Consider the following 57671-nt stretch of genomic DNA (forward strand, 5'->3'; position numbering starts at 1 on the left):
GTAGTAATCCTTGCCCGCTTCCATCAGCAGGTTCTGGATCGTGCCGGAGGCGACGCCGCTCTTCGGAGCATTCACCGTGATCGACTTCATCGACTTGAGCTTGCCGTTCGCATCCACGCTGTAGACCGTCAGCTTCACCTTCTGCGAAACTCCGCTCACCGTGAAGGTGTAGCTGCCCGCATTCGTGAACGTCAGCTTCTGGAAGTCGACCGAGTCGCCGTAGCCGACCCACTCGTCCGCCAGAACCAGCGTGGAGCTGAGAGTGCCGTCAGCGTTGCCCGTGATCGGCGTAACGCTCTGGCCCCTGACCTGATCATAGCTGTTGTTCGCGAGGTTGTTCTTCGCATGGTTGAACACATTGCCGTTGACCGTCAGATCGTAATCGGTGCCGACACCCTTCTTCCAGTCCGGCGCTTCCACCGCGACATAGTAATCCTTGCCCGCTTCCATCAGCAGGTTCTGGATCGTGCCGGAGGCGACGCCGCTCTTCGGAGCATTCACCGTGATCGACTTCATCGACTTGAGCCTGCCGTTCGCATCCACACTGTAGACCGTCAACTTCACCTTCTGCGAAACTCCGCTCACCGTGAAGGTATAGCTGCCCGCATTCGTGAACGTCAACTTCTGGAAGTCTACCGAGTCGCCATAGCCGACCCACTCGTCCGCCAACAGCGGAGTCGTGCTCAGCGTGCCGTCGGCGTTGCCGGTGATCGGCGTGACGCTCTGGCCCTTGACCTGATCATAGCTGTTGTTCGCGAGGTTGTTCTTCGCATGGTTGAACACATTGCCGCTCACATTCAACTCATAGTCCGTGCCGACGCCCTTCTTCCAATCCGGCGCTTCCACCGCGATATAATAAGTGGTGCCGGCCAGCATCAGAAGATCCTTGATCGTACCGGAAGCGACGCCGCTCTTCGGAGCATTCACCGTGATCGACTTCATCGACTTGAGCTTGCCATTCGCGTCCACGCTGTAGACCGTCAGCTTCGCTTTCTGCGAAAGCCCGCTCACCGTAAAGGTGTAGCTGCCCGCATCCGTGAACGTCAGTTTCTGCCAGTCCGCCGCATCACCGTAACCGACCCACTCGTCCGCAAGAACCGGCGTGGAGCCGAGAGTGCCGTCCGCATTGCCCGTGACGGTAAGCACAGGCAGCGCCCGCGCCTGATCGAAGCTGTTGTTCGCCAGACCGTTCTTGTCATGGTTGAACACCTTGCCGCCGACCGAAACCTCATAATCAATGCTTGCACCCTTCTTGGCGTCGGTGGATTCGACCGCGATATAATAATTGGTGTTCGCCTCAAGCAGCAGGTCTTTGATCGTGCCGGCGCCGGAATTGACGGTGATCGACTTCAGCGATTTCTGCTTGCCGTTCGCATCCACACTGTAGACCGTCAGCTTCACCTTGCCGGAAAGCCCGCTCGTCGTGAAAGTGTAGCTGCCGGCGTGCTGGAACACCAGTTTCTGATAGTCGACCGCGTCGCCGTAACCGACCCACTCCTGCTCCAGCACCTTGGTGGAGGTCAGCGTGCCGTCGACATTGCCGCCGAGCTTCACGCCCGCCAGCGCTTTGGCCTGATCGATCGTGTTGTTCGCAATGCCGTTCTTGGCATGATTGAACACGGTTCCATCCACCTTGACGCTGTAATCGGTGTTTTCCCCCTTGTTGCCGCCGGGCGCGCCGACCGCGACGTAGTAGGTTCCCGCTTCCATCAGGAAGTAGCCGGTGGAACCGGCGGTAGCGGTCCAGGTACCGGTCCTGGCGTCGTATTTCGGCTTCACGGTGATCGATTTGAGCTTCGACTTGCCGTCAGCCTTGTAGATGGTCAGCGTCACGCTGTTCGCCAGTCCGCCGTTCGCGCCGCCCGGATTGGAGATCGTGAAGCTGTAGTTGCCGGCCTGCGAAAGCACCAGTTTGCGGTAGTCGGCGGTGTCGCCGAAGCCGACCCAGTCGGTTTCGACCAGCGTTTCGCTGACCTTGTTTCCCTGCTCGCTGGAAACCGCATCGACCCGGCAGTGGTAAGCCGCATTGTTCTGCGCCAGCGTCCAGGTGTCGTCCGCGTTGTTCGCATTCAGCTCCTTGTAGTCGACCTCCAGTTCGTAATTCATGATCGCATTGGATTTCTTGGAGGTCACTTCGATATAGAAGGTCTGCCCCATTCCCGCCAGCAGGCTCATCGTGAAGCTCTTGGAACCGTTGGCCACCGAGTAGTTGCCGACCACTTTGCCGCTGGAATTCAGCACCTTGATCGTGATGCCGCTGCCATTGTTGTACAACGACTTCACATCGCTGACCGAAATCGTCAGTTCGAATGCGCGGTCGACCCGGAATTTCAGGTAATCGGCGGGATCGCTCATCCCGACGGTCCGATCGGATTCCTTGTTGCTCCAGCCGCTTTCGATCAATGTCGCGCTGCCCATCGTATTGCCGGAGTCGCCGCCGCTGGTCACAAGATATTCCTGCGCCTCGCTCCATTCGCTCTGGTTGCCGACATGGTCGACCGCCGAAACCCGGAACTCATAGCTGCCGTTCCCGAGGTTCAGCATCTGGCTGGTGCCTTCCACGACCATGCTCTGCCACGCATCGTCCCCCTGTCCCGCGATCCGGTACTGGAGAACATAATGTTTGACGCCGCCGTCCTTGTCCTTCTCATGGCCGAGATCCAGAGCCGGATTCCAACTGACGATCGGATTGTTCTGCGCGGGAATGACGTCGAGGCCGATCACACCTTCAAACTTATCCCAGTTCGGAGCCGCAGTATCCACCGTGAGCTTTTCCGTGGAACTTGAAGCGACTTTGCCGGTCCCGTCGACCGCCGTCACTTTCCAGGTGCATACGCCGTCAGCCCAGAGTTTCACCTCATAACCGAACATATCGGTATTGTCTCCGCTGCTGATCCGATATGTCCTGGTCTCTCCGTTCAGAGTCACCTGAAGCTCATAGTAGCTGAGTCCGAACTGATCGGACGAGCCACTCCAGTTGAACGAAACGTAGCGTCCCTCCCCCTGAGTCACGGACAGATTCGACGGAGCGGTCGGCGTATCGTAATCCACGATCGCCTCGCCGGTCTCCGGGTCCTTGAACTCAAACGAGGAGATGTTGCTCCAGAACGCTCCCGTATTGCCCGCGCCGTCCACCGCCCTGACGCGCCAGTAGACGGTCGACATCCCGGAAAGCCGCCCCACGGCATTGCCGACGCCGTCGCCCAGAACCAGGGTCTTGCCATCCGCCGTGACTTCAAATGTGCGGTTGCTGGTAAAGGACATATCATCCGAGAACTGCACGATATACTTAACGCCCGACGGATCGGTGAAAGTATCCTCCCAACTGACCGTAACCGTGGCTCCGGTGATCCGGTTGACCGGTTCCGTCGGAGTCGTGGCGCCGCCGTCACCGCCGCTGCTGCCGCCGCTGTTGCCGCCGCCGGTCACCTGGTCATCAAGCAATCCGGAAGAACCGCTGCCGATAGCACGTGTGGAAACGGTGCTCACTGTTTCCGTTTCCCCGCCCTCATCGGGAGTTTCGCTGCTGCCGCCCGAGCGGGTTACGGTAATCTGAGCCTTCCCCAGGCTGATGAACTTGCCTTCCGGCGGCGTCAGGTCCTCGGAGCCGAACTCCCCTTCGATGACCGGGTCGCTCTGATTGCCGACGTTGTCCACCGCCGTAATCCGGTACTCATACATGCCTCCGGCAATCACTTTGGAAAGGCTGTACGCAAAGCCGCCCGACGGATTTTTCCGGTCGGCAAGGACAGAGACGCGTTCCGCTGTACTCCACTCCGTCCCCTTGAGCTTATATTCGATCACATACTGTTTGACGCCGGACTGCGAATCCTGCGCCTCGCTCCAGTAAAACGAAACATTCAGCTTCACATTATAAGGATCGGAGCGGTCGAACGTGCAGTCGACCTTGGCTTTTTCCGCATTGTTTTCCAGATCCGGGAAATAGGGCTTTACATCATCCCCGACCCATACCCGAAAAGCATCACCGTTTGAAAAAGCACTCTTATTGCCATAAACATCGGTAGCCTGAACACGCCAGTAAACAAACCGCTGGTTGGTCAGCCCGGAAACCGTAACCTCCGTCCCCGTCACAGTCTTGGAAAAGAACGGCTTGCCGCTTGAGAAATAGGCATTCACCTGCGCATCCGTCAATTCCTCGTCCGACTCAAAATACTGAACAGTGTAATTCTTGATCGCGTAACTTTCGTTCTTGCCTTCCTTGGAATTGGTACTGACGGCACTTCCCCACACAAACTTCGCAATCGAAGATGTGATACCGGCGGCGGCATCATCCGGATTCACCACGTACGGAGAATTTCCGGTCAGCGTGACCTGCGCCTCGTTTTTCTCCATGACCGGCGCAAAACTGGTTGTCTGACTGGCGCTCCAGGCGGACACCTCGGTTCCTTTGCCGGTACTGCCCCGGACCTTCCAGACAATATTGTAATTCGAACTGTTGTCCAATCCCTGGATCACATACGAACTGCGGCTTCCGTCAACTTTGACTACAATACTTTTCCCGCCGTTGATGCTGTACTCTATTTCGAACTGTTCCGCCCGGGCGGCTCCATTCCAATAAAGGGTCACTGCCCGGTCCTGATAGTTGACTTCCGCCCGGGTTTGCCCGGTGAAAGCCGGTGCGGCTTTCATGTCATTGATGACGGCGACGACCTGCTGAGTGGATTGCTCATACACTAAAGTACCGCGCACCCCATTGGAAAAAGTACATTCGGCACGCCCGTCAACCATACTGACCCGGTACTCTTCCCCCTGATAGACAAACCGGACTTCACGGGACATCCAATATGCCCCAACCGGATACGCGCTGCCGTAATCGAACAGTACATACCGGCCCCCTTCAACCGCATTGTTCAGGTTGACGGTAATCGTACTGGCGCTGGTCAGGGACACATCATTGATGTTTGTGGTAACGATCGCCCCGGATTTAACCGTCTTGTCCAGCATGAACGTAATGTTCATCTTGCCCTGATCGGCGGCAAGTGTTCCATTCATCGTCGCACCACTGTTGATGACCATGGTGTTTTCGCCGCCGCCCAAATCGACCGCTCCGTTGATTACCGCGCCGTCGGCCAATTCCACTTTGTCCGGATTGTTCGGAGTACGGGTATAAAAAATACCGGTTTGCTCGTTATAGGTGGATTCCACCATGATCGCGATCGGAGCGTCGATCATCCCGGAGATCCGCAGGTTGATCGTACCGTAACTCAAAATGCCGCAGTAGGTAGATTTGATGCTGCCGTTGATGTCGAACGCATCACCGGCGGTATTTCCCGAAATTCCCACACCGTCCTGAGCGACATAGAGGCCGAATGCCGCCACGCTGAGCGAAGATCCCGACAACGTATCGCCGGCCACGCTGATGGACCCGGAAAATGCTTCGGCCTTCAGCGTATTGACACTGATGCCGAATGCGCTCTGGACATCCCAGGTGGAATTGGTTCCGGCATTCACCGTAATATTGGTGTCAATGGTACCGTTCACGGTAAAGGCACCTGCCTTGATACCGTAAGTCATGATCTTGGAGTTATGGACCTTAAACTGGCTGATGTGCCCGACGTTGCCGGAGCTGTCAACATTGATGGCGCCGCCGAAATTATTTGAGGCTTCAATCTTTCCGGAAGCATTGATGCCATACGCCTTGAATTCCACATCGGCATCGATCGAACCAGTCCAACTGCCGAGATTCAACTGATTGTTCTGGAAATAGATCTGGGTCGCGCCATAATAATCGGCGGCTTTCAGATCCGTAACCTCAAGACCGGAAGCGGTAAGCCGGTTACCGGAGAACGAAAACGTTCTTTTCTTGCCTCCTGTAAACGAAGCGTTCAGACTGTTGCCGGAAGTTTCCGCCACAATCAGTGCATCTTTTCCGAACCGGCCCAATTCCAATGTTCCCGCCTTGATGCCGACGGATTCCAGCACGTTGTTGTTCATCGCAATGGAAATATCGGCATCACCATTGGAAACATCTGCGGTAAGCCGGTTGTTGCTTACTTTCGCTCCGATATTGATATTACGACCGCCAATCGTTCCGACTCCTTCAAGCCCTCCGACCATATTGTCGATCTTCACCGTACCGCCGGCGGAAATACCGGAAGCTTTGATCGTATTATCGGACATGGAAGTGGAACCGCTCGCCCGTTCTCCCTTGTCATTCGGGTTAAGTTGGGCAACCGTGGCTTCGAATATGCTGTTGCTGCTGCTTGCGAAGATCGCGCCGGACCACTCGCCGATTCCTCCGGTGATCCCTTCCGTTGTTTCAATACCTGCCGCGCGGAATGAGTTGCCGGTCACCGAAGTACTCGCAAATCCCGCGATATGGGTTTTGGTCACGGCATTGACATGCGCGGTAAAGCCGTTGCCAATCACAAGCTGTTTGGCCTTCAGAGCACTGCTGTTACCCGATTCATTTACACTGGTATTTTTGGCCTCGTATTTATCATTGTTCTTCTGGAAAAGCCCCAACAGTTTGCTGTCACTGACCGCATTGATGGTTCCCAACACATCCCCCACCACAGTCATGGTTCCTGCGGCTTCAAACGCCGAAACATTGACATTATCCGTGATGGGCGGGTTGGTGTCCCAGTAAGAGCGTTCGGTATAGGCTTCATGCCTTGCCGTCACCAGCATATTGGAATCCTGATTTCCATACGCCCCGCTGCCTCCGGTCTGTGCGGCAAAGATCACTGTACCGTCCTGGCTGAAACGGACTGCGGTGACATCTTTGCGCATCTGGCGTCCCTGGTAGCTGATATTCGGGAGTCCATAGTTGCTGTAATCGCCGCCGATGGTGAGCCTTGCATTGTTTTTCGTCAAAGTCAGGCTGGCTTCGTATTTCACCGACATCGCAAAATACTCTTCCCCCTGAACAAGGCCGAAGTCGGTCACGCCAATTGCATTTCCCAGAATTGTAACATCATTGGGCGTTTGAACTTTCTGATCGATTGGAGTGTAAATATAATCAACGCTCATTACAGAATTCCCCTGCTTTTACTGCTGTTTCATAAAATAATTTTCGACCATCAACCGACTTGTTTATTTCCGGAAACCTCACTCCTTTTCCCCCATTACCCTCAAAAAGATCAGTTATTAAAACAGACTACATCAACAATAGAATAATATACCGCTTTGCAAAAGTCAATGCGTTTTAGAATTTTTTTCAGTTTTTTTCCATCACCGATTTCGTAAATAAAATTTATAAATACGCAAAAGTAATGAAACAAAATGGTTTTTACTGCAGAAAGACGTTCACACGGCGGCCTTTCTTAGCGGTTCCGATAAAAGTTTCAACCTCGTTTTATATTGTGAAAAATGATTTTCCGGTCATCCATCTCCGAATCAGAGACGGTAATGTGTTCCCCGGTCATTCGGTTTGAATTCGTTTGGTTTTCACCTTATATTATGAAAAATCATTCTTAACAGCAGGCAGGAGTCCGAATTTGAAGCTGTCACGCGCCCAGTTGAGCTGGATTCTGTACGATATGGCCAATGCGGCTTTCGCGCTGATCGTACGGACTGTCTTCGCTCCGATTTTCTTCAAGAACTACGCGGCGGAAAACCTCGCCCCGGCTGTCGCCACCAGTTACTGGGGATTCGTCAGCTCCGCCGCCGGAATCGCCGCCGGGATTCTCGCCCCCTGGCTCGGCACCATCGCCGACGCCAACTCCGGCCGCAAAAAATATCTCGGCATTTTCATGAGCGCCGGGATTCTCGCCACCGTCGCGCTCTGCTTCGCCCGGCGCGGCGACGCCAGTCTGGTGCTCTGGCTCTACTTCATCAGCCTGGTCGCCTATATGGGCGGCAACTCCTTTTACGATTCGCTGCTGGTGGACGTCAGTTCGCGCGGAGGCTTCCACCGCCTCTCCTCAATGGCGTATGCCTGGGGATACATCGGCGGAATGATTCCGTTCCTGCTCTGCCTCGGACTGCTGATGATCGTCGGGAGCGATTCCATTTTCGGCGTCAAATGTTCCTTTGTGATCGCGGCGGCGTGGTGGGGAACGCTGGCGTGGCCGCTCTTCCGCAATGTCCGGGAAAAGCCGCGCGCGTCGCAGCGGATCAATCCATTGGACGGCTTCCGCCGCCTGATCGCGACCGCGCGCGAAATCGGCAATTACCGCAACGTCGTGATCTTCCTCGCCGCCTATTTCCTCTACATCGACGGCGTCGGCACCATCTTCATGATGGCCGCTCCGCTCAGTCAGGACATCGGAATTCCGCCCGGCTGGCTGTTCGGCACGATCCTCGCGCTGCAGTTCCTGGGCTTCCCGTTCACGATCCTGTACGGGCGGCTGGCACGGCGGATTCCGGCCCGGAAGCTGGTCTATCTCGCGATCGGCATCTATGTGCTGATCACCCTGATCGTCGGAATCATCCCGTCGCTCGGCAGCGCCGACGCGAAGCTGGCCGCATTCCTGATCGCCGCATTCCTGATCGGCACCTCGCAGGGAGGGATCCAGTCGCTGAGCCGGTCGCTCTTCAGCGAACTGATCCCGCGTGAACGGGCATCGGAATTTTTCGGTTTCTACAACATCTTCGGCAAATTCACCACCGTGCTCGGTCCGATCCTGATCGGCGTGGCGGTCTGGCTCTTCGGCCGTTCGGAATACGGGATCACGCTGCTGGCGGTTCCGTTCCTCGCCGGAGCATGGCTGCTCAGCCGCGTCGCCGTCCCCTCCGAAAGGAGAAGCTGATGGTTCAATACCTGATCAGGCGGCTGCTGCTGGCGGCCTTCACGCTGCTGATGATCCTGCTGGTCAGCTATGTGCTGCTGCGGCTTGCGCCGGGAGATCCGACCCGGAGCAGTATGTTCGGCAGCGATTCGGCCGGAGCCGCTGTGGACAGTTCCAAAGGGACTCCCACCCCCAACCGCGCCATGCGCGAAAAGCTGAATCTGGACAAGCCCATCCTGACCGGCTTCGCCCTGTGGCTGCGCGATGTGACGCTGAAGGGAGACTTCGGCACCTCTGCCTCGGTCGATCCCGGGCGTCCCGTCACGACCGTCATCCTCGAACGGCTCCCGGTGACCGTCACGCTGAACTTCTGGGCCGTCGCGCTGACCTACCTGATCGCCATCCCGCTCGGCGTATTCACCGCGATACGCGCCGGAAGCTGGTTCGACCAGATCACCGCTTTCGGGCTGTTCGTGCTCTACTCGCTGCCGGTGATGTGGGTCGGCCTGATGCTGCAGGCGATGCTGTGCGAAGGCGGACACTGGGAGCTTTTCCCGCTGAAAGGGCTGGTGCCCGCCCATGCGGACGAGCTTTCCACCTGGCATCTGCAATGGGAAATCATCCGCCACTACACGCTGCCGGTCTTCTGTCTCGCCTACGGCGGACTCGCCGGATTGTCGCGCTACGCCCGGAACGGAATGCTCGAAGTGATCCATTCCGACTACATCCGCACCGCCCGCGCCAAAGGGCTTTCCGAACACACCGTGATCTGGACCCACGCCTTCCGGAACGCCCTGATCACCCTGATCACACTCTTCAGCGGCCTGCTCCCCTCGCTGGTCGCCGGAAGCATCCTTGTGGAATACATCTTCAACATTCCCGGAATGGGTTCGCTGTCGCTGCTCGCGCTGTCGAGCCGGGACTATCCGCTGCAGATGGCGCTTTTCGCCTTTGCCGGAGCACTGACGCTCGCCGGCGTCCTGATCGCCGACCTGCTCTACCTCGCCGCCGATCCCCGCATCAAGCTCACCAGATAGCCTTGCCTCCGGCTGCTCGGGGCGCTTCGCCCAGTTACCGAAGCCGACGTTCGGCACCGACCGGCAAGGTGCCGGTGCCGGGTACGGTTTCGAGCTTTTTGCTGCGCAAAAATCTCAAAACCGGGGTTATTAATAATGGGTTGTGCAAGGTCTATCGGCAGTACTCGCCTCCGGGTGCTACCCGGTCGGGTTGCAAGGGCGAAGCGCCTTGCCCGTCGGAGACACTCCGTGGGCGAAACGCCCAGCTCAGGTGCCTGATTGAAAATCAGGCCGTGAGCCCACGGCGGTCTGCTGCCCGTCAGGGCAAGCAGACCCGCCTGCCGCGAAGGCGGCATGGCTTTCCACACGCGAATCGCCTCTGAAGCCGACAAAAAATCCCCGGAACGGCACTCGCGCCATCCCGGGGAGGTCTGCTTATTCCCGAGTTACTCGAACAGCACAAACGGGAACCGGTCCGGATTCTTGTTCTCTCCGATTCCCGGAGCGATGTGCATCCAGCCGTCGCGTCCTTCGCCGTCATTGTCGTTCACCAGCAGATTGAACCGGATGCCCTGCTTCAGCAAGGCGGAATCAGCGCCGACCGCGCTCTCCGGGATCGTCAGGTCGTAACAGGTTTCCGTCCCCTTGCGGGTGGTGACCAGCTTCAGTTTTCCGGCGGCGGCAGCACCGTCGAAACCGTCCGGAGCCTGGAACGGCATGATCTCGGATTTGCCGGAATTGAGATGCGAGAGGCCGAACTCCCAGTAACCGCGCTGGCCGGGCAGCTGGAACGCAAACTGGATATTGTCGCCCTTCCAGACCTCAAACCCGCTGTAGGGCTGGTGATGCTTGTCGTCCGTGACCTTCACGAGCATGTGCATCGCACCGTCGGCTTCGCCGAGGTAGATTTTCGCGCTCAGATCGTCCGCGTTGCGCCAGACGCGGTGGGACATCGCCGGGTCAGCGGCGGTCAGCGAAACCACCTGCCCGCGCTTGTCCAACGTGAAATCCGGCTTACGGTCGAAATTCTTCCCGGCCGGAACCGCAACTGCGGTATTCACCGGAACCGTCATCGAACCGGCCCACGGCGTGCCGGCCAGCCGGTAGCCGACCGTCAGCTCCTTGCGGGAACCGTATTCGGGAGCCAGTGTGGAAGCGACCTCCGCGGCGAATTCCACCACCGCATTTTTCCCGGCGGCTACTTCGACTTCGCGCACTGTTTCCGCCGCCGTCAGCCCTTCCGGCAGGCCCGAAAGCTCCAGCCGGAATTTGCAGTCATGCTTCAGCGGGTTGAACACATTCAGCGAGAAGCGGAACGTCCGTCCCGGCACCGCCACACCACCGGCGGCGAGTTCGAGCAGCGTCCCGGCCGGTTCCGCACTCTGCGCTCCGGCGAGTTTCAGGGTATAGGGCAGCGCGGTCACCTCCAGCAGCGCCATGCCGTCAAGCAGCGCGACCGGGGTTTCATTGCCCATCAGGTCGATCGCGGCGGCGCTCTTCGCGTCGGTCTTCACCGCCAGCGTCATCGCGGAACCGAAACCGGATTCATCCCAGGCCGGAATCAGGATATCCCGGCCGTCCGCGAACACGAAGCCCCAGCGGTTGGTGCCCAGCTCCAGCTGCTTCACATAGTTCATCTCGCGGTACAGCCCGGCGAGCATGTTGTAGACCGAATAGACCGGCTTCGGCTGGAAGTCGTTGGTCAGCATGCCGTAGTTATGCTCGCCCTCCAGCGGGTCGAAACCGTCGTTGCGCAGGTCGTACCAGGTGTAGCCGATCGCGCCGCGACTCCACGCATACAGCAGCTTCTTGAACAGCGTCAGCGCCTGGTTGCGTTCCGAACCGTTCATCGAGTTGATCGCGGTTTCATTGGCGTACCACGACGCCGTGGTTCCGGTCTCTTTGCGCATCGGCACGAAGATGCCGTCGACCAGTTGCGCGAACTGGGCGAAAGAGCCGTGTTCGTGGTAGGCGTGCACGTCAAAGCTGCCCTTGGCCAGATTCAGATAGTCGCGGTGGAAGGTCGGGCTTTTCTTGCCGGGGTGGTCGGACAAAGTCGCGAAGCCGCCGGTCATCACGACCGATTCCGGCGCAACCTTTTTGACCTCCTCATAGGTGGCCTTCTGCAGCGCGACATATTCGTCGAGCGACATTTTGTTGAAGCCGGAGAGATCCGGTTCGTTCCAGACCTCCCAGTACCGGATCCGGCCCCGGTAACGCTCCGCCATCGTGCGGACATAGGTGCGCCATGCGTCAAGGTCAGGAGCGCAGCGGTTCCAGTCGAGCCAGTTTCTGGACTGCTGCGCCTCAAGCGGAGCGGCCCATTTCGCGGTAAAGGCGAACAACGCCTGATGCTCGATACCGAGCGCGCTGTAGAGGTTCACCAGGAAATCCATCCGTTCCCAGTTCCAGACGTCGCGCTCCGGCTGGAGGCTGCCCCATTCGACGCTGTCGCGGATCACCTTCGCTCCGCAGGTCGCGGCGGCTTCCGCCTCCAGCAATTGTTCCATGATGCTCCAGCGGCCCGAATGGGTGCAGATGCTGAACAGAAACCCCGGAGCCAGCCCCGGAGTCGGCCCGGCAGGACGCAGGTAAGCGAAGCTGCGCACCGTGCGGTTGGAAGCCTCCGCGTTCCGCACCGTCGCCTCCACATCCCAGTGGCCCAGCAGGTCAGGCCGGAATTTCGGGGAAAGGCTCCGGCTCTCGCCCGGCTTGAGCGCGGCGCGGAAGCTCTCCCGGGCTGTCTTGCCGCTGAAATGGCGGAACGTCACGTCGATCGCGAACTCCCCGGCTTCGCCGGCCGTATTGGTGAAATTCAGCATCAGCGCATTTTCCATGCCGGTTTTCAGCACGCCGATGCCGTTGCCGGTCTGCACTTCAAAATCGACCGCCTCCGCCAGCGGCTGCGCCACCGACATGCGGCTGCCGGTCAGCACGACCGAACCGGGCGCACTGCCGGAATTGACCAGCGCCAGCCGTTCGACCCGGATCGGCAGCCGGACGTTTTTCATAAGTTCGGCAAGGTTGAAATTCAACACGTTCTTTCCGTTCTTCAACGCCAGTTCCGGCGACCGCAGCTCTTTGCCGGCCGCGTCGCGGAACACCCAGTACGCCTTCACCTGCCCGGCATTGAGCTGCGCGTCGAGCTGAATCCGGGTCGGGCGGGAGTTGAAGAACACCAGTTCCCCTTTCCGCTCCGCGATCGCCGTCTCTCCCCTGATATCGCCGACCGACAGCCCGTTTTCACCGAGGCTGAGTGTCCCGGTCCCCCAGTTCTTGCGGAATGCGTTCGCCAGGTCGAACGAATACAGCGTGCGAGTCGCATTCTGCGCCGCCCCGCCGGAAACCTCCGCGGTCAGCGACAGCAAATAGAACTTCGCCGAAGTTCCCGCCGGAGCGTAATCGACGCCGAAACCGCGCACCTTCCCCGGCTGGTCGAACTGATGGTCGGCATTGCCGCCCCAGCTGTTCTTCCATTCGCCCGGCGTGACGGTCCAGCTCGCGTCGATCACTCCGCCCGCCGTGAAACTCAGCGCCTTGGAGTACTGGAAAATCTCATTGGAGGCGTCGCCCAGCCGCAGCCCGATGTTCCGGACCGGACACCCTGCCGGAGCGTAGAATTTCGCGTTCACCGTGACCTTGTTGAACTCCGGCAGCGCCAGCGGCCGATTGAACAATACTTCGATATATCTGGATTTCGACGGGTCCCAGCTTACTTCGATGCCCCGGCCATTCCCGTCCGGCACCGCCACATACGGCAACTCGACAGCATTCCGGTCGCCCGGCACGAATTTCTTCGCCCCGGCATTCACCGCCAGCCGGAGCGGGGCCGCACTGCCGCCGTCTTCCGTTTCGGCGTCCACCGACACCAGCGTCAATTCCGTCGGAGCGGCGTTCCGGTCGTAATCGATGCTGAACGCATTCAGCCGCACCGGCTGGTCGAGCACCTTGTCGGCGTTCATGCCCCAGCTTTCAAATTTTTCAGCCGGATTCACCTTCCAGAGGACTTCCAGAGTGCCGTCGGCGTTTTTGCTCACCGGCGCGGTGTACTGAAAGGTCTCCCCTTTGGCGTCCAGCAATCGCAGCCCCATCCGCCCCACCGGAGAACCGGCGGGGGCCCGGAATTTCATGCCGACCCGGGCATTGGCGAAACGCGGCAGCGTGACCGGCTTTTGAAAAGCCAGTTCAACATAGGGAGAGGCTTTTGGCTCCCACGCAAACGTCAGGGAGCCATTCTCCGTCGCAAACGGCTTCGGTTCGAGGCCCGGCGCATTGCGGACCACGCCCGCGTCGAACGCGACCGGCGCTCCGGCCAATGCCGCCGACGCGAACAGAACCGCGCCGACGCCCCCCATCTGGAGATGTTTTCCTGCTTTCATCGGAATCCTTTCTTTATTTCTCAAAGTCCATAAGGCGCACGCGCCAGATGCCAGTTCACTTCATCGCGCTTCACTGAATCGACGTGGCCATCGAACCACATCACCGGTTTCATGCCGCCATGCCGGAACGAAGTGCCGAACGCATCCATCGCCCCGGTGCCGCGGTTCGCGCTGTTGAAAATATCGCCTCCCTGAATCATCGGCGTATTGTTGTCACTTGAATTGTTTTCAAAACCAAGCTCGGAGACAAACAGCAATTCAGACGGCGTGGGACGGGACACTGCAGCGCTCGGACTCCGCCGGCACCTGGATTCTGGCATTGAATAGAGGCCATTGCAGTCCTTTATATTCTTTCCCAGCGGAGCCACCAGATTGGTCATGTCAAAACTGGTATAAGGTTTGCAGAACGTACTCATGGAATAGCAATAGAAGTTAAGTCCGGGAATCGTAGCCATTGAGGCACAGCGAAAGATGCCGGTGTTGCGCAGCTCCGACCATTCATCCCAATTCTTCGGCTTCTTGTTGATCGAAAGATAAGGCATCACCTTGTAGTGCCAGATATCCAGATTCAAATTCTCCTCATTGTACTGCGGCCAGGCGGCCGGGTAATATTTATAATCCCCGGCATACAGCGACAGGCCGGTGAAAATCTGCTTCAGGTTATTGGTGCATTTGGATTTCTTGGCGACCTCGCGCGCCTTGTTCAGCGCCGGCAGCAGCATCGCCGCCAGAATCGCGATAATCGCAATCACCACAAGAAGTTCAATAAGTGTGAACCTCAACCCATTCTGCCGCATAATGTGCAGTATGTTGCGTTTATTCTGCTTGTTTTTCATATTTCAGCCCTTTCTGTTCCATATTTTTAATGTTGGTTCCCTCAAGGCGGCAAACATATTGCACATTATACAAAATCATCTACATATATTATAATATTTAGCGGCATATATTCTTTTAATTTCATAACTTCCTCCTGTAAGTTGAAACATTACCGAAAACCATTGATTTCTAAACAACCTGCCGGACCGGAAGCTGCCGGACCGTTTTGCGGACGGCCATCACCGGCGGCACATTCACCTGCGTCCTGAATCCCTCGTGATGGCCGAGAATATGATACGCCATCGTCGCCACCTCCTGCGCGATCTGACTGCGCGGGGTGTCCACCGTGGTCAACCGTTCGATTCCCGGCACTTTGACATTGCCGCATCCGAGGATGCTCAATGTCTCCGGGACCTCAATCCCCAACGCCTCGAACTCCCGGAGCGCGACCAGCGCGCCGTAATCGGAGATCGCGAACATCGCGGTAAAATCGAACTCCCCGTCGGCGAACCGCCTCGCAAACTCCCGGATCTTCGCTTCCGGGCGGTCGCCGGAACGCATACCGCAATCCAGCAGCGTCACCTTGCAACCGCTGGCGGACGCCGCGAAATTAAAACTTCCCACCACGGTTTCCGAGGTCAGCACATGCGGTTCGCAATACAGAAATCCCAGACGGTCATGGCCGTTTTCGGTCAGGTGGCGTACCGCGAGCATCCCCACCGCATTATTGTCGCCGCACACATAACGGATGCCTTCCAGCGGCACCGCGTTGCTGCACAGAATCACCGGAGCCACCGACTGGGTCAGCATCATCACCTGTTCGGGCCGGAGCCGGTCGATCGAAGCGGCGTCCAGCACAATCAGGTCGGCGCTGTATTCGTTGAGATGGGCGAAAATGTCCACCCGGTAGTCGTACCGGCACACCTCCAGCTCCATCGGGAACTGCCGGACCGCCTCTATGAGCATATCCCGGTTGCGGTCCAAATAGGCGCTCTCCCAGTTCGGCTGGAGCATCAGCACGTGAAAGCAGGCCTGCCGCTCGCGCCGGACGAACGAGCCGCGGCCGACGAAAGACTCGACCAGCCCTTTCTCCTTCAGGCGCCTCACCGCCGCCGTGACCGTGACCAGGCTCAGGCCGTATTCCGCCATCAGCTGCCGGACGGTCGGAAACGCCTCCTGATCCCGCATGCGCATCACCCGCTGGTGCAGTTGCCGGTACAGCCAGTCGCTCTTATTTTCACTTTCCATCAAACCGCTCCGTTTGAATGTATTTGCGATAGATACATTCGTTTCAAATAAAAAACGCGAAATCCGCGCCGCATGATTGTATTTACCATGAATACATTTTAATTATACCAAAAAAGATTTAAAAAAGCAAGAGGGGGACAGGAAAAAAATCAAAAAAAATGCCCCAAAATGCTGTTTCTCCGGATTTCGGAGCAACGGGCGCTTCCGGCAAGAGATTCACCGCCGTTTTTTACGGAGCCGTGGAAAAGATCACCTGAACGCCCGGGAACTCCCGTTCGGCGCGCTCTCCCAGCTCCTCGCCCTCCAGAAATACACTGGTCGAAAGCCAGTCGGCCAGCATTGCGGAGGGTGCGATCACCGTCACCGAATAGTCCGCCTGCGTCGGCAACCCGGTTTTGGGATTCATGATATGCCCATACCGCTGCTTGCCGATCGTCACATAGCGCTCATAATCGCCGGAGGTCGAAACGGAGGCGTTTCGCAGTTCCAGCGGTTCGGGCAGAAGCTCATCCCGATTTTTCGGGTTGCGGATGCCGACCCGGTAGAACGGCTTGCCCGGCGGCGGCTCCGGCAGCAGCCGCAGGTTGCCGCCGAGGTCGATCACGCCGCGCCGGATGCCCGCCTGCAGCGCAGCTTCAGCGGCCTGGTCGACCGCGTATCCCTTGGCGATGCCGCCGAGGTCGAACGCCATGCCCGGCACCGTGAATTTCACTGTCTGCTTTTCATCGTCAAAGACCACTTTATCGAGCCCGACGCGTTTTTTCGCTTCGGCGATCTCCGCTTCGGAGGGCAGCGAGTCGCCGCGCCTGCGGTAGAAGCCCCACAGATCCATCAGCGGCTTGGCGGTGATGTCGAATGCGCCGCCGCTGAATTCATACGCCTGCCGCGCTTCGCTGAGCAGCACCCAAAGTTCGTCCGAACAACCGAACGGAGCCTCCGCCGCACTGCGGTTGAGCTTGGCAAGCTCACTCTCAGGATCGTACAAATTACAGGCCCGAACCACGCGGTCAAATTCGGCGCGGCCGTTTTTCGCGGCCAGCTCCGCTTTTTCCGGCGCTCCCCAGAAGGTGAAAGCCGCCCCCGTTCCCATCGTCGGGAACGAGTGCTCCAGCTTCTTCAGGCCGGCCCGCTGTACGGCAAAGGCCGACGCGAAACCGGCCGCAACCAACACCAGCAGGAGGGCTCCCGCCAGACCGAACCGGGTACGCGCCGTCATCATGCTACGCCTTCACCACCGACACGAAGCAGGCGGCGCCGTTCACATCCAGCTCCTGCTCATTGTCGCCGGTTCCGGCGGCCAGTTCGACCGCAAGGGTTTCGTCGGAGATATAGCTGTGGAAGTTCCGCACCGCGGCCTCCCATTCAGCCGGGACACGGTACTTCACCGCGATCCGGTCCGTGACCTCGAACATCAGCTCCTTGCGGATATTCTGGATCCTGCTGACCAGCTCGCGGGCGAATCCTTCCTGCTCCAGCTCCGGTGTCAGCTCGGTCGCCAGCGCGATGGTCACGCCGTTTTCGCTGGAGGCGACCAGACCGGCCTTCTCCTCGCGCTGGATGATCAGGTCGTCCGCGCCGATTTCAGCGGTCGAACCGTCGGGCAGCGTGACCGACGCGCTTTTTCCCGCCAGAATTTCACCGATTTCGCGGCCGGAAAACGCGGCGATCACCGCGGCGGCGGCCTTCATGTTCTTGCCGAGGCGGCTGCCGAGCGCCTTGAAATTCGCCTTGCAGCTGCGGTGGACCAACGCCTCCTCGTCATCGCTGAATTCGACGTTCTTCACGTTCAATTCCTCGGCGATGATCCATGCGGTGTCCTCCAGCATCCGGCGCGCTTCGGCGTTCGCGGCGACCAGCACGGCGCGGGCCAGCGGCTGACGCACTTTCAGGTTGTGGGCGGTACGCAGGAAACGGCCCTGCGAAACCGCGCTCATGGTCAGCGCCATCTGCCGTTCCAGATATTCATCGCGGCAGTCGGCCGGTTCAGGATAGTCGCACAGATGGACCGACTCCGGCATTTCCTCCGTGCGCAGCGCCCGGTAGATCGCCTCGGTCGTGAACGGGATGAACGGCGCGGCGGTCTTCGCGAAGGTCAGCAGCACATAGTGCAGCGTCGCGTAAGCTTCCTGCTTGTCGGCGTCGTCGCTGGACTTCCAGAAACGGCGGCGGCTGCGCCGGATGTACCAGTTGGTCAGGTCGTCGATGAAGCGGCTGAACCGGTTCGCGGCCTTCTGCAGGTTGTATGCATCGAGTTCGCCGCGGATTTCCTCGACCATCTGCGACGCGGAGGAGAGAATCCAGCGGTCCAGCACGTTCGACGCGTGCGCCGGCGGCTTCACTTCGCCCCTGCCCGGATTGTAGTGATCCACATTCGCGTAGGTGGTGAAGAACGCCAGCGCGTTCCACATCGGGATCATGATGCCGCGCAGCACCTCCTTGACGCCCGCCTCGGAGAACTTCAGGTCCTCGGCGCGCACCACCTGGCTGCCGAGCATGAAGAGCCGCACCGCGTCCGCGCCGTAGGTGTTGACCACCACCATCGGGTCGGGATAGTTGCGCAGCCGCTTGGACATCTTCTGGCCGTTTTCCGCCAGCACCAGCCCGTTGACCACCACGTTCTTGAACGGGGGCCGGTCGAACAGCGCGGTCGCCAGCACCACCAGCGTGTAGAACCAGCCGCGGGTCTGGTCGAGCCCCTCGGCGATGAAGTCCGCCGGGAAGTTCTCCTCGAAATGCCGTTTGTTTTCAAACGGATAGTGCTGCTGGGCATACGGCATCGAACCGGATTCAAACCAGCAGTCAAACACCTCAGGCACCCGTTTCAGCGGCGACTTGCCGGTCGGGGAGGGGATTTCGATCTTGTCCATGAAATGCTTGTGCAGGTCGTCGATCTTTCTGCCGGTCAGCTGCTCCAGCTCTCCGGCGCTGCCGACCACGATCACCTCGCCCTCGTCGTTACGCCAGATCGGCAGCGGCGTGCCCCAGTAGCGGTTGCGGCTGATCGCCCAGTCGCGGGCGTTTTCGAGCCACTTGCCGAACCGGCCGTCGCGCAGGTGCGCCGGAACCCAGTTGATCGACTGGTTGTTTTCGACCATCTTCTCCTTGATCGCCTCGACCTTCACGAACCAGGTGGAGATCGCGCGGTAGATCAGCGGGCCGTCGTCACGCCAGCAGTGCGGATAGCTGTGCTTGATCTGGCCGCGGTGAACCAGTTTGCCCTCATCCTTCAGCCGCTGCATGATATCCTTGTCCACCGACTTGACCGGGCGGCCCTGATAGTCGGGAACTTCGGCGGTGAAGCGGCATTCGCCGTCGATCGGACAGACCTCCGGAAGTCCTGCCGCCTTGCAGACCGCGTTGTCGTCCTCGCCGAAGCCCGGAGCGGTATGCACGATGCCGGTGCCGTCCTCGGTGCTGACGAAACCGGCGGAAAGCACCTGAAACGCCCCCTGCTCCGCCAGGTTTTCAAAGTACGGGAAGAGCGGCTCATAGCGGCGGCCGACCAGTTCGGCCCCCTTGCCCTGCCAGACCACCTCCGGCGCCTCCTTGTAATAGGCGCCGACGCGGGCGGCAGCCATGATGTAGAAGTCGCCGCCGTCCTTGATCTTCACATAGTCGATGTCGGGGCCGACGGTCAGCGCGAGGTTCGACGGCAGCGTCCACGGCGTGGTCGTCCACGCGAGGAAGTAGGTATTCTCCTCCCCCTTCACCTTGAAGCGGATCGTGATCGCCGGGTCCACCACATCCTTGTACCCCTGGTTGGCCTCGAAGTTGGAGAGCGGCGTCGCGCAGCGCGGGCAGTACGGCAGGATTTTATACCCCTCGTAAACCAGCCCCTGATCCCACAGGTTCTTGAACACCCACCAGATCGACTCCATGAAGCTGCGGTCCATCGTGCGGTAGCCGTTGCGGAAATCCACCCAGCGCCCCATCCGGTTCACGATCTTCTCCCACTCGGAGGTGTAGCGCAGCACGATCGAACGGCACGCCTCGTTGAACTTATCGATACCGTAGGCCTCGATATCGCGCTTGCTGGAGAGATTCAGCTGCTTTTCCATCTCGTTCTCGACCGGCAGCCCGTGGCAGTCCCAGCCGAAGCGGCGCTCGACGTACTTGCCGCGCATGGTCTGGTAGCGGGGCACCACGTCCTTGATGGTGCCGGCCAGCAAATGGCCGTAGTGGGGCAGGCCGGTCGCAAACGGGGGGCCGTCGTAGAACACGAATTCGTCGCCGCCCCTGCGCTGCTCCAGCGATTTTTCAAAGATGCCGGACTCCTGCCAGAATTTCAGGATTTCGGTTTCCAGCTCCGGAAAGGTAACCTGGTTGGAGATGTTTTGAAACGCCATATTCTTCTCCGTATCGTTATATTATTTGAAACAATGGTTCAGGTGCTGTTCGGGCAGCTTCGCGGTCAGGCGGCTGACGACCAGCAGCGCCGCCAGCGACAGCGGCAGCGAATAGACGAACGTGTCCACATAGGGCCACGGAAACGTGCCGATCAGCTCGGACTTTCCGAACAGCGCCCGGCAAAGCCCCAGCGCCGCCGACTCCTTGCGGTGCAGGAAAAAGAGCCCGAAAAGGCTCACGCCGACGCCGACCGAAATGCTCGCCCAGACTCCCGCCCGCGTCGTGCCGCGCCAGTAGAGTGCCGCCGCGTAGGAGGGCAGGAACGACGCCGCGCAGACGCCGAAAAAGATCGCGGTGCCGCGCGCGATGATGCCCGGCGGCAGCACGATCCCGAGAATCACGCTGACCGCGATGCCGAACACCACCCCGAGCCGGGTGATCAGCGTACTGTCCCCCTGCTTCTTCGTCAGGTTGCGGAACAGGTCGTGGCCGATCGCCGAACCGGTCACATGGAACAGCGAACTCAGCGTCGACATCGCCGCCGACAGCAGCGTCAGCGAGAACAAATACAGGATCACCGGCGGCAGCGCCTCGCGGATGAACATCGGGATGATCAAATCGGGGTTGCCGCCCGCCGCCTCGATCGAAAGTTTCCCCTGAATCCCGTCCGCAATGCCGTGGCCGGTGTAGTAAAAGAATACATTCGAGAGCGCCCCGACCATATAGGCCGAACCGACCGTGAACAGGATGAACACCGAGCCGATCAGCACCGCCCGGTTCAGTTCCCGGCTGCTTTTAACCGTCATGAAGCGCACCGCCAGCTGCGGCTGCGCCAGCGCGCCGATGCCGACGCCGAGCATCAGGCTCGACACCAGCGTCCACCACCAGACCGAGTTGAAGCGCGGCATGCAGGTCCATCCCTGATGGCCGAGCGCCGCCTCCTGCGGCAGCCGCTCCGCCACCAGCGGGGCCATGTCGGTCAGCGCCTGATGGGCGGTGGTGATCCCGCCGAGCTTCCAGTAACACATCACCAGCAGCGAAAGCATTCCGACGATCATCACGGTCCCCATCAGCGCGTCGACATACATCACACCTTTAAGCCCGCCGAAAACCACGTAGAACGCGACCACCACCGCGAACACCCCGAGCGCCCAGCCGTAATCGACCATCATCACCTCCTGCAGGAAACGGGCGCCGCCGATCAGCACCACGCTCGAATAGAGCGGCATGAACAGGAAAATGATCAGTGCGAGAAATATTTTCAGCCCGCGGGACTGAAACCGGTTTCCCATGAACTCCGGGAAGGTGTGGGCGTCCAGCGCCAGCCCCATGCGGCGGGTGCGGCGCCCGAAAAAGATGAAAGCGCCTACGATGCCGATCGCGATGTTCATGAAAACCAGCCACATCAGCCCCATGCCGAACTGCCCGGCGATCCCGCCGAAGCCGACCAGCGCCGAGGTGCTGATGAACGCCGCGCCGTAGCTCATCGCCATCACGAAGGGGTTGACCGAACGCCCGGCCAGCAGATAATCCTGACTGCCTCTGGTCTTGCGGAACCCCCGGTAGCCGAGATAGCCGATGCCCAGCATGTAAATTGCGATCAGCGCCCCCAGCACGAGTGTATTCATGCCGCTGTCCGGATTCGCATGAACCGCGGCGGCTGCGGGAGAGAGCATCGATAACAGTTCCATTATCGTTCCTTGCAATTACCGATTGTGTTTCTTCTTTTTCCGGCGTCTCCGGGCGGCGGCGCGCCTGCGCTTCCGGCGCCGCACTTCCCCGTCGGAATCTCCGGAATTCCAGTTGACCGCGCCGTAGATCACGCCGATCACGGTAATGCCGATACAGGCGATCAGCGCCGCGGCGGTCTGTCCGTCACCGAGTCCAAGCATAGTTCAGTCCCTTTCCTCCCGGAAAAAACGAAAAGCGGACGAGAAAGACCTCGTCCGCCAATCCAACTTCCGAATCTCCGGCGCAGCTTACGCCTTGGTGAAGTTGCCGGTACGAATGCAGCGAACGCACATCTTGACCGTCTTGACCGTGCCGCCTTCGTTAATTCGAACATTCTGGAGGTTCGCTTCGAACGTACGCTTCACGTTCTTCACCACGTGCATACCGATGCCGCCGGCCTTCTTGGCCAAACCCTTGCGGGTGATGCAGCCGCCGTGGGCCTTGCCCTTGCCGCACATTTCACAAAACTTGCTCATTTTGTCCCTCGTTTCTCCCGATGCAGCGCCGCTGAACCGGAGACTTTATGTTAAACTCAACCAAATATGTCTGAAAAAATGGTGAGATGACCGGGACTCGAACCCGGGACCACCGCCTTAAAAGGGCGATGCTCTACCGACTGAGCTATCATCCCACCTGATAAAACCTGATGACAACGAGTTATTAAAATAATGCCGATTCCGCATTTTTCAAATCAAAAAGCAGCCATTTTTACAAAAAAAACGGGTTTTAAACCAAAACGAAAAAAATTTCACCCTCGCCCCCTTGACTTTAATCAAGTTAGATATATAGTGAATATCAGAAAGCAGGTCAATCTCGGAACAATTTAAGCATCGGGCTCTCTTTTGAGCTTATTGTACATTTGTCTACGCGAGAATATAAAGCCTGCTTTCTTTTTTGTATCCGCCTCCGACGGCCCTCCGGCCGGTACGGCCCCCTTGAGTTATGAAGAGGAGAGAGGTCTTATGTCTGAATCACTGTTTGCGCCGGTCACGATCAACCGGCTCGTGCTGCCGAACCGCTTCGTCCGCTCCGCCACCCATGAAGGGCTGTGCGGCGAGGACGGCCTGTACACTCCCGTGCTGACCGAAAAGCTCACGGAACTCGCCCGGGGCGGCATCGGGCTGATCATCTCCGGCCACGCCTTCGTCTCCCCCGGAGGCCGGGCCGGACGCAACCAGGCCGCCGCCGGAAGGGACGAATGCGTCGTCCCGTGGGAACACGCGCTCGAACAGATTCACGCCGCAGGCGGCAGAATCGCGCTGCAGCTCGCCCACGCCGGCGGGCTCGCCGCCGACGCCGAAACCGCCGCAGGGCCGTCGCCGTTTGCAGCCGGAACCCAACGCCCGCCATGCCGCGAGCTGACATTATCCAGCATCGCGGAACTGGTCGATCTTTTCACCTCCGCCGCCGTCCGCGCCCATGAAGCCGGATTCGACGCCGTCGAGGTCCACGCCGCTCACGGCTATTTGCTCAGTCAGTTCCTCTCCCCGGTCTATAACAAACGTACCGACCGGTACGGCGGCGAGCTCGCCAACCGTGCCCGGCTGCTCTATGAAATCGTCTCCTCCATCCGCAACGCCGTCGGCGGCGACTTTCCAATCCTGGTCAAGATCAATTCCGACGACTTCGCCGACGGCGGCTTCACCGCCGCCGAATGCGGCAGCGTGTGCGAAGAACTTCAGGAACGCGGCGTGGACGCGATCGAACTCTCCGGCGGCATCCCCGCCTCCCGTCCCGGCTTCGGCAGCCTCCGAAACGCCGGAGAACCTCCCTATTATCGCGAAATCGCCCGCAAAATCCGCAACCGGATCGACATTCCGGTCATTCTCGTCGGCGGCTTCACCCGGTTTGAAACCTGCAACGCGGCGCTCCACGACGGCTGCGCCGACCTGATCGCCCTGTCACGCCCCCTGATCCGCGAACCCGAACTGATCGAACGCTGGCGCTCCGGCGACCTCCGCCCGGCGGCCTGCGTCCGGTGCAACGGCTGCTTCCGCCCGATTCTCGTCGGACGCGGCTTCCGCTGCCCCGTCGCCACCCGGTAACGGGAGATGCCTCCTGCGGTCCGGTGCGTTGCCCCGGAACCCCACCGGCGGCAAGGTGCCGCGGCCGGGTGCGCACGCCAATGCCCCAACGGGGGGCGTGCGGTGGCTGGTACAGGCGAGCTTTGGTTGGTCTCCATTACCATTTATGCGGCGCACAACAAGCGCGGTCAGCGCCACGGCGGCAAGGTGCCGCGGCCGGGTGCGCACGCCAATGCCCCAACGGGGGGCGTGCGGGCCGCCGGTACAGGCAAAGTATTGGTTGGTTCTCCATGGCCATTTATACGGCGCACAACAAGCGCGGTCAGCGCCGCGGCGGCAAGGTGCCGCGGCCGGGTGCGCACGCCAATACCCCAACGGGGGGCGTGCGGGCTGCCGGTACAGGCAGGCCTTGGTCGGTCGGCAAAGCCATTTACGAGGCGCACAAATAAGGCCACATCGCCGTTTACGCGGCGCACAACAAGCGCGGTTAGCGCCGCGAACGAATGTGAGGGAATTACTTGCCTTTGGCAAGTAACGAGGAACGGTAGTGACGAAGCCGAACGTAGAGAGCGAAGCCCCTCCGGCGTAGTGAGCGCAGCGAACGTTGAGGAGTTGGCCGCCGCAGGCGGACAAGTAAGCGGCGAAGCCGCGCCCGCGAGCGGAAGTGCATCACAAGTCCACGTGAGTCTAAGTCCGGACGGGGAGGTCCGGAGGGCGCAACCGGGCCCTCCGGAGCCATCCGCAGGCCGGAGGTGCGGTGCTTACTACCCTCCGGGCAGCCCCGCCTGTTCTTGCGCTCAAAAGTTGTTACCCTCCGGGCACCTTGCCTGTTCTTGATGCAATGCAAAGCCGAGTATAAAACTCACGTGCGACTTGAAAACGGAGATGAATCTCCGTACTCCAAAGACGCTTCGCGTCGCAGGAGCAAGCCCAAAGACAGCACACTCCAAAGACGCTTTGTATCCACCATAATAAAAAAAGACCGGCTCCAAACGGAACCGGTCTTTTCATAACAAGCAAAAACAGCTTACTCAGCCTTCGGGGCTTCTTCAGCCTTGGCCTCGACCGCCGGAGCTTCTTCGGCCTTCACTTCAGCCTTCGGGGCTTCTTCGGCTTTGGCTTTCTTCGGGGCAACCTTGGCTTCCTTCTTCGGGGCTTCCTCGACGGCGGCGACTTCCACCAGCTGGAGGATGCACATTTCCGCGGCGTCGCCACGACGCTTGCCGAGCTTCAGGATGCGGGTATAACCGCCGTTGCGGCCTTCATATCCCGGAGCGATTTCATCAAACAACTTCTTCACCGCACCCTTGTCGCGCAGTTTGGAAACCGCGAGACGGCGACGATGCAGATCGCCTTTTTTGCCGATGGTGATCAGACGCTCGGCGAAACTGCGGGCGGCTTTGGCCTTGACGACGGTGGTCTGGATCGAGCCGTGCTCGAAGAGGCTGCTGACCATATTCGCGAGCATCGAACGACGATGCGCGCTGGACCGACCGACCTTGAAAGTGTCTACTCTGTGACGCATAATTACTTAGTCTCCTCGACTTCGGAACGGACCCGCACCGATTCCGCTTCGAGAGCGGCCATCAGACGGTCACTGAAGCTCATGCCAAGCTCCAACCCGAGTTTTTCAATTTTTTCCTTGATTTCATCCAGCGACTTCTTGCCGAAGTTCCGATATTTGAGCATCCGGCTCTCCGTCTTGGTGCAGAGCTCGCCGATCAGCTTGATGTTGGCGCTGTTGAGGCAGTTCATCGCCCGGACCGAAAGATCCAGAATTTCGACGTCGTGCGACAGGAGCTTGAACATCTTGGTCTCTTCTTCAGTCAGGACCACATCCTTCTCCACCACCTGATTGCCCATGAAAGGCTGCAGATGGTCACGGAGAATCCGGGCGGCCTCTTCCAGCGCATTCTGCGGGGAGATGCGGCCGTCGGTCCAGATCTCGAGTTCGAGACTGTCCATTTCGGTCTCTTCGCCCACGCGGGCGGCGCCGACCTGGTAGTTGACACGGGTCACGGGGCTGAACAGGCAGTCCACCGGGATCGTGCCGATCGAACGCGGCGCGGTGTTCTTTTCAGCCGGGAGATATCCCTTGCCTTTGATCACTTCGATTTCCGCGCGAAACGGCAGGGATTTATCCAGCGTGCAGATCACCTGATCGGGATTCAGCACTTCGACCGTACTGTCGCAGACGATATCCGCCGCGGTGACCTTGCCTGCCTTGTCCTTGCGAATTTCCAGCGTTTTCGGACCCTCGGCGTGCAGATTCAGCCGCACGCACTTGAGGTTGAGGACGATTTCAGTCACATCCTCGACCACATTGTCCAACGAGTCAAACTCGTGTTTCGCGCCGTCAATTCGAACCGAACAAATAGCCGCGCCTTCCAACGAAGACAACAACACCCGGCGCAGCGAATTGCCCAGCGTATGACCGAAGCCGCTCTGAAACGGAGCCGCGATGAATTTCGCATAGGTTTCGGTCACGGTCGCATCGTCAACGACGATCGACTTGGGCATCGGAAAACCGATTGCAGCAGTCATATTTATCCTCCAAATTGATTATGCTTTTCAGCACTCTTTCAACATAAGCTCTCCGGAAAACTTCCGGCTTCTTAAGCGGCGGCCGTTCGATTCTTCACGCGGCCGATCCGCACTTCAAATCCTGGCCGGTACGCCGGAAGCTCCACCCGAATTGGTCGGGTCAGACCCGGCGGCGCTTCGGAGGACGGCAGCCGTTATGCGGAACCGGGGTGATATCCTTGATCGTGCTGATTTCCATCCCGGCGGCGGCGATGCCGCGGACCGCGGATTCACGACCGGCGCCCGGCCCCTTGATCCGGACTTCCACTTCCTTCATGCCGACCAGCTGCGCCTTCTTGGCGGCGTCGCCGGCGATCACCTGAGCCGCATACGCGGTGCTCTTGCGCGATCCCTTGAAACCGTTCTTGCCGCCGGTCGACCAACAGATCACGTTGCCGTGCAAATCAGTGAAAGTCACTTTGGTGTTGTTGAACGTGGCCAGCACATAAGCGATGCCGGACGGAACGTAACGCCCGGTCTTGCCGCGCTGCTTGACGACGGGTGCCGCAGCAGCCGCGCCTTCAGCCGGAACCTCGGCGACTTCGGTATTCTTAACTTCTTCTGCCATAATATTTCAATTCCTGATTAACCAATTATCAAACTCGATTCGTCCCGTTTCAGGCCGCCGCGGAATCCTCCGCATGCCTGAAATCCGCGGCCAGGCTCTTACGCCTTGGCCAGACGCCGCTGGGTTTTGTCGCGGATCGCGCCGATCGTAACCTTCTTGCCTTTGCGGGTACGGGCATTGGTCTTGGTGCGCTGGCCGCGAACCGGCAGGCTGCGGCGATGGCGGATGCCGCGATAGCAGTTGATCTGCTGCAGGCGGCGGATGTCAGCCGCCAGGGTACGGCGCAGGTCGCCCTCGACAAGGAGGTCGTCCTGAAGAATTTTGGTGATCGCACCGATCTGGTCCGGAGTAAGGTCCTTGGCTTTCAGGTCAGGATCGATACCGACTTTCTGAATGATTTCCAGCGCTTTGGCCGGGCCGACGCCGTAAAGATAACGCAGCGAAAATTCGACGCGCTTGTTGCCCGGAATGTCAACACCAATAATACGAGGCATATCTTGTTTCCTATTTCGTTAAAAATTGCCGTTCAGCCGTTTCAGCCCTGACGCTGCTTGTGGCGCGCGTCGCGGGAACAAATGACCCGGATCGTGCCGTTGCGTTTGACGATCTGGCAAAATTCGCATCTGCGTTTTACCGATGCTCTGACTTTCATAACTTACCTCACCTTGCTTTTTCGAAGCCGTTTTCCACAGAAGCACAAAAACCCAAATCAAGCGTCGATCATCCCTTTCGCAACAATCTGCGAAATCCAATGGACCCAAAGCAACTCCTGATTTGAGACATTTGCGAGTCACGCCGTCACGAGCGGTGGAAAGGCGATATGAAGACGCTCCCGCATAATTTTGATTTAATAAAATATCACAATTATTCCAGATATCAAGCAGCCATGCTTTTTTTTCACGATTTTTTCACCCGCAATGCCGTGCCGGCATCAGTTTATTGCCGCGGGAATCCATAGTTTCACATAAATATATGTTTGCGCCGGAGCATTTGCAAATTGAATCGCGTCACTGAACTTTACCGGACCTTTTCAAGGCACCTCCCGCCTGGCGATCCCACACAGTCAGGCCGTCGGTCGCTTTCCGGTTCGGCCACAACAGCGACAGCGGCCAGGCCACCACGGCGAGAACCGCATTGACGAGGATCGTCGCCCAATAGGAGTGAACCGGCAGCTCGATCACCCCGAATTCATGCAGCAGCATCGCGAAATTGACCAACAGCGCCACGGCCAGCCCGGCCAGCAGTGCCTTCTCTCCGACGCGAACGGTGAAGAAGCCCAGCATATAGATGCTCAGCAGCCCGCCGCCGAGCAGCGACCCGAGAACAATCGTCAGGTCGTTGATGCTCTCCTTCGGAATATAGTGGATCAGCACCGCGCCGCCGATCATCCACGCCGAAACCAGCATCGACAGCCGCTTGGCGAACCGCAGTTCACGGCGGTCGCCGCCGCTCCGGCCGAACCGGCGGTAGAAGTCCACTGTCGCGACCGTCGCAATGCTGTTGATCGAGCTGGACAACGAACTCATCGCCGCCGCGAAGCAGGCCGCGATGATGCTGCCCGCGATAAACGGCGGAATATGCGTGAAGATAAAATGCGGCAGCACCTGATCGTTCTCCAATCCCGCGATCGGCTCCCGGCCGAACACCTGATAATAGGCGTAAAGGCATGCGCCGAGGAAGAAAAAGCTCCCCCATGTCGGCAGGCTCATTCCGACACACAGCAGCGTCGCCTTGCGCGCTTCGCGGGTGGATTTCGCGGCGATGTAGCGCTGGATCACATTCTGGTTGCCGGAGTATTCGGTCGTAAAACCGACGATTCCGAGCAGCAGCACCACCAGAAAAGTCCGGTCGTTCAACGCCAGGCTCATCGGCCCCAGGCTGAACTTGCCGTCCGCGAGGCCGATTTCGAAAATCTGCCGGAAGCCGCCGGGCAGTTTGCAGGCGATCAGCACAAAACAAAGGATGCCGCCGCCGAGCAGCAGGATCGTCTGCACCACATCGGTCCAGATCACCGCCTCGAAGCCGCCGAATGAAGTGTAAAGCGCCACCACAATGCCGGTGATCAGGATGATCGCGAAGATGTTCCAGCCGGTCATCGCGGCGGCGGGCAGCGCCATCAGATAGAGGATGGTTGCCAGCCGCACGAATTGCAGGATGATGAAGCTGCCCGCCGCATAACAGCGCACGACGGCGCCGTACCGCGCTTCCAGATATTCGAAGGCGCTGGTCATCTTTCCCCGCCGGAAGAACGGGATAAAGAAACAGCAGGCCAGCACCGCGGCCGCCACAATGCCGAACGACTGCACGAACTGGCGGAAATCCAGCGCGAACGACGCAGCCGGCAGCGCCAGGAAGGTCACGGAGCTGATCGAGGTGCCGAGCATCGACAGCCCGACCGCCCACCCCGGAAAGGAGCGGTTGCCGAGGAAATACTCCTCGGTGCTCTTGTTTTTTCTCGCGAAATAGATTCCCATCGCTGCCATCGCGGCGAAGTAGAGCACGATCGCTGCAAGATCACCGAACCGGCACATGGTTCAGCACTCCTTTCTGCCGTACCGGAACAGCAGATCGGAACCGGTATGATCCAATTATGGCTGCCATCGTCATAAGGTTCAGTCTTTCAGTTGATCGCGTTTGAAATAATACACCTTGCCGTCTTCGGCTCCGACCAATAGATCGGGCCTGCCGTCGCCGTCGAGGTCGGCGGGGCACGGCGTCGCATTGTGCACGCCGAAATTCAGCAGCGCGCCGTCGGCTCCGGCCAGCGGCTCCGGCCGTTCGAATACCGGCGCGGCGTTGTTGCCGGTGTTGCGCAGGAAGAACACCGTCGCCTTGGTCGGTATTTTCCGGCCCATGATGAAGGCGTTGCAGCCGTTCGGGGAACCGGCGAGAATATCCCAGCGGCCGTCGCCGTCCCAGTCGGCGACGGTCATCGCGGTACGCCCCCACTGCCCGGAGACGCCGCACATCCGCAGCACGCCGCCGTCGCGGTAGCGCAGTTTTTCCACCCGTTTGAAATCGACGCCGCCCGCAGCCGCCGGAATTCCGACCGCCGCATCGCCGTCCCAGTCGACCAGCAGCAGCGCGGCGCGCGGTTCGCCGCCGTAGCCGAACTCCCGGCCGATCACGGCGGGACGACTCCGCCACGCGGCGCGAAACGGCCGCCCGTTCAAGGTGAATTCCCGTGCTTCCCCGAGAGCGGCCGGAGCCGCCGCCACCCGGTAGAGCCTGAGCCTGCCTTCGATATCGCCGGTCAGCAGTTCTTGGCGGCCGTCGCCGTCCCAGTCGCCGGCGGTGACTTTCAGATATCCCCACCGCTTTTCATTCGGCCCCTGAATCGATCCGGAATAACCGGCCTGCACATGCAGCTCCTTCCCGGCGGACGTGAACCGCACCGGTGCGCCGTACACCAGCGGATCCGCCGTCCCCGGCCAGAAAGTCAGGAAACCGGATGCATCCGCCAGCAGCAGGTCGGGTCTGCCGTCGCCGTCGAGGTCGGTCCGCCACGGCGACACCAGCGTCTCCCCGGCGAGGCTGCCGCCGCGCATCACCGCACAGCCCGCTTCCCGGAAATCGCCGGCCCGGCCGCCGCGCATCACCGCAATTTTGCCCGGGTTGCCGTCGGCCAGAAGTTCCGGCCTGCCGTCGCCGTCGAGATCGACGACGTTCAGCTTCAATGCGAAATAGGTCTCCGCCATTTCCGGCCCGGCGGCGAGAAACGGAATCGGCTCCGCCATCACCGGTTCCCCATCCTGAAACGAAAACCGGAAGGCCAGCAGCTCGTCCACCGAACCGGTGTGCAGCAGGAAACGGCCGCCGTCCGAATCGCGCCACAATGCCAGCGCCCGTTCGGATTCCCCGGATTTCCAGGTGAACGGCACGCCCGGCTTGCGGAACCAGACCGGCCGGAACGCGGCGAACTCCGCCCGTCCCCTGCCGACGCTGCCCCCCCTGGCCCACAACAGCTCGGTGACGCGCTCGCGCCCCAGCCAGCGGCCGCGCACATCGTATCCCTTGTCCCTGCCGAGATAGCGGGTTTCGCGCCCGGTCCACGGCTTTTCGCCGAGCGGCCACGGCCCTTCGGCCGGTTCATGGCACTTCGCGGCAATCAGGTCCGTGACGCCGTCGCCGTCAAGATCGCCGAAAAAGAAGCCGCTTTCTCCCGCGCCGTCGAGCGCCTGCCGGAGTGTCTTTCCGCCGATGCGGACTTCGACCGGGTCCGAAAATTCCGGTTTGCCGGGCTTGCCGCGATTCTCCAGCAGGATCAGTGCCTGCGGCCCGAACAATGAATTGGTCCCCCTGGCCCAGAGCCGGAACGCCCCGCCGGGCAACAGCTCCGCCTGAAAGTGGCTTCCGGGCAGTTCGCTCACCGTGGTTCCGGCGTCGTAGACCGGCAGTCCTTCCGGCGACAATCCGAGGAAACGGTAGACCGCCAGCCGGAAACCGTACATATTCGGATAACCGTGCAGCAGCAGGTCGCGCGGCTCCGCCGAAAACCACGGCACCGCCGCCGCAATCACATGCAGCTGGTCGATAAAGGGATGCAGCGCCTCTTTTTCGCACTGCAGCGCCGGATATCCATGATCCAACGGCAGGTTCACCGGCAGCGCCGCCCCCGGCACTCCGGCCGGAACCACTCCCGCCCGCCAGTTCAGGTTCGCCACCTTTCCCGCCAGCGGCCGGCGTTCCTTCAGGTCGCTTCCGGTCCGCAACTGTTTCCAGGAGCCGAACGGCCTGCCCGGTTCCAGCCGCGCGGTCAGGCGGTTGTTCACCCACAGCCGCAAAACACGGCCGTCGCAGTCCAGCCGGACCGCTACCGGTGTTCCGGGGTCGATCACCGCGCCGCCGGTGACGGACGGCTCCGGCTTGAAGCCCGGCAGCGCCAGCTGGATGCGTTTGCGGTCCAGCCGCAGGATCAGGGCGTGGCGGTCCGTGCCGCCGGAGAGACGCAGCAGGGTCATCGGCGAACGGTCGTCCCACAGGCCCCGTCCCCCATCCGGATAACGCTCCACCTCAAGGTCGAAGGTCAGCGTCCACGCGGAGCCTGCCGTTACCAGCTCCCGCCACTCCGTTTCCGCGCCGCGGAGCGCCGCAACCGCCAGAACCGCCAGAAAAAGCAGAACGCACCTCATCACTTCACCCACAGCTTTCCGGCCCGGCCGGCGGCCTCATAGCCGTTGACCATCGCCTCATGCTGGTCCTCCCCGTTGATCAGCAGGCCGAACCAGCCGCTGGTAACCTCCGTCCAGCGGGCGAACCTCGCGCTGCCGTCCGCGAACGCATAGTTGCGGCCGCCATGCGGACGCTCCGAGATCAGGTTGCCGTTGCCGATCCGCATCCACGCCACCCACAGCTCCTCCGTGCTCAAGCTGTTGTAGTCCAGCGCGCCGCTCTTCGCGAAATAGGGACGCATATCCGATGAACCGGTCAGCGCGTACCGGTCGAAGTAAGCCACCAGCCGGTTCGGGGAAGGCCGCAGCCGGTGCAGCGGCACCGAGGCGACCACGCCGTTGGCCAGATAACCGATTTCGTTGTCCTCGTCCGGCGCGGAAGAACCGCTGTCGCGGGTGATCAGCGCACTGCATTTGAACAAAGACTTGTTTTTCGTATAATAATCATACAACGCGCCGACCCACGATTGGCGCCGGCTCGGGTTGGTGAAGCCCTGCTGTACATTATAGGAAGAGTAGTGGTTCGTCGCATTCTGGCTGCGTCCCGGCATCTGGAACGGAAACTGCCCTTTGAAATCAACCCCATACATCGTCCCGAACTGCGAAATCTGCCGCAGGTTTCCAAGACAGCTGACCGCCTTGGCCCGGTCGCGCGCCTTGTTCAAGGCAGGCAGCAGCATCGCCGCCAGTATCGCTATGATTGCGATCACAATTAGCAGCTCAATAAGAGTGAACAGCCTTACATGGCCGGATGCGGGGGGCGTGTCCGCCTCGTGCCGCGCCCCCTGCGTCCGGCAAGGTGCCGGTGCCGGGTACGGGACGGTCGACAGGCGGAACGGCGATCGCTCGGCGGGGAAGGAAGATTCGCAATAACGTGACGGTATCTTCCCGCTTTTCTGCGGAAAGATACCGTCACGTTTTTGCTCCGACTTGCCGCTTGCAGAGCATTGGCGGAAGTGTGAGAGCTTGCCGGAAATATGTGAGAGGTTGGGGAGGTCTGGTACGGGGAGAGACGCGGCGCTGGTCGCCGCTTTCTCTCCCCCGAACCCCTCTCTTTTGCGCAGAGCGGGAGCGGAAGAGAGAACGTGGGGCCGGGGGAGCGGAACGGGAGTGAAGGGCTGAAGAACAGATGGGGAACCGTCGTGTATTCGGCAAGCTTGCATTACGGACAGTGCAGTTAAGGTAAAAATGTGTTTCATTGGTTCCTCCTTGTGTTGGCAATCCGGTCCATTTTTCCGTTACACTGAATATTATGGTCATAAATGCAGGAAAAAACAAGCCTTGACAATATCACTTTTTGATGATATTATATCACAATCCTATTTAAGTGAAATGGAGGCCTACCGGTGAATTCCGACGCAGTTGTTTATTTTGCAGACAGATACGACAGCGAGAAGCCGACTTCCGTACATTCCCACAATGGCACGGAAATCATCCTCGTGGTGCATGGCGAGTGCGTGAATGTGCTTCCGGGAAAGGAACAGCATGCGAAAGCCGGTTCGGTGATCGTGGTTCCGGCGGGCATGTCGCACCGGCAGCTCAATTCCGGGCGCGTAACGACCGTCTATGTGATTTTCGAGGCGCAGCAGGAGTGTTTCGACTGCTCCGCCCGCATCCTCGACGTGAAGGGCGACCGCTATGCGCCCGGCTGGTTCGAGCAGATCGTATCGCTGAAAACCGCCCGGCTGGACCGCGAGGCGGACCGGCTGCTCGGCGTGCTGCTCAGCTACCTGACCGGCCGTGAAAACCGGCTGCAGCGGGAGGGGGGGCGTTCCCCGGCCGCCGCGCGGGCGATGGCGTACCTTGAGGAGAACTACAACCGGAACATTTCAGTGGCGGAGGTCGCGAACGCCTGCGGCGTCAGTCCAAGCCATCTGCATTTGCTGTTCCGGCGTGAATTTTCGGAAAGTCCGCTGGCGAGCCTGAACCGCATCCGGATGAACCGCGCCCGGCAGCTGTTGCTGAACTGTTATCTTTCGATCGGCGAAATCGGCTTCCAATGCGGTTTCAACCAGCCGCACTACTTCTGCCGCGCGTTCCGCAAAATACACGGCTGCACGCCCGGCGAGTACCGCGTGGCGCTGAATCGCGACCACGACAAGAAAGTTCTTTCCGGCGATGTTCCCCGGTAAAGCGTCACAGGGAGCGGCCGATATCCGTTTGCCGATTCGGATAAAATCGGTTTTTCCCGCTGAAACGGTTGCAATCAGAAGCGTTCGGCTGTAAATTAAAAAGGATCACTTTCAACACATTTTCGAGGGCTATCTATGGGCGGCTTTTTCGGCGTCGTCGCGGATCACGACTGTGTATGCGACATTTTTTATGGAACTGATTATCACTCCCACCTGGGAACCAAACGCGGCGGCCTGGCCGTCTGTGATCCCGAAAACGGCATCACCCGCCGGATCCACGATATCACCAACGCCCAATTCCGCTCCAAGTTCGACGACGACATCGACAAATTCGCCGGGAACTCCGGTATCGGCATCATCAGCGACTACGAGGACCAGCCCCTGATCATCTCCAGCCGGTTCGGCAATTACGCGATCGTCACGGTTGGGAAAATCAACAACATCGAGGAACTGGCCGAGGATGCGTTCAACCGCGGTTTCTCGCACTTTTCCGAATCCAGCTGCGGCGAACTGAATCCGACCGAAATCGTCGCCATGCTGATCGGCCGCAAGCCGACCATCGTCGAGGGAATCGAATACGCCCAGAAAGTGATCGACGGCTCCTGTTCGATCCTGATCCTGATCGACAACAAAATTTACGCGGCCCGCGACCGTTACGGCCGCACTCCGGTGATTCTCGGGGAAAAGCCCGGCGCTTTCGCGGTCACAATGGAGACCACCGCCTTCCCGAACCTCGATTATAAGCTGAAATACGAGCTCGGCCCCGGTGAAATCGTCGAAATCACCGAAAAAGAGGTGATTCAGAAGCGCGCTCCCGGCGACACCATGAAGCTCTGTACCTTCTTCTGGGTCTACTACGGCTATCCGTCGAGCTGCTACGAGGGCATCAGCGCCGAAAGCGCCCGTTACCGCAACGGCGAATCCATGGCGGCGGCCGATGCGGATATCCTCGACGGAATCGATTCGATCTGCGGCATCCCGGATTCCGGCATCGCCCATGCGATCGGCTATTCCAACGCCTGCCACAAGCCGTATCGCCGCAGCTTCGTCAAATACACGCCGACCTGGCCGCGCAGCTTCATGCCGCAGAATCAGGCGGTCCGCGACCTGGTGGCCCGGATGAAGCTGATTCCGGTACAGACCGAAATCGAAGGCAAACGGATGCTGTTCTGCGACGACTCGATCGTGCGCGGCACGCAGCTCAAGGACACGGTCGTGCGACTCTATGAGCGGGGAGCGAAATCGGTGCATATGCGTTCGGCCTGCCCTCCGCTGGCTTTCGGCTGCAAGTTCCTGAATTTCTCGCGTTCCCGCAGTGAACTCGATCTGGCGGCGCGGCGGGCAATCGCCAAGCTGGAAACCCGGGAGCTGACGGACGACGTGATCCGGGAATATCTGGAATACGGCACCGACAAATACAACGCGATGGTCGAGGAAGTGCGCAAGGAGCTGCGGCTGAATTCTCTGAAATACCAGAGCCTTGAAAAGCTGATCGAGGCGATCGGCGTGGAACCGTCGAAGGTGTGCACATACTGCTGGACGGGACGGGATGTGGAGGACGAAGCTCCCCAAATCGACCTCAAAAAATAAAAAAATCTAAAAAATCCGCCGAAGGCGGCTTACGCCGCCGGCAGCTTGCCGGTGGCGACGGCGGCTCTGCCGCCTGTCCTTTTTGTTTTTTTGCTTTTTTAACTTTTTTGAGGAGAAGAGTATGTGGGTAACTGAAGCCATGAACGGATTCGGCATGACCGTCGAGGTCGAAGCCGAACTCTGCCGCCGTCAATCCAAGTTCCAGAAGATCGAACTCTATCAGACCGGCAAGCTCGGCAAGCTGCTGTTGCTCGACGGCATCATCCAGCTGACCGATTTCGACGAATTCGCCTATCACGAAATGCTCGCGAACCTGCCGATGTTCGCCCATGAAAATCCCCGCCGCGCCCTGGTGATCGGCGGCGGCGACGGTGGCATCCTGCGCGAGCTCGGCAAGCACCCCGGACTCGAAGTGATGGATATCTGCGAAATCGATGAGGAAGTGATCAAGGTCGCCCGCGAATTTCTTCCTGAAATCTCCTGCGGCTATGACGATCCCCGCGTGAAAATCCATATCGCCGACGGCTCCGAATTCGTGAAGGACAAACCCGGCTATTACGACGTGATCATCGTCGACTCCACCGATCCGGGCGGTCCGGGCACCCCGCTTTTCGGCGAGACGTTCTACCGGGACATGAAAAAGGCGCTCCGCCCCGGCGGCGTGATCGCGACCCAGGCGGAATCCCCCTATCTGCTGCCCGACATCGTCGCGCGGCTGAACCGGGTTTCCCGCAGCATCTTCCGCTCGGTCGGCTACGCGTCGATCATGGTGCCGACCTATCCGACCGGCATGATCGGCGCCTGCGTCGCCAGCGACCGCGACGACGTAACCGTGCCGGCCCGCCCGGTACCGCCGGAACTTCAGAAGAGGCTGCGTTACTATAACGCCGCCATCCACCACGCCGCATTCCAAGTGCCGACCTTCGTCAGCCGCCTGTTCGAACAGAACCGGTGAACCTCCCCTTCCGCAAGTAGCGGGATATCCGGGATTTCGCTCCTTTCGGAGCGACCAAGGCGCTTCGCCCTTGGAACCCGACCGGCAAGGTGCCGGCGCCGAATACTTCAGAGCCGGGAAAGGCGAAACGCCTTTCCCTCCGGATAGGGGAGGCTCTACTGTGGACAGGCAGGCGAGTACCTGAGCGGCACACCGCTCCGGTCGGCGGCCGCGTCGGCTTTTTTGCCGACGCCGGGCACTCCCTACGCCTGCTGCCGCCGGAGGTCACGCGCGGAACCTCCAGATGCTGACCGGGTAATAGACAGATACCCTGATGGAGGCTGATAAGAGTTTATCTGCCGATATATGCAAAGCGAGGTCAGGCAACAATGCAGTTACCACCCCACAGGCAAGCACCTTGGAATACGAGCCTTACTGAACCTTGCCTGTATTATGAGGATAGGCAAGGCGAGAGCAGGCAACAATGCAGTTGCCAACCCACAGGCAAGCATCTTGGAATACGGGCCTTACTGAACCTTGCCTGTATTATGAGGATAGGCGGAGTTCAGCCTCCATGAGGGTAACTTCACATCATCCGGTCAGCATCTGGAGGTTCCGCGCGTGACCTCCGGCGGCAGCTTACCGCAGGGAGTGCCTGAAGCCCGCAAAAAAGCGGGCTTTGTGCCGACCGGAGCGGTGTGCCGCTCCTGTACAACCATGCCTGTCTCCATCAGGGCTCCCCCACCCGGAGGGAAAGCCGGAACGGTTTTCCCGGCTCTAAGTATTCGGCACCGGCACCTTGCCGGTCGGGTTCCAAGGGCGAAGCGCCTTGGTCGCTCCGAAAGGAGCGAAATCCCCTATTCAGGAAACTTGTACACGGTGTAATTTCTGGATTTTTAAAATCATCTCAAGGGGCGGGGGATTATCCCCAATCCGGAATAGAAATGGCCTGTGATGCCTCTGGAAACAGAGGCGTTTTTCTTTTTCTTCCGTAGCGAAAAGGCCCGGAGGTTCTTGTAATTTTCTCCCGGAGTGGTATACTTAGAGTATCAGAGAGAAATCGCGGGAGGTCCGGAAATGAAACGCGCCGTAATATCGATTCTGCTGGGAGTGCTTGTCTCCGCCGCATTCTGCGCCCCGATTCCGGCGGAGCGGGCCGCCGAGGCGCTGCTGACCGCTTTCTTCACTGGGGATGAAGCCGGAGTCGCGCGGAACAGCTCCCCGCAGGGACTCCGAAAATTTTCCGGCCATGACCGCGAGGAGCTGATCCGGGAGGCGGCGCGCTTCGGCGTGTTCCGCGGCATCCTCTCCAGCCAGGAACTCGGGGAGGACCGCGTCGAGGTCCGCTGCCGCTTCTCCGACCACCCGGTCCGCTTTCTCGTATCGTGCGCTCCCGACGGCAGGGTGAACGGCTTCGCGGTGTTGCCGGACATCGACATTCCCCGCCTGACCAGAGCGCAGATGCTGGCCGACTTCGATTACCTCACCGCGATGCTGGAGAAAATCTGCCCGCTGTTCACCGTGAACCGAAAAGTCTACGATGTGGACATCCCGGGAACACTGGCCGCCCATCGCAGCCGGATCACCGGCGACGAATCCCCCGAAGCCTTCTACCGGCTGATCCAGGACGCCCTGCAGGCCTGCCGCGGCAACCACCTCTGGGTCACTGCCGCCCTGACGGAGCTCCCTCCCGCACTGCACGACTTCCTGTCGGTCTACCGCGGTTTTGTGGACCCGGCGGCGCTTGAAACGACCGCCGCCGTCACCATCCGCGAGGGCGGACGCCGTCCCGCCGGTCCCGACCTGGGGCTGATCTACTGCGAAGGGGCGTACTATACGAAATTCGATTTCACGCTGCACGGCGTCACTTATCCGCGCGGCATGAAGCTGCTGTCGATCGACGGCATCTCCCCGGAGCTGTTTCTGGCCGAACAAAACGACCATCTGGACAATTTCGACGCCGCCCGGAAAACCTTTTACGACAGCGGCGAAATCCCTTTCTACACCCGTTCCGGGCGCTGGGGAAAAATGCCGCTGGTGTTCCGGTTCGAACGGCCTGACGGCGCGACGGTGACCTTCCCGCTCGCCTCCGGCGACAAACTCATCTGGAAGGGGCCGCTGCGGCAGCCGTGGCATATTCCGAGGCTGGTCGAATACCTGCCGGGGCCGGAAATCCTGTATATCCGGATTCCGGCGATGCGGGAAGAGGATATTCCATTCTACCGGACACAAATTCTCGAAAAGAGCAGAAATCGGAAAATCCGGGCCGTCGTGCTCGACGTGCGCAACAATCCCGGCGGCAGCGACGCGGTCTGGAATGAAATCCTCGCGCTGCTGATTCCGGGCCCGTGGAGCTACTCCACCACCTTCGCGCTGAAGGATTCGCCGGAGATGCGGCGTTTCCTGCAGCAGCACCGCGAATTCTACCGCCGGAACCGCCGCAGCTACGACATGCCCGGCCTGAACGAGTTCCGGCAGGTCGCGGTCCCCTATCTGGACAACGAAAAATTCCTCGCCGCGACCTTCACCAAGCAGCTGCCCGGCAACCGGGCGGTGCTGCCGGAACGGGTGCCGGTCTACGTGATCGCGCACAACATCTACTCCTCCGCCGGAAACCTGACGGCGGTTGCGAAGCAGCTCGATTTCGTGACCAGCGTCGGACTGGACAACCCGAAAAGCCTCGGCAGGGGGATCGATCCGTTCTTCTTTTCGCTGCCGAATTCCAAACTGGTCGTTTCGGTTGAGCCGGCGCTCGACCTGACCGGTTGCCGCCGGGCCGCCGACACGCTGCATACCGGGGTTGAACAGAAAGTCGACCTGACGCCGGCGGAGTACGTCGAGTACTGGAACTCCAACCCCGGCCGCAACCCGGTCTCCTATCTGCTGCACCGCGATCCTTTCATGCAGAAAATCCTGCAATTGCAGCATAACCGCTGAGAGCGGCTGCGGGTTCCCGGCAGATCAAGCCCGAGCCGTCCCGCAAAATATTCCGCATTTTTCCGGAAGGGGACTTGACATCGGCGGCGTTTCTTTGTATAATATAATATGTATCATACAAGAAACGAACCTTTTTTCCAAAGGAGAAGCGATGAGCGATACGCCGAAATACGAGCAATTCAGCCGCTTCCTGCACCAGCAGATCCTGTCGGGCGTCTACCGGCCCGGCGAAAAACTGCCCTCCGAGCGCGACCTCGGCAAGCAGTACCGGATCGCTCACATGACCGTCAACAAGGCGGTCAACGGCCTCGTCAGCGCCGGAGTGCTGGAGCGGCACGGATCGCGCGGCACTTTCGTCGCCGCCGCTTCGGCTGAAACGCAGCGTCAGGTCTGCCTGCTTTTGCTCGACCGCCAGCCGGAGCAGTTCCAGAGCGGCGCGCTCGAAATGCAGGTTTACTCCGGCATCACCGCGCAGGCGGCCAGGACGGGCATCGTCGTGATCCTCGCGGAAACCGCGGCCGCGCCGGAAATGATCGACACGCTGCTGCAACAGCGCGGCAACGACCTGCGCGGCATCCTCTTCTGCGGCATGACCCACGAAGAAAAGATGCTCAACCTGGTTGAACGCTACCGCTCTTTGAAATTCATCCTGCTCAATTACCAGCTTCCCGAAGACCTCGGCTACTTCGACAACCTCTTCAAGGTCTACAACGCCGACGCCGAGGGCGGGGCCATGGCGGCGGAAGAGCTTTACCGCCGGGGACACCGTGAATTCGCGGTCCTCTCCTGCGAACTGCACTGCCGCAACTACGCCCGCCGTACCGACGGGTTCCGCCGGAAGCTGGTCGAACTCGGGGTTTCCAACAGCCGCATCCACTTCCGCTACCTCGACCCGTTCCGCGACATCTGCACCGAGGCGGTTCCGCAGGCCGAAGCCCTGACCCGCGAGCTGCTCGCTTCGCACCCCGGCGCGACCGCGTTTTTCGCCGTCAACGACTACTTCGCCTCCGGCATCGCCACGGAGCTGGCCCGCACCGCGGACAGTTCACGATATGACATCATCGGCTACGACAACATCCTTCCGGTACTCTCGCAGTTGGGGGGCTTCTCCACGGTCGCGATCGATTTCGAGGCCATCGGCCGCCGCGCGGTCGAACTGCTGACGGACGACCGCCCTGAAAAAATCATCCGGATCGCGCCGCGCCTTTTCACCCGCACCGGAAAGGAATCCGGCCGGATTACGGCATAACCCGTGCAGAAAGTTCCCAATCAGTCATCACTCAATCAATATAAGGAGCTTCCGATCTATGAAAACAGTTTCCGGCATCCCCGCATTCCCCGTTTTTCATCGTGTTCCCGAACGCGCACGGACCAAATCCCCGCATTCGGCGGCATCCGTCTTTCATTTTACTTTGATTGAGTTGCTCGTAGTAATCGCCATTATCGCGATTCTGGCGGGGATGCTGCTGCCGGCGCTGAACAAGGCGCGCGAAACGGCCCGGTCGGGCAAATGCACCAACAACCTGAAACAGCTCGGACTGGCCGGGGCGATGTACGGCAATGACTACAAAGTGCTTCCCGGCGCCTACTACCAGAAGAACGCGGCGACCGCGATCACGCACTGGAAGCTGATGCAGGAGCAGAATTACCTGCAGCCCTCCAATCTGTTCACCTGTCCGGCGTGGAAACCGATGAGCTATGACGTGGACAACGAGTACGCCGATTACTACACCTACGGCGTGGTCTCCTACGAGTGGTGGAGCAATCCCTTCTACACCGTCAGGCCGGACAACCCGATCATTCCGGAAAACCAGCGCCGCTCCCCCGCCGCCTATCTGATCTACGTCGACAGCATTTCGCGCGTCGATTTTCAGCAGAACGTGCTGGTCTACGCCTATCCGAACGGCGGCATGACCAACAACCTGACCCGCCACACCCATTCCGGGCGGGCCAACGGCGCGTTCCTCGACGGGCACGCCGCCGGCAACTCCCCTGCCGAGCTGAAGGACAAATACGGCTTTGAACAGACGTTCGGCGGACAGGAGGGAATATGAAGCCGCCCTTGATCGACGACCGGATCACCCGGGCGTTTTACCTGCGCGCCCGGCGGGAGCTGGCGGAAAATTTCGGACTTCAATGCGATATCGACCTCGGGACCCCTTTTCTGAACGCGCTGTTCTGGGGATCGCTGAAATCCCTTGCCGACCGGGTCGATCCGAGCGGTTTCTGCCAGACCAGTTTCGGGGAGGAGGGCAACATCAAGTGCTACGGCACCAGCCATTATCCCCGCGACGCGGCGGAGGCCGCCGGCGTGCTCGCATCGGTCGGCCTGACGGATTTGGGCCTGCGCATCCTGCGGTTCAGCCTTGAACACATCCCGGCGGGGCAGTACTATCTGCCGCACGTCTACCGCCGCGACGGTTCCAGCCGGGCCAACACGGTTCAGGTCGACACTCCCGGCCATCTGGCCCGGGCGCTGGAACGCTGCGTCCGGCAGGGCGGTCCCGTCCCCGAAGCGGAACCGCTCTACCGCCAATTGCGCGAAGTCTGCCGCGCCGCCTGGCGTCACCACTATCACCCGGAGTTCCGGCTGCTCGACGCCGGCAACTACAACGAGCAGGGGTTCGACGGCAGCAGCGAACTGCTGCTGGATCTCTTCACCAACACGGCCATGCACAGCGGGCTGGCGGCGCTGGGGCGCGTTGCCGCCGCTTTCGGCGACGAAAACTCCGCCGGAGAATTTGCGGAACAGGCCGGACTGCTGGCCGCCGGGATCGAGCAGCGCCTTTTCGACCCGGAACGCGGCTTTTACCGGAGCGGCTATTCGCTGGACCGGCGCGGATTCATGCCGGAAGAGAACTGGATCATCCTGTACTGCCGCCGCTGGTACGAGGGCCGGCCGGAGGCGTGGGAACGCGCCTATGCCGAATTGCTCTCCGACACCGCGATCCGCTGGGACGATCACACGCTCGTCACCGGCGAAACTCCGGGGCGGCGCTTCATGCTGCTCGGGAAGTTCTTCGCCCAGCAGCTCGGTTACTTCGCCGGGACCGGGCGCGAAGCCGAACTCCGGGACGGCCTTTGCTTCCTTGAGGAGAGTGTCCGCCGCCCGTTCAACCTCTACCCGGAGTGGTGGTTCCACCACCGCCCGGAGAAACTCTCCGGCTACATCCGGGATTTTCTCGCCGACCATCGCGAGCTCTGGTGCGCCTATGCGGAGGATCCCGCCGGAGATTACACCGTCGACAGCGGCAACTGCGAACAGACCGCCGTTTTCCTCCAGCACATGCTTGACGATATCCTCGGCGTCCGCTTCCGGCACGGAAGGCTCCAACTCCGCCCGGCGCTCGTTCACGGCGGCGGCTGTTCCGCCCTGCCGGTCGAATGCGGCAAAGCCCTCTCATTCCACTATGAAAACAACCGGCTTGAAGTCGAAACCGGCCTGTGCCGGGAGTTTGAACTCGGCCTGCCGGCTGCCGCCGGGCTGCCGTACATCGTCACCGTCAACGGAATCCCCGCGGAAGCGCGGCGCGAATCCGGGCAGCAGCTCGACACCCTGTTTGTCACCTGTCCGCCTGCGGCGGGCCGCATCCAGATCACCGTACACCCGGAAGGAGACCGAGTATGAGACCGCTGTTTTCCACCACCGCACTGCTGCTGGCGTTTTGCCTGTTCCCGGCGGCGGCCGCCGAACTGCTCCGCCATCAGCCCGCCGAACCGGAATATTTCCCGCCGCGCAATGAGGCGATTCCGGTTCCGACATTCCGTCACAACGGCGGCCCCCTGACCGTCGCGCTGGACTATCTGCCCGCTCTGCGCCACACCTGGCTGCTGCTCGACGGCAACCTCCTGCTGATCCGGGATGCCTCCGGCAATGAGGTGCTGAAGCTCGACCTGGTCCGCCGCGGCCGTTTCCAGCTGAAGTACGGCAAGGCAACGCAAATCTCCCTGCCGCTGCTCGATGAGATCGACCGTTTCCCGCTGCGCCTTGTCCTCGACGGAGGCGGCGCGCGGCTTGAAATGGAACAACGCATGTGGACGCAGCTTCCCGGCCCGGCGCTGCCGCCGGGAGAGTATTCGATCACGCTCGCCCGACCGGAGAACGGGATTCCCGGGGCTTTCGGCCGCTACCGGGAGCTGACCGTCTCCGACACGGCCTCTCCCCCGGCGCGGCAGCCGGACTACCCGGAGCGCAGCGCGCAGTTCGCCCGGCTCGCCGAAGCCGACCGCCGCCTCCTTGCCGATCCCGCATACGACCTCAATCCAGCAGTCGCTCCGGCAGCCTTCGACCGCGACAATGCCGGACGAGCCGCCATCCGCATCGCACTGGATTCGCTGTGGAAACGGCTTCACATCGGGCAGACGGCCAATTTCGACGCCTATCTCGCCGATCTCGAAGTCGAAGCCGCCCGGCTTGCCGCTCCGCACGTTCCGGCACCGGCGATTCCGCTGACGCGGGACCGTTCCGCCGGTTTCCTGACGCCCGGCGACCGTGATTTCCACTTCGGCGTCATCGGCTGGGAACTGGGAAATTACGCGCCGGAGCTGGCGCTGCTCGGCTGCGATCTGGTCTCCGACTCGGTCTGGCCCGCCCAGCTCATCACCCCGGAGGGCGGCTTCAACGAGGAGCACTATCGCAGCCGCACCCTGCCGTCACTGCGGCGGCTCGCGCATTACGGAATCGCGGTTGATATGCTCGTCGCTCCCTACACGCCGCCGTTCCTGCTGCAAAAGCACCCGGAATGGAGCGGCTCCTATGCGGAAAAGCGGCTCGCCGGGCATGGCTTTCTGAGCGCTTCGATCATCCACCCCGACTACCGCGCCCTCTGCCGGGCCTATCTCGGCCACCTGATCCCCCGCCTCGACCGGGAGCGGAACGTGGCAGCGATCTGCCTCGATAATGAGCCGGGCTATGAGGATTACACGCCCGCGATGCAGGCGCGTTTCCGCGACTTCCTCCGGGAACGCTATTCCGGCATCGGGGAACTGAACCGTTCGTGGGGAAGCGCCTATCCCGATTACGACGCGATCGCGCTGACCCGGCGGGAAGCGCTGGACCGGGAGAAGAAAAACCGCTTTTACGACTGGTTTCTCTTTACTTCCGGCGTCGGCACCGCCCATTTGCGCTTCCTCCACGACGACGTCAAACGCCACACGCAACTGCCGACCCACGTGAAGGTCCTGCCGTGGGAGTTCGGCCACACCTGGGTGAAACGCGATTCAAAAGAGCGCAAAGAGACCGAACTGGCCGACGGGATCGACCGCTTCGCGATCGCCGGGTTCACCGATCTTCTCGGCACAGATTCGTATGCCGACAAATACTCCGCCGAGGGAGAGTACGCCGCCAACACCATGTACCAGTCGCTCTATTACGATCTGGTCTCCGGCTACGACCGCCGCAAGGCGCTTTTCGACAGCGAGTGGCACATCGCCGCGATCGACGCGCGGACGCCCCCGGAATATATTGAAATGGTCATGCAGCAGAATGTGATGCACGGCCTCCGCGCAGGCACGGTCTGGGTGATGAATCCTTGTGTGGACGCCTTCGACATCTCCGGCGATGTGCCGCTGCTGATCCGCTATATGCAGACCGCCGCAACCATCCGGAAATTCGCCGGAGCCTACCGGGCGCTGGCGGAGCGCCCCCGGCCGGTCGCGCTGCTGTACAGCCCGAAAAGCCGCCGGCTGTTCGACGACCGTGCGGTCCACCCGCTTCAGCGCCTCCATGAAGCCTCGCTTTTCACCGGCCTCGGCATCCGGCTGCTCGACGAACGGCAGCTGCTTGCGGGCGATCTCGACGGCATCCGCGCGATCATCTCCGTCGACTGCCTCGCCCCGGAGGCGGGAACCGCCGAGGCGCTGCGGAACTTCCGCCGTAACGGCGGAACATTCGCCCGGATCGGCGAATTCGGCGGAGGCCCCGTCCCCGGAGAACTCCGTTACGAGACGACTGCCGATCAGAAGCAATTGCAGAAAATCCTGCTCGACGTTGCCGACCGCGCCGGTGTTTCACCGGCGATCCGGGTCGGCAAGCCCGACGGCTCTCCGGTTCCCGGCGTGGAGTTTCACTCCGTCCGGCAACAGTCCGGAAGCGAGCTGCTCTACGTAACCAATTACAGCACGAAGCCGCAGGAGCTGACGCTTCACGGAGTCCGGCGATTCCGCAACCTGCACACCGGCGAAACCGGCGGCAGCCGCCTTACCCTCCCGGTGCAGGGGACGCTTCTCGCTGCTGTCGAAAGGTGACGGATCACACCAGCTCGGCCACCGATTTGCGGTTCACGATCCGGCAGGGAAGGAACTCCTGGTGGCGCACCGAGTCGCCGCCGAACCGTTTCTCATACAGCAGCCGGACCGCGCGCTTGCCGACTTCGGTGAATGGCTGCCGCACCGAGGAAAGCAGGAGGGTCCGGGCCATGAAGGAGTCGTCGAAGCCGAACACCGACACATCGCGCGGCACCAGCTTCCCGAGTTTGCGCAGTTCGTCGATCGCATTCGCGGCGATCGCGTCGTGGATGCAGATGATCGCGGTCGGCGGTTCGGGCAGTTTCATCAGCTGCCGGAGCCGTTCGCGCCCCTGTTCCTCCAGCGGCACGTCCCGGATGGTCAGGTGGTATTCCGGTTCCGCCGGCAGCCCGTCCAGCCGCAATTGGTCGAGGATTCCGGCCAGCCGCTGGTCCGACGAGAACACGCCGTCGAACACCCGGATGCTGCCGATCCGGCGATGACCCGCCTGCACCAGCTGCCGGACCACGTTGCGCATCACGCCATAGTTGTCGCTGCCGACGAAATCCCCCCGGATCATCCCGTCGCGCACCAGCGGACTGCCGATCACCACCCAGTTCAGGCCCGCCGCCTCGAACGCATCCAGCACCGGATTGTTGACCTCATGGTAGTTCCGGCAGATCTCGGGGGCAAACAGCACATTGCGGCAGCCGCGGCGGCACAGCCGCTCGATGAACTCCGCCGCCTTCTCCATGTGGCCGTTCAAATTGCAGTAGATCAGGTCGATGCCGTATTCAAACGCCTGCAGCTCGGCGCCGCGCAACTGCAGATTGCCCGACAAATTGCCGGAGGTGTTCGATTCGAGGTACGCGATCAGTCCGCTGCGGAAAGAGTCGCCGCCCGGACCGGAAGCCACGAAACAGCCGACATTGGCGCGCCGTTCGATCTCACCGGCGCGCGCCAGCTCATCGAGCGCGCCGCGCACCGTGCAACGCGACACCCCCAGAATCCGGGTCAGCTCCGATTCGGTCGGAATCCGCACGCCCGGAAGCCATTCGCCGGTTTCGATCCGGCGGCGGACCGCATCGACCGCCTGTTGCCGTCGCGAAGGCGCCATCACCCCTCCCGCACCAGACGCAGCGTCCGGATCGCCGCCGCAGGCAGCGTCAGCCGGAGCGGGTTGCCGCACAGCGGTTCTCCGTCGGAAGTTTCGTCCAGCCGGACCTGGCAGGCCCGCAGGCCCGCAGGCAGCTGCACCGAAACTTCGCTTTCCCGCCGCTCCGGGTTGTAGATGCGCAGAATATCGCCGTTGCCGTCCTCCGCCTTTTTGAGGGCGGAAAATACCGCGTCGCCGTTCAATTCAATGCCGGCAGCCTGAAGCGGCAGCCGCTGCTTCTCCGGCGGCAGATCGCGGAAGAACAGTTCGCGTACCGCGCTGCACTGGTCGCACGGCCGACCGCCGGTCAATTTATGCGGATCGACCGAATCGAAGGCGGCGAAAGCCGGGGCGAGGTACGCCTGAAGTTCCCGCTCCAGCTCCGCCGGAGCCGCTTCGCCGGGACGCAGCGCGAACCGGAAGACGTGGTCCCCGATCAATTTGCCTTCGGGCGCGCACCACTCCACGCCGGAACGGACCCACCGTCCCGCCTCGTCGTAGCGGACCGCATTCACATTGCCGGTCGAACGCAGCAGCGTCAGCGCGATCCGGCCGTCGGCCAGATGCTCGTACTCATGCAGCCCCTCGTTCAGGCAGCTGAACTGCCGCTTTCCCTCCCGGATCGTGATCACGCCGGAGTCGGGCTGGTCCGCGTTGTGGCGCCCCTCCTGCCGGAGCAGCTCGTCGCGGGTGCGCTGTTCGAAACCGAACGGCACCGACGCCAGAGTGACCGGCGACACGATTCCGGGACGGAACACCGCCCGCAGCCTGTGGGAGCCGGAGCGGTTTTCGATCCGGGTTTCGACCGCGACATGGCGGGAAAACTCATCGAGGATGTACTCGACGGCCAGCCGGTTCGGAACCGTCTCCGCCGTCGGGCGGCACAGTTCAAAATCGTAATCGCGCGGCAGCTCGAATTCATAGTCGACCCGCACGCCCTGCCGCAATCCCCGCCGGAAGCCGACGACATGTATCCGCGAAATCGCGCCCAGCTCCCGGATGCTTCCGCCTTCGACCGGCAGGAAGTTGTAGGAGTGCCCGGCATCGCCCTCGTCGGTGAACGAAACCAGGTCCGGGAATATTTCACCGGAATCTTTGTCAAGGAGTTCGGTCCGCCCCGATGCGTCGACCGTGAAGCGCACGAACGCATTCTCCAGCACCGTTCCGGCTGCGGCGTCGGCCACCTCCAGCGGCGCGCCCTCTCTGTACCCCAGCCGCAGGACCCGGAAGCCGCACGGCGGCAACGCTTCGGCGGCAATCTCAAGCTCGACCCGCAGTGCCGGAATCTGTCCGGGCAGGTTGATCGCCGAGTAATTGGTCTGGAACCGCCGTTCCATCGAACGGACCGCGAACCGCACCGGTTCGCCGGCGGGACCGGTAAGCCGGATCGACGCCGGGTTTTCGTCCAGCGGCAGAAACACCTCCGCCGTCATCACCTCCGAACGGGAATGAGGCAGCGGGTTGAACAACGCGAGCAGATACTCCGCCGGATTCAATCCCTTCCGGTCGAGCCGCGCCCAGAACTGCCGGACGCCGCGGTCGGTCAGGTCTTTCACCAGATCGCCAATCCGGGCGAAGCGGTTGGCGTTGTCCTGATGGACCCGGTCGGTGCTGCATCCGCAGATCGAATCGTGCGGATGGTTGCGCAGCAGCGATTTCCACAGATAGCGGAAATAGTCGCGGTCGTACAGGGCGTCGCCGCCGAGCTGTTCGAGCAGGATGTACAGCGGCTCGAGACGCAGTTCGATCAGCGCTTCGAAGTGCGCGTTCTGCCGTTTCAGCGGCAGCCGGGCCGACAGCGTCCCCTGCAGAACGTTGCCGGAAGCGCCGTAGCGCAGTTCGCCGGTTTCACGGTGCAGCGCGATGCCATGCTCCGCCGCGAACGTCCGCACCGCTTCCAGATAACCGCAGAGGGTGGACTGGCGGATCACATCCGGCGCGATCCGGCGGTTCAGCTCCTCCAGAACCGGCAGCAGGTTCTCCTGCGCCTCCAGATGGTCGACGCCGTTCATCAGCAGCCGGTGCGGTGTGACCGCCTCGGATTCCTGCGCCGCCTCCACTTCGCGGAAAAAGAGCAGCGCCAGTTCCGGGTCTTCCGGAAAACGCTGCGCATTGTTGTACCAGCGGCTCATAAAGGAGGCCAGCACCGCCGAACCGTCGGGCGAACACCATTCAAACTCATTGGGCTGCGCTTCCCCCTCCCGCCGGTAGCCGCGCCCGAATACGCAGTTGTCGATGCCGAAGCCGCGGAAAACCTGCGGCAATTGTCCGATCAATCCGAACTGGTCGGGCGTATAGCCGCACCGGGCGCACGCTCCGAACTCCTCCGCCAACGCGGTTCCCGCCAGCAGATTCCGCACGGTGGCCTCGCCGCCGGTCAGGAAGAAGTCGTTCTGCACATACCACGGCCCGACTTTCAGGTTGCCCGAGCGGATATACCGCTCCAGTTCCGCGCGGCGGTATGGCCGGACTTCCAGATAATCCTCCAGACAGACGGTCTGCGCATCCAGCTCGAACACATACTCCGGATACTCCCGGTAGATCTCCAGCAGGTGATCAATCAGGTCGACCAGCCGGTGGCGGAACACCTCGAACGGCTGGTACCACTCCCGGTCCCAGTGCGTATGTGAAATCACGTGAAACTGCTTCATATCCGGATACCTTTCCATGACGGTTGCTGATTTTTCCTGTTATAATTATACCGGATTGCCTGATCAAAAGCAAGGATTGTTTGAACAAATCAAATGATATTCCATGCAATATTCATACAATTTTGTATGATAGCTCTCTCAAAAAATTTTGCTTTTGCATGATTCCCCGTTGACATTCGCTACGGTTCCGCGCATAATTAATAACAGAAAAAGCCTGCGTAATTATGTGCGGCAGGGTGCCGCTGCCGGGCACGCACGCCAATGCCCCTTCGGGGGGGACGCGCGGCGTCTGGCGGCAAGGTGCCGCTGCCGGGTGCGCGCTCCACACCCTTCGGGGTCGCGCGGCGTCTGGCACAAGCAAGCGAAGGTTGGTCTCCATAACCACTTACGCGGCGCACAATAAGCGCGGTCAGCGCCGCGAACGAATGTGAGGGAATTATTTTGCGGCAGCAAAATAACGAGGAACGATAGTGACGAAGCCGAACGTAGAGAGCGAAGCCCCCCTGGCGTAGTGAGCGCAGCGAACGTTGAAGGGTTGGCGGGCGCAGCCCGACAAGTAAGCGGCAAAGCCGCGCCCGCGAGTGGGAATGCTTCGCAAGTCAACGGGAGTCCCGAGGCGAGCGGGGAGGTCCGGAGGGCGAGTGGCCCTCCGGAGCCATCCGCATAAGACATAACGACCAGTTTGTGAACTGTAATGATGCGGAAAGGCAGACTAAACTTATGAGTAAGTACATGATCACGTGCGACTGGAAAGCGGAGATGAATCTCTGCACTCCAAGGTTGATATCGGACGGCATTGGGCCGGACAAGTAAACATCGCCTTTGAGTTGTTGCCGGTAACGCCCTGAAATAAAAAGTGAGTTGCGGACAAAGGATAAAATATGTATAACATGATAAAGGATAAGCAGATGCAATATAAAAATCCAGCAACTTCTCTTAACATACCCGGCATTATGCGTCAGAGTTTTACCCTTATTGAGCTGCTCATTGTAATAGCGATCATCGCTATTGTGGTAACCTCAAAAGCTGGATTTTTTTTGCAATTTTCTGCAATTTTTGCTTTCAAGGCTCTATGAGGAACGATAGATTACAATAGAAATATGGTCTACGGTATACATATTTCTTAACACTCAAGGTAGCATAACTATACCGAGATGTCAAATATTTTATGGACATCTTTCTGTTACCGTCGTACCTTTTTCTATATCTGCCGATAACTTCCAAGGACTAGTTGGTAAAAACGATACCGAAACACTTTTACCGTTCGCCTTATTTCTTCTCCTCCTTGCCTTGCTCTTCTAAAGTAGAATCTTTTGTCTGGTATCCGTTACAGTTCCTCTGTTAAAATTGATATACAGGGCATTTACCAACGTAATAGCCATCATGACGTGGAAACGAGTTCACCTGTTCGGCCAATGGCAACGTGTCAAAGACGTGTATTTTTCAAATCTGCTATGGAACTGACAGGAATAATTTCTCGACATGGGAGAGGGCACTCTTGTTCTGGAGCCTTGAGCATCTCAGTCGTGAAGGAACTCGGAAGAGGCTGGAATATTTCTTCTACTTGGATAGTTACAAGGTCAAATGGTACTCCTGCAGTTTTGAACAAAACCAGAAAAGAAGTTTCCATTTCTGGCATGAAGCTCGAAATTTGGGCGTGAAGACTCAAGGATACTTTTATTTTAATCACTTGCATTTTTTCGTATGCGGCAGTATTGTGAGAACAGTAAAACGCCCAACTTTCGGAGGATGCTTTCATGAGGCTTTATACCAAAGAGCATTTGTGGCTGGATTTCGAAGATGGCATTGTGGTTCTGGGATTGACTTCATATGCAATTTCCCAATTGGGAGAAATTACATTTCTGACACAATATATCACCAAGAGGAGGAATTTTCAAGGGCAAACGACTCAAAAGTCGTTAATTATAAAGCGTTTAACGCATTACGCAGAACACATTATAAACAATCACTACGAGAGGAAATCATGGTTGACCGTTTTTGTCAATATACTACCTCCTGCTGATTTAGGAAGCCATTAAAATACCAGCCTTTTATTTTGCATAAAGGAAACGCAGATGTAACGTCATCGCGATTACAATTCTGACTGCAAACCTGATCCGGTGGATGCTGGAGCCGGGGTGGCCTTTATCGCGGCCAATTCCAACTCCGATTTTCATCTTGAGAATGTCGGGATTTATCCATGAGTACAGGGTGGCCGCATAAAGCCGTCCGGTTCCGCAAGCCCTGAAGTAGGAGCCAAGCGGTCCGCGCCGGTCAATCCCTGCGCTCGCTGATTCCGGCTCCGTGCTCAACCGCAGAGGCCGCTCACCCCAGCATATTGTTGTTCCTGAAATCTTTGGGTGTCTGTCCGGTATATTTTTTGAACAGCCGGTAAAAAAAGAACTCGTTGTCGTATCCGACCCGGGCGCTGATCTGCTTGACGGTCAGGTCGCTGCCCAGCAGCAATGCTTTTGCCCGCTCGATGCGATGGTTGCAGATATACTGCTTGGGAGTGACCCCGAACGTGCGGTGAAAATCCGCGGAAAAATCGTTGTAGTTCATTCCGGCGATCACCGCCAGCCCGGTTACAATCAGATTCTTCTCCAGATTCCGGTCGATGTATTCGAGTACGGTGGAGTAACGTCCGATATTCATCACCTGTTCGTAGTCGTTCTTCGGCATCGCGGCCAGAAAAGGGGTCAGGAGACGACGCAGGATGATGTCGGCTCCGATCAACGCTTCCACACCGTCGTCGGTCTCCGCGCAGTGCAGCAGTTCTCTCATCAGCGCTTCCGTGTCCGGAGGCGCCTTCAATCCGATCAACCGCCGGAAGTAATTCACATTCTCCAGCCGGGCCGAACGGAAATGCAGCCAGTAATGGGTGAACTTACCGGTCGTGGAGTAGCGGAACGGATGGTCCACCGGAATCAGATACACCATTCCCGGCTCCAGCAGATAGCTGCCGTCCGCAAAAATCAACCTCACATTGCCGTCCACCACATAGTAGAAGCGGAAATACGGATCGGCCTGGAATGGATGATAGGCATCGAGATCGTCCTTCGCCGCCATTCCGCTCACCAGCACATTCAAGTCGAGATGGTTGACCAATTCCCGCTCCGGACTGTCGGCAAAGAAAAACGCGATCTCATCCTTGACCTGATGCCTCAGCTCTTTCATGGAAATCCCCCGCTGAATTTAGAAAAGTGCATATAATACCGGATACAAATGCATTGACATAATGCCAATTCTATTATATAATAAGAACAGGAAAATATCAAGGAGAGAATTTCGGTGAATTACAATAATATAAAGAATTTCAGCCGCGCCCGGTTCGGAATGTTTCTCCACTGGGGGCTCTATTCGGTTCCGGCCGGACGCTGGAAGGGCGAGCGGATGGATTACATCGGGGAGTGGATTCAATCCCGTTTCCGCATCCCCAACACCGAATACGCGGCGCTGGCGGAACAATTCAATCCGACGCGGTTCGACGCCGACGAATGGGTGAAATCCGCAAAAGCGGCGGGCATGACCTACCTCGTGTTCACCGCGAAGCATCACGACGGATTCGCCATGTACCACAGCCGGGTAAGTCCGTACAACATCGTCGATGCGACGCCGTTCGGACGGGACGTACTGCGGGAGTTGGCACATGCCTGCGAACGGTATGGGATGAAACTGGGAATCTACTACTCCCACTGCCTGGACTGGCACGAGGCCGACGGCGCGGACCCGGGACCGGACTCCCCCAAAAACTTCGGCATGTCCTGGGGCAACGATTGGGATTATCCGGATTGGTCCGGGAAAAACTTCTCCCGCTATTTCGAAAACAAGGCGCTCCCCCAGGTGGAGGAGCTGCTGACCGACTACGGTCCGGTTTTCCTGATGTGGTTCGACTGCCCGCTGGGGATCAGCGAGGCGCAGGGCAAAAAACTGCGCAAGCTGGTCAAGTCGCTCCAGCCGGATTGTCTCATCAACGGCCGGATCGGACACGGCATGGGCGATTTCGGCAGTCTCGGCGACAATCAGTCCCCCGCCGGAAAGTCACGGATTCCGCTGGAATCGGCCCATACGCTCAACCATACCTGGGGATACAAAAAAGACGACCACAACTGGAGCAACGCCGGGCACCTGATCGACGGACTGCTCTCCTGCAACGAGAAAGATGTCAATTACCTGCTGAACATCGGCCCCCGCCCCGACGGCAGACTGCCCGAGGCGTCGCTCGACATTCTCGGGGAAGTCGCGGAATGGCGGAACCGCAACGGCGTCAGGATCGAAGGGACCGGCCCCAACCCGTTTCCCCAGGCTTTTCCGTGGGGATACTGCACGTTGTCCGGCAGCACGCTCCAGTTTTTTGTGAAGGAGCATCGGAAGGAAATCGAGATTTCCGGACTACGCAACGAGGTGAAGGCGTGCAATCTGCCGTTCGAACGGAACGGGACGCTTCTTCGCATCGCACTCCCGGCCGAACGCGGCGACGACCTGCCGCTGGTCGTCAAGGTAAAAACCACCGGGAAACCCGAGATTGACCGAACGCTGACGCTTCAGGACGGCGTTCTGATCCTGTCCCCGGCAAGCGGGGAGATCGTTCACGGGAACGCTGCGGCAACCGCTTCCGGGGAAACGATACTCGGCGCGGCGGCGGAGGTGCTGACGGAAAAGCCGGAATGTTCGCTGAACGACGGCGGAGCCCTGACCCAGTGGAACCACCCCGGCGACGGAGTCAGCTGGGACATCCGGATTCCGGAAGCCGGGTCTTACGAGTTTCAGGTTGTGACCGAGAACCGTTGTCACAGCGCCCCCTGGACCGGCGGCCGCCGCGTGCGGCTGGAATTCGCCGGACAACGCCTGGAATGTGAACTCCGGGAAGATGAAAAACTCACCTCCCGCTGCTACGCCCGGGCCATCTCCAAGATCGGGACGTTGACTCTTTCCGGCTCTGCCAGCGGAATTCTTCGACTTTCCAATCTGAGCACCAACAAAACGGAGGCCGCAAACATGAATCTGACCACTGTGAGAATTCAACAACAGACCAGGAGAACAAAATGAAAAAAACAGAAAACAAAAACAACTGTTTCACGCTCATCGAACTGCTCGTGGTAATCGCGATCATCGCGATTCTGGCGGGCATGCTGCTCCCGGCATTGAGTAAGTCGCGGGAGAGGGCGAAAGCGATTACCTGCACCTCAAACATGAAGCAGGTCTTCACAGGACTTTCCATGTATGTGAACGACTACAACGGTTGGCTGCCGCGGACTAATTGGCACTGCGCGTATGCTACATCTATTGTGGGCTATCTGGGGATCTCCAGCGGTGTTGAATGGGGAGGTGCTCCGTATTACAAACAGCCGAAGACAGTTCTGCACTGCCCGGCGGCGGACACGTCGATCACCGGTTCCGTTACGTATTACGGACCGTCGTATTCCCCGACGATGAAATGGCCAGTTTCTTATGCAGGGGGAAAAGAGAACGGATGCTGGATTTACCTTGACGACTGGGATTTGACCAAGCCGTCGCAGAAACTGGACAAGATCCTAAGTGGATCGGCCATTCTGGTGGACATGAATTGGACGCTGAATGAAACAGGCTTCGCCGGTGTTCAAGTTTTTGTCGGGGATTATACCCTGTCCTCCCCGAACGCGCCCGGATTCAAGCACAATCTCGGGAGCAATTTCCTATTTACGGACGGTCATGTTGCCCTAGTTCGGTATCGCAACGGCGCGAACTGTCTCGACAACGACTACAAAATGCTTTGATACACTGAAAATCAATCCGTCATATTTGAGGTGCCCAATGGCAGTCTGCAAAAATTCTTGTTCCTTCCCAATTTTGACCTGCCAGGTCATTGCGGAAGCGGACTGCCATATCATCCACGAAAACAAGGTGTCAGAACCCACCCGAACCCTGTTCCTCGCCGATTCGCGGAGCAACTGGTTTTATTCCGATTTACGGGTACGTGTTCCCAACACTACCGTTTTCACCTCCAGGCCGTTTTTGCTTGCTCACCAAAACCGGAGCAATGCGGCTTTTTTCGACGGGCATTGTGAGAATCTTTCCAAAGACAAGATCAAAAAAAGTTTTCTCCCGATTCCCCATTCGCCTATTGACCGGGAGAGTATTCCAAAAGAAAAAAAGATAAGAAGCCCATACCGAGATTTGTCAGAAAAATAGTTTCCAGAAAGGATCAAAATGAGAGTTAAACAATTATTCTCAGGACTTGCGGCGGCAGTTGCCGTCTCGCTGTCAGCGGCCGAATGCCTCACCAGCAATTCCCTGAATTGGACCTCTTTCGCCAATCAATGCAATGGAAGTGCGGTGAAAACCGCGGACGGCGGCTACGAGATGTCAAAAGCGTCCGGCGGTGACGCCGTTTATCTCTACAACAAGGATAGTTATCCGGTCGAGCAGGGCAAAACTTACCGGGTGTCGATAAAACTCGGACAGTGCGACTCCAGACTGAAGCCGGAAGTAATGATCACTTTCCCCGGAAACCAAGACAGAAAACCCGCGTCGTATTCCGTTCTGTTCAAAAACAACGCGGCGGAGGCATATTTTACCGCGCAGCCCGGAGACAAGGGAATCCGGATTCACCTGATCGCCAAGGGGAACGGCAAAGCGAAAGTGGATTCCGTACTTGTGACCGAAGCCAAGACCCTCCCGTCCCCCCGCACCGAAGTTGCATCTGATAACGGCAACCTGTTGGATAACGATCTTCTGGACTGGACCTATCTGGCCAACAAATGCAAAGGCGTCGCGAAAAAGAATGCAAATGGAAGTTACGAAGTAACAAAGGAATCCGGGGGCGACGCCCTTTACTTTTACAATAAGAACAACTATCCGGTCAAGCCGGGTAAAACCTACCGGGTTTCCATAAAACTGGCGCGATATGACGCTACCCTGAATTCCATACTGATGATCAGCTTTCCCGACAACAAGGGCAGGAATCCAGCTTCGTATACCGCTCTGCTCAGAAACGGCGAGGCGGAGACAATTTTTACCGCCCAACCCGGAGATCAGGGAATCCGGATTCATCTGGTAGTCGACGAAGACGGAACAGCGGAAGTTGCTTCGGTTGTGCTGAAAGAGTTGGTCCCGCTCTCTTCCTCGCCGGTCGATATATCCAACGCTGTCAACATGGGGTTTAAAGACGAGATTGCCAATGACAGGAAAGGCGGCTGGACAGATCAGGGATCCGATAATGACCTTCGTATTTTCAAACCGGGGAAGAGGAGTTTTTCCGGTGTGATGTTCGATATCCTTGATGAGACAAAGAACAACGGTAAAGCCTGCATCGCTCTGGCCGGAAAAGCACAGGAGTGGTTGCCGGAGTCTGTTTCGGTTAAGGCCGATGGCGCGTGGACAAGTCTTTTTCTTTTGCATGCGCTTGCGTGGGGCGAGTCAGCCCCGGGCGGGATTACCGTTGCATATAAAGACGGCAGCAAGCAGGAGATTCCCGTTACCTCGGCGGAT

General features: G+C 59.5%; 36 protein-coding genes and 1 tRNA gene (1 of these 37 only partly in view). 16 read left to right on the top strand and 21 right to left on the bottom strand.

The window, feature by feature from the left end; genetic code table 11:
* A partial coding sequence (locus C8D82_RS12920) for a fibronectin type III domain-containing protein (protein WP_165833064.1) occupies window positions 1–6867 on the bottom strand: 6867 nt, incomplete at its 3' end.
* A gap of 593 nt (window positions 6868–7460) precedes the next feature.
* Between C8D82_RS12920 and C8D82_RS12925 the strand changes: the two genes are divergently transcribed.
* Window positions 7461–8714 (top strand): MFS transporter, encoded by a 1254-nt coding sequence (locus C8D82_RS12925; RefSeq protein ID WP_116884708.1) that lies wholly within the window; start codon window positions 7461–7463, stop codon window positions 8712–8714.
* Complete coding sequence (locus C8D82_RS12930; protein ID WP_165833065.1) at window positions 8714–9730, top strand: ABC transporter permease; 1017 nt, start codon at window positions 8714–8716, stop codon at window positions 9728–9730. The genes C8D82_RS12925 and C8D82_RS12930 overlap by 1 nt, the downstream gene beginning before the upstream one ends.
* Window positions 9731–10155: 425 nt before the next feature.
* Here C8D82_RS12930 and C8D82_RS12935 read toward each other — a convergent pair whose 3' ends face one another.
* The 9 genes from C8D82_RS12935 to C8D82_RS12975 form a co-directional block, all read right to left on the bottom strand.
* On the bottom strand, window positions 10156–14088 hold the full coding sequence (locus C8D82_RS12935) for a hypothetical protein (RefSeq protein WP_133245195.1): 3933 nt from the start codon (window positions 14086–14088) through the stop codon (window positions 10156–10158).
* Window positions 14089–14108: 20 nt separating this feature from the next.
* Window positions 14109–14843, bottom strand: coding sequence for a DUF1559 family PulG-like putative transporter (locus C8D82_RS12940; RefSeq protein ID WP_207776129.1), 735 nt, complete (start codon window positions 14841–14843; stop codon window positions 14109–14111).
* Window positions 14844–15093: 250 nt separating this feature from the next.
* The gene (locus C8D82_RS12945) at window positions 15094–16152 is read right to left on the bottom strand and encodes a substrate-binding domain-containing protein (RefSeq protein ID WP_116884711.1); all 1059 of its coding nucleotides are present in this window, start codon (window positions 16150–16152) and stop codon (window positions 15094–15096) included.
* A 229-nt stretch (window positions 16153–16381) separates the two neighbouring features.
* On the bottom strand, window positions 16382–17371 hold the full coding sequence (locus C8D82_RS12950) for an FAD:protein FMN transferase (RefSeq protein ID WP_116884712.1): 990 nt from the start codon (window positions 17369–17371) through the stop codon (window positions 16382–16384).
* A gap of 1 nt (window position 17372) precedes the next feature.
* Entirely contained in the window at window positions 17373–20498 is a 3126-nt protein-coding gene (gene ileS / locus C8D82_RS12955; RefSeq protein WP_116884713.1) for an isoleucine--tRNA ligase, read from the bottom strand.
* 21 nt (window positions 20499–20519) lie between these two features.
* Entirely contained in the window at window positions 20520–22127 is a 1608-nt protein-coding gene (locus tag C8D82_RS12960; protein WP_116884748.1) for a sodium:solute symporter family protein, read from the bottom strand.
* A gap of 78 nt (window positions 22128–22205) precedes the next feature.
* Window positions 22206–22391 carry a symporter small accessory protein gene (locus tag C8D82_RS12965; RefSeq protein ID WP_116884714.1) on the bottom strand — a complete coding sequence of 62 codons (186 nt, stop codon included), beginning with the start codon at window positions 22389–22391 and terminating at the stop codon, window positions 22206–22208.
* An 87-nt stretch (window positions 22392–22478) separates the two neighbouring features.
* A complete protein-coding gene (locus C8D82_RS12970) occupies window positions 22479–22706 on the bottom strand; it encodes a large ribosomal subunit protein bL28 (protein WP_116884715.1) in 228 nt (75 codons plus the stop codon).
* A gap of 79 nt (window positions 22707–22785) precedes the next feature.
* Window positions 22786–22861: transfer RNA gene (locus tag C8D82_RS12975), tRNA-Lys, on the bottom strand.
* A gap of 331 nt (window positions 22862–23192) precedes the next feature.
* Here C8D82_RS12975 and C8D82_RS12980 point away from each other — a divergent pair.
* Window positions 23193–24275, top strand: coding sequence for an NADH:flavin oxidoreductase (locus C8D82_RS12980; protein ID WP_116884716.1), 1083 nt, complete (start codon window positions 23193–23195; stop codon window positions 24273–24275).
* A gap of 1006 nt (window positions 24276–25281) precedes the next feature.
* Here the strand turns inward: C8D82_RS12980 and rplQ are convergent.
* The 8 genes from rplQ to C8D82_RS13020 form a co-directional block, all read right to left on the bottom strand.
* A complete protein-coding gene (gene rplQ, locus C8D82_RS12985) occupies window positions 25282–25779 on the bottom strand; it encodes a 50S ribosomal protein L17 (protein ID WP_116884717.1) in 498 nt (165 codons plus the stop codon).
* A 2-nt stretch (window positions 25780–25781) separates the two neighbouring features.
* Window positions 25782–26798 carry a DNA-directed RNA polymerase subunit alpha gene (locus C8D82_RS12990; protein ID WP_116884718.1) on the bottom strand — a complete coding sequence of 339 codons (1017 nt, stop codon included), beginning with the start codon at window positions 26796–26798 and terminating at the stop codon, window positions 25782–25784.
* A 160-nt stretch (window positions 26799–26958) separates the two neighbouring features.
* On the bottom strand, window positions 26959–27405 hold the full coding sequence (gene rpsK / locus C8D82_RS12995) for a 30S ribosomal protein S11 (RefSeq protein WP_116884719.1): 447 nt from the start codon (window positions 27403–27405) through the stop codon (window positions 26959–26961).
* A 98-nt stretch (window positions 27406–27503) separates the two neighbouring features.
* Window positions 27504–27899: a 30S ribosomal protein S13 gene (gene rpsM / locus C8D82_RS13000; protein WP_116884720.1), complete on the bottom strand. Its 396-nt coding sequence runs from the start codon at window positions 27897–27899 to the stop codon at window positions 27504–27506.
* Window positions 27900–27940: 41 nt separating this feature from the next.
* A complete protein-coding gene (gene rpmJ / locus C8D82_RS13005) occupies window positions 27941–28057 on the bottom strand; it encodes a 50S ribosomal protein L36 (protein WP_116884721.1) in 117 nt (38 codons plus the stop codon).
* Between the two features lie 355 nt (window positions 28058–28412).
* Window positions 28413–29936 carry a sodium:solute symporter family transporter gene (locus C8D82_RS13010; protein ID WP_116884722.1) on the bottom strand — a complete coding sequence of 508 codons (1524 nt, stop codon included), beginning with the start codon at window positions 29934–29936 and terminating at the stop codon, window positions 28413–28415.
* Between the two features lie 81 nt (window positions 29937–30017).
* On the bottom strand, window positions 30018–32537 hold the full coding sequence (locus C8D82_RS22155; protein ID WP_116884723.1) for an FG-GAP-like repeat-containing protein: 2520 nt from the start codon (window positions 32535–32537) through the stop codon (window positions 30018–30020).
* Entirely contained in the window at window positions 32537–33775 is a 1239-nt protein-coding gene (locus tag C8D82_RS13020) for a prepilin-type N-terminal cleavage/methylation domain-containing protein (protein ID WP_133245197.1), read from the bottom strand. Before C8D82_RS13020 ends, C8D82_RS22155 begins: the two co-directional genes overlap by 1 nt.
* Window positions 33776–33922: 147 nt before the next feature.
* On the opposite strand from C8D82_RS13020, the gene C8D82_RS13025 reads away from it, so the two are divergent.
* The 8 genes from C8D82_RS13025 to C8D82_RS13060 all read left to right on the top strand — a co-directional run bounded on the left by C8D82_RS13025 (window position 33923) and on the right by C8D82_RS13060 (window position 46415).
* A complete protein-coding gene (locus C8D82_RS13025) occupies window positions 33923–34708 on the top strand; it encodes a helix-turn-helix transcriptional regulator (protein ID WP_116884725.1) in 786 nt (261 codons plus the stop codon).
* 135 nt (window positions 34709–34843) lie between these two features.
* Window positions 34844–36298 (top strand): amidophosphoribosyltransferase, encoded by a 1455-nt coding sequence (locus C8D82_RS13030; protein WP_116884726.1) that lies wholly within the window; start codon window positions 34844–34846, stop codon window positions 36296–36298.
* Between the two features lie 121 nt (window positions 36299–36419).
* The gene (gene speE, locus C8D82_RS13035) at window positions 36420–37253 is read left to right on the top strand and encodes a polyamine aminopropyltransferase (protein ID WP_116884727.1); all 834 of its coding nucleotides are present in this window, start codon (window positions 36420–36422) and stop codon (window positions 37251–37253) included.
* 1056 nt (window positions 37254–38309) lie between these two features.
* Window positions 38310–40169, top strand: coding sequence for a S41 family peptidase (locus C8D82_RS13040; protein WP_116884728.1), 1860 nt, complete (start codon window positions 38310–38312; stop codon window positions 40167–40169).
* 151 nt (window positions 40170–40320) lie between these two features.
* On the top strand, window positions 40321–41418 hold the full coding sequence (locus tag C8D82_RS13045) for a GntR family transcriptional regulator (RefSeq protein WP_116884729.1): 1098 nt from the start codon (window positions 40321–40323) through the stop codon (window positions 41416–41418).
* A gap of 58 nt (window positions 41419–41476) precedes the next feature.
* Complete coding sequence (locus C8D82_RS13050) at window positions 41477–42223, top strand: prepilin-type N-terminal cleavage/methylation domain-containing protein (protein ID WP_116884730.1); 747 nt, start codon at window positions 41477–41479, stop codon at window positions 42221–42223.
* Window positions 42220–43797 carry an MGH1-like glycoside hydrolase domain-containing protein gene (locus tag C8D82_RS13055; RefSeq protein WP_116884731.1) on the top strand — a complete coding sequence of 526 codons (1578 nt, stop codon included), beginning with the start codon at window positions 42220–42222 and terminating at the stop codon, window positions 43795–43797. Before C8D82_RS13050 ends, C8D82_RS13055 begins: the two co-directional genes overlap by 4 nt.
* Window positions 43794–46415: a beta-galactosidase gene (locus tag C8D82_RS13060; RefSeq protein ID WP_116884732.1), complete on the top strand. Its 2622-nt coding sequence runs from the start codon at window positions 43794–43796 to the stop codon at window positions 46413–46415. Before C8D82_RS13055 ends, C8D82_RS13060 begins: the two co-directional genes overlap by 4 nt.
* 4 nt (window positions 46416–46419) lie before the next feature.
* Here C8D82_RS13060 and C8D82_RS13065 read toward each other — a convergent pair whose 3' ends face one another.
* Both C8D82_RS13065 and C8D82_RS13070 read right to left on the bottom strand, forming a co-directional pair.
* A complete protein-coding gene (locus tag C8D82_RS13065; RefSeq protein WP_116884733.1) occupies window positions 46420–47511 on the bottom strand; it encodes a GntR family transcriptional regulator in 1092 nt (363 codons plus the stop codon).
* Window positions 47511–50201 (bottom strand): glycoside hydrolase family 38 N-terminal domain-containing protein, encoded by a 2691-nt coding sequence (locus tag C8D82_RS13070; protein ID WP_165833067.1) that lies wholly within the window; start codon window positions 50199–50201, stop codon window positions 47511–47513. The genes C8D82_RS13065 and C8D82_RS13070 overlap by 1 nt, the downstream gene beginning before the upstream one ends.
* Before the next feature lie 881 nt (window positions 50202–51082).
* Between C8D82_RS13070 and C8D82_RS13075 the strand changes: the two genes are divergently transcribed.
* Window positions 51083–51277 carry a prepilin-type N-terminal cleavage/methylation domain-containing protein gene (locus tag C8D82_RS13075; protein ID WP_116884735.1) on the top strand — a complete coding sequence of 65 codons (195 nt, stop codon included), beginning with the start codon at window positions 51083–51085 and terminating at the stop codon, window positions 51275–51277.
* A gap of 1249 nt (window positions 51278–52526) precedes the next feature.
* Here C8D82_RS13075 and C8D82_RS13090 read toward each other — a convergent pair.
* Window positions 52527–53378 carry a helix-turn-helix domain-containing protein gene (locus C8D82_RS13090; protein WP_116884738.1) on the bottom strand — a complete coding sequence of 284 codons (852 nt, stop codon included), beginning with the start codon at window positions 53376–53378 and terminating at the stop codon, window positions 52527–52529.
* A 114-nt stretch (window positions 53379–53492) separates the two neighbouring features.
* Between C8D82_RS13090 and C8D82_RS13095 the strand changes: the two genes are divergently transcribed.
* The 4 genes in view from C8D82_RS13095 to C8D82_RS13110 are tightly spaced (at most 37 nt apart) and all read left to right on the top strand, a layout consistent with a single transcriptional unit that may run on beyond the window.
* Window positions 53493–55250: an alpha-L-fucosidase gene (locus C8D82_RS13095; protein WP_116884739.1), complete on the top strand. Its 1758-nt coding sequence runs from the start codon at window positions 53493–53495 to the stop codon at window positions 55248–55250.
* Complete coding sequence (locus C8D82_RS13100) at window positions 55247–55957, top strand: type II secretion system protein (protein WP_116884740.1); 711 nt, start codon at window positions 55247–55249, stop codon at window positions 55955–55957. The genes C8D82_RS13095 and C8D82_RS13100 overlap by 4 nt, the downstream gene beginning before the upstream one ends.
* Window positions 55958–55994: 37 nt before the next feature.
* Entirely contained in the window at window positions 55995–56372 is a 378-nt protein-coding gene (locus tag C8D82_RS13105; RefSeq protein WP_116884741.1) for a hypothetical protein, read from the top strand.
* 18 nt (window positions 56373–56390) lie between these two features.
* Window positions 56391–57671, top strand: the 5' end (the start) of a protein-coding gene (locus tag C8D82_RS13110; RefSeq protein ID WP_133245198.1) for a hypothetical protein. Its footprint extends 2280 nt past the window's final position; only the first 1281 of its 3561 coding nucleotides appear in the window; it begins with the start codon at window positions 56391–56393; its stop codon lies off the right edge, out of view.

The organism is Victivallis vadensis (genome assembly GCF_003096415.1).
GTDB lineage: Bacteria > Verrucomicrobiota > Lentisphaeria > Victivallales > Victivallaceae > Victivallis > Victivallis vadensis.

What these genes read in the sequence shown, in the direction of transcription:
- C8D82_RS12930 (WP_165833065.1), top strand. Translation starts at nt 8,714, where the DNA reads ATGGTTCAATACCTGATCAGGCGGCTGCTGCTGGCGGCCTTCACGCTG.
- C8D82_RS12935 (WP_133245195.1), bottom strand. Translation starts at nt 14,088, where the DNA reads ATGAAAGCAGGAAAACATCTCCAGATGGGGGGCGTCGGCGCGGTTCTG.
- C8D82_RS12945 (WP_116884711.1), bottom strand. Translation starts at nt 16,152, where the DNA reads ATGGAAAGTGAAAATAAGAGCGACTGGCTGTACCGGCAACTGCACCAG.
- C8D82_RS12950 (WP_116884712.1), bottom strand. Translation starts at nt 17,371, where the DNA reads ATGATGACGGCGCGTACCCGGTTCGGTCTGGCGGGAGCCCTCCTGCTG.
- ileS (WP_116884713.1), bottom strand. Translation starts at nt 20,498, where the DNA reads ATGGCGTTTCAAAACATCTCCAACCAGGTTACCTTTCCGGAGCTGGAA.
- C8D82_RS12960 (WP_116884748.1), bottom strand. Translation starts at nt 22,127, where the DNA reads ATGAATACACTCGTGCTGGGGGCGCTGATCGCAATTTACATGCTGGGC.
- C8D82_RS12965 (WP_116884714.1), bottom strand. Translation starts at nt 22,391, where the DNA reads ATGCTTGGACTCGGTGACGGACAGACCGCCGCGGCGCTGATCGCCTGT.
- C8D82_RS12970 (WP_116884715.1), bottom strand. Translation starts at nt 22,706, where the DNA reads ATGAGCAAGTTTTGTGAAATGTGCGGCAAGGGCAAGGCCCACGGCGGC.
- C8D82_RS12980 (WP_116884716.1), top strand. Translation starts at nt 23,193, where the DNA reads ATGTCTGAATCACTGTTTGCGCCGGTCACGATCAACCGGCTCGTGCTG.
- rplQ (WP_116884717.1), bottom strand. Translation starts at nt 25,779, where the DNA reads ATGCGTCACAGAGTAGACACTTTCAAGGTCGGTCGGTCCAGCGCGCAT.
- C8D82_RS12990 (WP_116884718.1), bottom strand. Translation starts at nt 26,798, where the DNA reads ATGACTGCTGCAATCGGTTTTCCGATGCCCAAGTCGATCGTCGTTGAC.
- rpsK (WP_116884719.1), bottom strand. Translation starts at nt 27,405, where the DNA reads ATGGCAGAAGAAGTTAAGAATACCGAAGTCGCCGAGGTTCCGGCTGAA.
- rpsM (WP_116884720.1), bottom strand. Translation starts at nt 27,899, where the DNA reads ATGCCTCGTATTATTGGTGTTGACATTCCGGGCAACAAGCGCGTCGAA.
- rpmJ (WP_116884721.1), bottom strand. Translation starts at nt 28,057, where the DNA reads ATGAAAGTCAGAGCATCGGTAAAACGCAGATGCGAATTTTGCCAGATC.
- C8D82_RS13010 (WP_116884722.1), bottom strand. Translation starts at nt 29,936, where the DNA reads ATGTGCCGGTTCGGTGATCTTGCAGCGATCGTGCTCTACTTCGCCGCG.
- C8D82_RS22155 (WP_116884723.1), bottom strand. Translation starts at nt 32,537, where the DNA reads ATGAGGTGCGTTCTGCTTTTTCTGGCGGTTCTGGCGGTTGCGGCGCTC.
- C8D82_RS13020 (WP_133245197.1), bottom strand. Translation starts at nt 33,775, where the DNA reads ATGAAACACATTTTTACCTTAACTGCACTGTCCGTAATGCAAGCTTGC.
- C8D82_RS13030 (WP_116884726.1), top strand. Translation starts at nt 34,844, where the DNA reads ATGGGCGGCTTTTTCGGCGTCGTCGCGGATCACGACTGTGTATGCGAC.
- speE (WP_116884727.1), top strand. Translation starts at nt 36,420, where the DNA reads ATGTGGGTAACTGAAGCCATGAACGGATTCGGCATGACCGTCGAGGTC.
- C8D82_RS13040 (WP_116884728.1), top strand. Translation starts at nt 38,310, where the DNA reads ATGAAACGCGCCGTAATATCGATTCTGCTGGGAGTGCTTGTCTCCGCC.
- C8D82_RS13045 (WP_116884729.1), top strand. Translation starts at nt 40,321, where the DNA reads ATGAGCGATACGCCGAAATACGAGCAATTCAGCCGCTTCCTGCACCAG.
- C8D82_RS13050 (WP_116884730.1), top strand. Translation starts at nt 41,477, where the DNA reads ATGAAAACAGTTTCCGGCATCCCCGCATTCCCCGTTTTTCATCGTGTT.
- C8D82_RS13055 (WP_116884731.1), top strand. Translation starts at nt 42,220, where the DNA reads ATGAAGCCGCCCTTGATCGACGACCGGATCACCCGGGCGTTTTACCTG.
- C8D82_RS13060 (WP_116884732.1), top strand. Translation starts at nt 43,794, where the DNA reads ATGAGACCGCTGTTTTCCACCACCGCACTGCTGCTGGCGTTTTGCCTG.
- C8D82_RS13065 (WP_116884733.1), bottom strand. Translation starts at nt 47,511, where the DNA reads ATGGCGCCTTCGCGACGGCAACAGGCGGTCGATGCGGTCCGCCGCCGG.
- C8D82_RS13070 (WP_165833067.1), bottom strand. Translation starts at nt 50,201, where the DNA reads ATGAAGCAGTTTCACGTGATTTCACATACGCACTGGGACCGGGAGTGG.
- C8D82_RS13075 (WP_116884735.1), top strand. Translation starts at nt 51,083, where the DNA reads ATGTATAACATGATAAAGGATAAGCAGATGCAATATAAAAATCCAGCA.
- C8D82_RS13090 (WP_116884738.1), bottom strand. Translation starts at nt 53,378, where the DNA reads ATGAAAGAGCTGAGGCATCAGGTCAAGGATGAGATCGCGTTTTTCTTT.
- C8D82_RS13100 (WP_116884740.1), top strand. Translation starts at nt 55,247, where the DNA reads ATGAAAAAAACAGAAAACAAAAACAACTGTTTCACGCTCATCGAACTG.
- C8D82_RS13105 (WP_116884741.1), top strand. Translation starts at nt 55,995, where the DNA reads ATGGCAGTCTGCAAAAATTCTTGTTCCTTCCCAATTTTGACCTGCCAG.